At 63.9% G+C, this 43,169-nt stretch carries 57 protein-coding genes and 1 riboswitch; of the genes, 45 read left to right on the forward strand and 12 right to left on the reverse strand.

What is annotated here, in order from left to right:
* The 33 genes from tuf to PVZ77_RS13625 all read left to right on the forward strand — a co-directional run.
* On the forward strand, window positions 1–1,176 hold a 1,176-nt coding region (tuf, locus tag PVZ77_RS13465), incomplete at its 5' end, for an elongation factor Tu (RefSeq protein WP_273806711.1).
* Window positions 1,177–1,347: 171 nt separating this feature from the next.
* The gene (gene rpsJ, locus PVZ77_RS13470) at window positions 1,348–1,659 is read left to right on the forward strand and encodes a 30S ribosomal protein S10 (RefSeq protein ID WP_003243886.1); all 312 of its coding nucleotides are present in this window, start codon (window positions 1,348–1,350) and stop codon (window positions 1,657–1,659) included.
* 84 nt (window positions 1,660–1,743) lie between these two features.
* Complete coding sequence (gene rplC, locus PVZ77_RS13475; protein ID WP_007161251.1) at window positions 1,744–2,379, forward strand: 50S ribosomal protein L3; 636 nt, start codon at window positions 1,744–1,746, stop codon at window positions 2,377–2,379.
* A gap of 13 nt (window positions 2,380–2,392) precedes the next feature.
* Window positions 2,393–2,995: a 50S ribosomal protein L4 gene (rplD, locus tag PVZ77_RS13480; protein WP_017640279.1), complete on the forward strand. Its 603-nt coding sequence runs from the start codon at window positions 2,393–2,395 to the stop codon at window positions 2,993–2,995.
* The gene (gene rplW, locus PVZ77_RS13485) at window positions 2,992–3,291 is read left to right on the forward strand and encodes a 50S ribosomal protein L23 (protein ID WP_007161249.1); all 300 of its coding nucleotides are present in this window, start codon (window positions 2,992–2,994) and stop codon (window positions 3,289–3,291) included. The genes rplD and rplW overlap by 4 nt, the downstream gene beginning before the upstream one ends.
* Before the next feature lie 12 nt (window positions 3,292–3,303).
* Complete coding sequence (gene rplB, locus PVZ77_RS13490; RefSeq protein ID WP_007161248.1) at window positions 3,304–4,125, forward strand: 50S ribosomal protein L2; 822 nt, start codon at window positions 3,304–3,306, stop codon at window positions 4,123–4,125.
* 18 nt (window positions 4,126–4,143) lie between these two features.
* Entirely contained in the window at window positions 4,144–4,419 is a 276-nt protein-coding gene (gene rpsS / locus PVZ77_RS13495; RefSeq protein ID WP_007161247.1) for a 30S ribosomal protein S19, read from the forward strand.
* 12 nt (window positions 4,420–4,431) lie between these two features.
* Window positions 4,432–4,764, forward strand: coding sequence for a 50S ribosomal protein L22 (gene rplV, locus PVZ77_RS13500; RefSeq protein WP_007161246.1), 333 nt, complete (start codon window positions 4,432–4,434; stop codon window positions 4,762–4,764).
* A gap of 13 nt (window positions 4,765–4,777) precedes the next feature.
* Window positions 4,778–5,467 carry a 30S ribosomal protein S3 gene (gene rpsC / locus PVZ77_RS13505; protein ID WP_007161245.1) on the forward strand — a complete coding sequence of 230 codons (690 nt, stop codon included), beginning with the start codon at window positions 4,778–4,780 and terminating at the stop codon, window positions 5,465–5,467.
* 12 nt (window positions 5,468–5,479) lie between these two features.
* Entirely contained in the window at window positions 5,480–5,893 is a 414-nt protein-coding gene (rplP, locus tag PVZ77_RS13510) for a 50S ribosomal protein L16 (RefSeq protein ID WP_017640282.1), read from the forward strand.
* The gene (rpmC, locus tag PVZ77_RS13515) at window positions 5,893–6,084 is read left to right on the forward strand and encodes a 50S ribosomal protein L29 (protein WP_007161243.1); all 192 of its coding nucleotides are present in this window, start codon (window positions 5,893–5,895) and stop codon (window positions 6,082–6,084) included. Before rplP ends, rpmC begins: the two co-directional genes overlap by 1 nt.
* Window positions 6,085–6,086: 2 nt before the next feature.
* Complete coding sequence (rpsQ, locus tag PVZ77_RS13520) at window positions 6,087–6,353, forward strand: 30S ribosomal protein S17 (RefSeq protein WP_007161242.1); 267 nt, start codon at window positions 6,087–6,089, stop codon at window positions 6,351–6,353.
* Window positions 6,354–6,365: 12 nt separating this feature from the next.
* Entirely contained in the window at window positions 6,366–6,734 is a 369-nt protein-coding gene (gene rplN, locus PVZ77_RS13525; RefSeq protein ID WP_007161241.1) for a 50S ribosomal protein L14, read from the forward strand.
* Between the two features lie 12 nt (window positions 6,735–6,746).
* Window positions 6,747–7,061 (forward strand): 50S ribosomal protein L24, encoded by a 315-nt coding sequence (gene rplX / locus PVZ77_RS13530; protein WP_017640283.1) that lies wholly within the window; start codon window positions 6,747–6,749, stop codon window positions 7,059–7,061.
* A 19-nt stretch (window positions 7,062–7,080) separates the two neighbouring features.
* Entirely contained in the window at window positions 7,081–7,620 is a 540-nt protein-coding gene (gene rplE / locus PVZ77_RS13535; RefSeq protein WP_007161239.1) for a 50S ribosomal protein L5, read from the forward strand.
* Window positions 7,621–7,633: 13 nt separating this feature from the next.
* Window positions 7,634–7,939 carry a 30S ribosomal protein S14 gene (rpsN, locus tag PVZ77_RS13540; RefSeq protein ID WP_017640284.1) on the forward strand — a complete coding sequence of 102 codons (306 nt, stop codon included), beginning with the start codon at window positions 7,634–7,636 and terminating at the stop codon, window positions 7,937–7,939.
* Window positions 7,940–8,101: 162 nt separating this feature from the next.
* Complete coding sequence (rpsH, locus tag PVZ77_RS13545) at window positions 8,102–8,494, forward strand: 30S ribosomal protein S8 (RefSeq protein WP_017640285.1); 393 nt, start codon at window positions 8,102–8,104, stop codon at window positions 8,492–8,494.
* An 11-nt stretch (window positions 8,495–8,505) separates the two neighbouring features.
* Window positions 8,506–9,039: a 50S ribosomal protein L6 gene (rplF, locus tag PVZ77_RS13550; protein WP_017640286.1), complete on the forward strand. Its 534-nt coding sequence runs from the start codon at window positions 8,506–8,508 to the stop codon at window positions 9,037–9,039.
* Between the two features lie 10 nt (window positions 9,040–9,049).
* On the forward strand, window positions 9,050–9,400 hold the full coding sequence (gene rplR / locus PVZ77_RS13555) for a 50S ribosomal protein L18 (RefSeq protein ID WP_007161235.1): 351 nt from the start codon (window positions 9,050–9,052) through the stop codon (window positions 9,398–9,400).
* A 3-nt stretch (window positions 9,401–9,403) separates the two neighbouring features.
* Window positions 9,404–9,904, forward strand: coding sequence for a 30S ribosomal protein S5 (gene rpsE / locus PVZ77_RS13560; protein WP_007161234.1), 501 nt, complete (start codon window positions 9,404–9,406; stop codon window positions 9,902–9,904).
* Window positions 9,905–9,906: 2 nt separating this feature from the next.
* Window positions 9,907–10,089, forward strand: coding sequence for a 50S ribosomal protein L30 (gene rpmD, locus PVZ77_RS13565; protein ID WP_007161233.1), 183 nt, complete (start codon window positions 9,907–9,909; stop codon window positions 10,087–10,089).
* 3 nt (window positions 10,090–10,092) lie between these two features.
* The gene (gene rplO, locus PVZ77_RS13570) at window positions 10,093–10,527 is read left to right on the forward strand and encodes a 50S ribosomal protein L15 (protein ID WP_133860559.1); all 435 of its coding nucleotides are present in this window, start codon (window positions 10,093–10,095) and stop codon (window positions 10,525–10,527) included.
* On the forward strand, window positions 10,528–11,859 hold the full coding sequence (gene secY / locus PVZ77_RS13575) for a preprotein translocase subunit SecY (RefSeq protein WP_273806713.1): 1,332 nt from the start codon (window positions 10,528–10,530) through the stop codon (window positions 11,857–11,859).
* 30 nt (window positions 11,860–11,889) lie between these two features.
* Window positions 11,890–12,006 (forward strand): 50S ribosomal protein L36, encoded by a 117-nt coding sequence (gene rpmJ, locus PVZ77_RS13580; protein WP_002555468.1) that lies wholly within the window; start codon window positions 11,890–11,892, stop codon window positions 12,004–12,006.
* 130 nt (window positions 12,007–12,136) lie between these two features.
* A complete protein-coding gene (rpsM, locus tag PVZ77_RS13585; RefSeq protein WP_017640288.1) occupies window positions 12,137–12,493 on the forward strand; it encodes a 30S ribosomal protein S13 in 357 nt (118 codons plus the stop codon).
* Between the two features lie 30 nt (window positions 12,494–12,523).
* Complete coding sequence (gene rpsK / locus PVZ77_RS13590; protein WP_003281811.1) at window positions 12,524–12,913, forward strand: 30S ribosomal protein S11; 390 nt, start codon at window positions 12,524–12,526, stop codon at window positions 12,911–12,913.
* 16 nt (window positions 12,914–12,929) lie between these two features.
* On the forward strand, window positions 12,930–13,550 hold the full coding sequence (rpsD, locus tag PVZ77_RS13595; RefSeq protein ID WP_017640289.1) for a 30S ribosomal protein S4: 621 nt from the start codon (window positions 12,930–12,932) through the stop codon (window positions 13,548–13,550).
* 22 nt (window positions 13,551–13,572) lie between these two features.
* Window positions 13,573–14,574 carry a DNA-directed RNA polymerase subunit alpha gene (locus tag PVZ77_RS13600; RefSeq protein WP_017640290.1) on the forward strand — a complete coding sequence of 334 codons (1,002 nt, stop codon included), beginning with the start codon at window positions 13,573–13,575 and terminating at the stop codon, window positions 14,572–14,574.
* Window positions 14,575–14,618: 44 nt separating this feature from the next.
* Window positions 14,619–15,008, forward strand: a complete 390-nt coding sequence (gene rplQ / locus PVZ77_RS13605; protein WP_007161227.1) for a 50S ribosomal protein L17 — start codon at window positions 14,619–14,621, stop codon at window positions 15,006–15,008.
* 192 nt (window positions 15,009–15,200) lie between these two features.
* Entirely contained in the window at window positions 15,201–16,658 is a 1,458-nt protein-coding gene (locus PVZ77_RS13610; RefSeq protein WP_273806759.1) for a catalase, read from the forward strand.
* Between the two features lie 145 nt (window positions 16,659–16,803).
* Window positions 16,804–19,008 carry a YccS family putative transporter gene (yccS, locus tag PVZ77_RS13615; protein WP_273806761.1) on the forward strand — a complete coding sequence of 735 codons (2,205 nt, stop codon included), beginning with the start codon at window positions 16,804–16,806 and terminating at the stop codon, window positions 19,006–19,008.
* An 87-nt stretch (window positions 19,009–19,095) separates the two neighbouring features.
* Window positions 19,096–19,995, forward strand: coding sequence for a sugar nucleotide-binding protein (locus PVZ77_RS13620; RefSeq protein WP_273806762.1), 900 nt, complete (start codon window positions 19,096–19,098; stop codon window positions 19,993–19,995).
* The gene (locus tag PVZ77_RS13625; RefSeq protein WP_273806763.1) at window positions 19,988–20,917 is read left to right on the forward strand and encodes an NAD-dependent epimerase/dehydratase family protein; all 930 of its coding nucleotides are present in this window, start codon (window positions 19,988–19,990) and stop codon (window positions 20,915–20,917) included. The genes PVZ77_RS13620 and PVZ77_RS13625 overlap by 8 nt, the downstream gene beginning before the upstream one ends.
* 91 nt (window positions 20,918–21,008) lie before the next feature.
* Here PVZ77_RS13625 and PVZ77_RS13630 read toward each other — a convergent pair whose 3' ends face one another.
* From PVZ77_RS13630 to PVZ77_RS13650, 5 genes are all read right to left on the reverse strand, one after another.
* Window positions 21,009–21,698, reverse strand: coding sequence for an OmpW/AlkL family protein (locus tag PVZ77_RS13630; protein ID WP_273806764.1), 690 nt, complete (start codon window positions 21,696–21,698; stop codon window positions 21,009–21,011).
* 96 nt (window positions 21,699–21,794) lie between these two features.
* Window positions 21,795–22,289: a DUF3299 domain-containing protein gene (locus tag PVZ77_RS13635; protein ID WP_187980955.1), complete on the reverse strand. Its 495-nt coding sequence runs from the start codon at window positions 22,287–22,289 to the stop codon at window positions 21,795–21,797.
* Between the two features lie 13 nt (window positions 22,290–22,302).
* Window positions 22,303–23,556, reverse strand: coding sequence for an ABC transporter permease (locus PVZ77_RS13640; protein WP_273806766.1), 1,254 nt, complete (start codon window positions 23,554–23,556; stop codon window positions 22,303–22,305).
* 1 nt (window position 23,557) lies between these two features.
* Entirely contained in the window at window positions 23,558–24,265 is a 708-nt protein-coding gene (locus PVZ77_RS13645) for an ABC transporter ATP-binding protein (protein WP_273806767.1), read from the reverse strand.
* A gap of 7 nt (window positions 24,266–24,272) precedes the next feature.
* A complete protein-coding gene (locus PVZ77_RS13650; RefSeq protein ID WP_273806768.1) occupies window positions 24,273–24,824 on the reverse strand; it encodes a ZrgA family zinc uptake protein in 552 nt (183 codons plus the stop codon).
* A gap of 121 nt (window positions 24,825–24,945) precedes the next feature.
* Between PVZ77_RS13650 and PVZ77_RS13655 the strand changes: the two genes are divergently transcribed.
* On the forward strand, window positions 24,946–25,302 hold the full coding sequence (locus PVZ77_RS13655; RefSeq protein WP_273806769.1) for a hypothetical protein: 357 nt from the start codon (window positions 24,946–24,948) through the stop codon (window positions 25,300–25,302).
* A 125-nt stretch (window positions 25,303–25,427) separates the two neighbouring features.
* Here PVZ77_RS13655 and trxA read toward each other — a convergent pair whose 3' ends face one another.
* The 4 genes from trxA to PVZ77_RS13675 all read right to left on the reverse strand — a co-directional run bounded on the left by trxA (window position 25,428) and on the right by PVZ77_RS13675 (window position 30,406).
* Window positions 25,428–26,297, reverse strand: a complete 870-nt coding sequence (gene trxA, locus PVZ77_RS13660; protein ID WP_273806770.1) for a thioredoxin — start codon at window positions 26,295–26,297, stop codon at window positions 25,428–25,430.
* 148 nt (window positions 26,298–26,445) lie between these two features.
* Window positions 26,446–28,179 (reverse strand): group II intron reverse transcriptase/maturase, encoded by a 1,734-nt coding sequence (gene ltrA / locus PVZ77_RS13665; RefSeq protein ID WP_273806771.1) that lies wholly within the window; start codon window positions 28,177–28,179, stop codon window positions 26,446–26,448.
* A gap of 1,118 nt (window positions 28,180–29,297) precedes the next feature.
* On the reverse strand, window positions 29,298–29,945 hold the full coding sequence (locus tag PVZ77_RS13670) for a class I SAM-dependent methyltransferase (RefSeq protein ID WP_273806772.1): 648 nt from the start codon (window positions 29,943–29,945) through the stop codon (window positions 29,298–29,300).
* The gene (locus PVZ77_RS13675; RefSeq protein ID WP_273806773.1) at window positions 29,942–30,406 is read right to left on the reverse strand and encodes a YbaY family lipoprotein; all 465 of its coding nucleotides are present in this window, start codon (window positions 30,404–30,406) and stop codon (window positions 29,942–29,944) included. Before PVZ77_RS13675 ends, PVZ77_RS13670 begins: the two co-directional genes overlap by 4 nt.
* Before the next feature lie 179 nt (window positions 30,407–30,585).
* On the opposite strand from PVZ77_RS13675, the gene nrdR reads away from it, so the two are divergent.
* The 10 genes from nrdR to ribA all read left to right on the forward strand — a co-directional run bounded on the left by nrdR (window position 30,586) and on the right by ribA (window position 38,246).
* Window positions 30,586–31,056 carry a transcriptional regulator NrdR gene (gene nrdR / locus PVZ77_RS13680; protein ID WP_007161213.1) on the forward strand — a complete coding sequence of 157 codons (471 nt, stop codon included), beginning with the start codon at window positions 30,586–30,588 and terminating at the stop codon, window positions 31,054–31,056.
* Window positions 31,053–32,171, forward strand: a complete 1,119-nt coding sequence (gene ribD, locus PVZ77_RS13685) for a bifunctional diaminohydroxyphosphoribosylaminopyrimidine deaminase/5-amino-6-(5-phosphoribosylamino)uracil reductase RibD (RefSeq protein ID WP_273806774.1) — start codon at window positions 31,053–31,055, stop codon at window positions 32,169–32,171. Before nrdR ends, ribD begins: the two co-directional genes overlap by 4 nt.
* 56 nt (window positions 32,172–32,227) lie before the next feature.
* A riboswitch (FMN riboswitch) is annotated at window positions 32,228–32,386 on the forward strand.
* A gap of 142 nt (window positions 32,387–32,528) precedes the next feature.
* Complete coding sequence (locus PVZ77_RS13690) at window positions 32,529–33,191, forward strand: riboflavin synthase (RefSeq protein WP_273806775.1); 663 nt, start codon at window positions 32,529–32,531, stop codon at window positions 33,189–33,191.
* 10 nt (window positions 33,192–33,201) lie between these two features.
* Window positions 33,202–34,290, forward strand: coding sequence for a bifunctional 3,4-dihydroxy-2-butanone-4-phosphate synthase/GTP cyclohydrolase II (ribBA, locus tag PVZ77_RS13695; protein WP_273806776.1), 1,089 nt, complete (start codon window positions 33,202–33,204; stop codon window positions 34,288–34,290).
* A 109-nt stretch (window positions 34,291–34,399) separates the two neighbouring features.
* A complete protein-coding gene (gene ribH / locus PVZ77_RS13700; RefSeq protein WP_007161209.1) occupies window positions 34,400–34,876 on the forward strand; it encodes a 6,7-dimethyl-8-ribityllumazine synthase in 477 nt (158 codons plus the stop codon).
* A complete protein-coding gene (gene nusB, locus PVZ77_RS13705) occupies window positions 34,873–35,364 on the forward strand; it encodes a transcription antitermination factor NusB (RefSeq protein ID WP_133860576.1) in 492 nt (163 codons plus the stop codon). The genes ribH and nusB overlap by 4 nt, the downstream gene beginning before the upstream one ends.
* Window positions 35,365–35,378: 14 nt before the next feature.
* Entirely contained in the window at window positions 35,379–36,335 is a 957-nt protein-coding gene (gene thiL / locus PVZ77_RS13710) for a thiamine-phosphate kinase (RefSeq protein ID WP_273806778.1), read from the forward strand.
* Between the two features lie 22 nt (window positions 36,336–36,357).
* On the forward strand, window positions 36,358–36,867 hold the full coding sequence (locus PVZ77_RS13715) for a phosphatidylglycerophosphatase A family protein (protein ID WP_273806779.1): 510 nt from the start codon (window positions 36,358–36,360) through the stop codon (window positions 36,865–36,867).
* Window positions 36,868–36,894: 27 nt separating this feature from the next.
* Window positions 36,895–37,527, forward strand: a complete 633-nt coding sequence (locus PVZ77_RS13720) for a retropepsin-like aspartic protease family protein (protein WP_273806780.1) — start codon at window positions 36,895–36,897, stop codon at window positions 37,525–37,527.
* Between the two features lie 95 nt (window positions 37,528–37,622).
* Window positions 37,623–38,246, forward strand: coding sequence for a GTP cyclohydrolase II (gene ribA / locus PVZ77_RS13725; protein ID WP_273806782.1), 624 nt, complete (start codon window positions 37,623–37,625; stop codon window positions 38,244–38,246).
* 33 nt (window positions 38,247–38,279) lie between these two features.
* Here ribA and dxs read toward each other — a convergent pair whose 3' ends face one another.
* The 3 genes from dxs to PVZ77_RS13740 form a co-directional block, all read right to left on the reverse strand.
* On the reverse strand, window positions 38,280–40,211 hold the full coding sequence (gene dxs / locus PVZ77_RS13730; RefSeq protein WP_273806783.1) for a 1-deoxy-D-xylulose-5-phosphate synthase: 1,932 nt from the start codon (window positions 40,209–40,211) through the stop codon (window positions 38,280–38,282).
* Window positions 40,212–40,361: 150 nt separating this feature from the next.
* A complete protein-coding gene (locus PVZ77_RS13735; protein WP_273806784.1) occupies window positions 40,362–41,240 on the reverse strand; it encodes a polyprenyl synthetase family protein in 879 nt (292 codons plus the stop codon).
* Complete coding sequence (locus PVZ77_RS13740; RefSeq protein WP_064308488.1) at window positions 41,237–41,479, reverse strand: exodeoxyribonuclease VII small subunit; 243 nt, start codon at window positions 41,477–41,479, stop codon at window positions 41,237–41,239. The genes PVZ77_RS13735 and PVZ77_RS13740 overlap by 4 nt, the downstream gene beginning before the upstream one ends.
* Before the next feature lie 263 nt (window positions 41,480–41,742).
* Between PVZ77_RS13740 and ilvA the strand changes: the two genes are divergently transcribed.
* Window positions 41,743–43,169 (forward strand): threonine ammonia-lyase, biosynthetic (gene ilvA / locus PVZ77_RS13745; RefSeq protein WP_273806785.1); only part of this gene is annotated, 1,427 nt, incomplete at its 3' end.

Raw genomic sequence — 43,169 nt, forward strand, 5'->3', positions numbered from 1 at the left:
GAACGTAACAAACCGCACCTGAACGTGGGCACCATCGGTCACGTCGACCATGGCAAGACCACTCTGACCGCTGCGCTGACCAAGGTCTGTGCCGACACCTGGGGCGGTTCCGCTCGTGGTTTCGACCAGATCGACAACGCGCCGGAAGAAAAGGCTCGCGGTATCACCATCAACACCTCCCACGTTGAGTACGACTCGGCGATCCGTCACTACGCGCACGTCGACTGCCCCGGCCACGCCGACTACGTGAAGAACATGATCACCGGTGCTGCCCAGATGGACGGCGCGATCCTGGTTTGCTCGGCTGCTGACGGCCCCATGCCGCAGACCCGCGAGCACATCCTGCTGTCCCGCCAGGTGGGCGTTCCCTACATCGTCGTGTTCCTGAACAAGGCCGACATGGTTGACGACGCCGAGCTGCTGGAGCTGGTCGAGATGGAAGTTCGCGATCTGCTGAACACCTACGACTTCCCGGGCGACGACACCCCGATCGTGATCGGCTCCGCGCTGATGGCGCTGAACGGCAACGACGACAACGAAATGGGTACCTCTGCCGTGCGCAAGCTGGTCGAGACCCTGGACTCGTACATCCCCGAGCCCGAGCGTGCCATCGACAAGCCGTTCCTGATGCCGATCGAAGACGTGTTCTCGATCTCCGGTCGCGGCACCGTGGTAACCGGTCGTGTCGAGCGTGGCATCGTCCGCATCCAGGAAGAAGTCGAGATCGTGGGCATCAAGGCCACCGTCAAGACCACCTGCACCGGCGTTGAAATGTTCCGCAAGCTGCTGGACGAAGGCCGTGCTGGCGAGAACGTCGGCGTGCTGCTGCGTGGCACCAAGCGTGAAGACGTGGAGCGTGGCCAGGTTCTGGCCAAGCCGAACACCATCAAGCCGCACACCAAGTTCGAGTGCGAAGTGTACGTGCTGTCCAAGGAAGAAGGCGGTCGTCACACCCCGTTCTTCAAGGGCTACCGTCCGCAGTTCTACTTCCGCACCACCGACGTGACCGGTAACTGCGAGCTGCCGGAAGGCGTCGAGATGGTGATGCCGGGCGACAACATCAAGATGGTTGTCACCCTGATCGCTCCGATCGCGATGGAAGACGGCCTGCGTTTCGCCATCCGTGAAGGCGGTCGTACCGTCGGCGCCGGCGTGGTTGCCAAGATCATCGAGTAATCGATTGATCTGAAACGAAAAAAGGCCCCTAGGGGCCTTTTTTCTTGCCTGGTGAAATTGACAGATGGCAAAAGAGGCGTTCTTGACAGCCGCTGGCGACATCCTTAGAATTGCGCCTCCTTTAATCGGGCACCTTTTTGTCCGAGAGGAAAGCTTGGAGTCTGAGGTCAAATGCAAAATCAACAAATCCGTATTCGGTTGAAGGCTTTTGATCATCGCCTGATCGATCAATCCACCCAGGAAATCGTAGAAACTGCGAAACGTACTGGTGCTCAGGTGCGTGGTCCGATTCCTCTGCCTACCCGCAAGGAACGTTACACAGTGCTGATTTCTCCGCACGTCAACAAGGACGCTCGTGACCAGTACGAAATTCGTACCCACAAGCGTGTGCTCGACATCGTTCAGCCCACCGACAAGACCGTCGATGCGCTGATGAAGCTCGATCTCGCCGCTGGCGTTGAAGTGCAAATCAGCCTCGGCTGAGACCGTCAAGGTTTCAGTCGTGTAACGCTCTGAAATGGGCGGCCATAGCGGGTGAAAGCCCCGTACACTCAAGAGGTTCTCAACATGACGATTGGTTTAGTCGGTCGTAAATGCGGTATGACCCGCGTTTTCACCGAAGAAGGCGTTTCCGTTCCGGTCACGGTCATTGAGATCGAGCCGAATCGCGTAACCCAATTCAAGAGCGAAGAAACCGATGGCTATCGCGCCATTCAGGTAACCGTGGGCGAGCGTCGTGCTTCCCGCGTGACCAAGGCGCAAGCCGGTCACTTCGCCAAGGCCAGCGTTGCTGCTGGTCGTAGCGTCCTCGAATTCCGCCTGGAAGACGGTGAGTACAAGGCAGGTGACGAAGTTACCGTAGCTCTGTTCGAAGCCGGTCAGATGGTTGATGTCACTGGTCAGTCCAAAGGTAAGGGCTACGCCGGTACCATCAAGCGCTGGAACTTCCGTGGTCAGGACAACACCCACGGTAACTCCGTTTCCCACCGTGCACCTGGTTCCATCGGCCAGTGCCAGACTCCTGGTCGAGTGTTCAAGGGCAAGAAAATGTCCGGTCACCTGGGTGCGGAGCGTGTAACCGTTCAGTCGCTGGAAGTCGTGCGTGTAGACGCCGAGCGCAACCTGCTGCTGGTCAAGGGTGCCGTCCCCGGCGCGCCGGGTGGTGACGTGATCGTGCGTCCCGCTGTCAAGGCCCGTGGTTGAGAGGAGAGAGAACATGCAACTCAATGTGAATGGCTCTCAAGCTATCGAAGTCTCTGAGCACACCTTCGGCGGTGAATTCAACGAGACCCTGGTTCACCAGGCAGTCGTGGCCTACATGGCTGGCGGTCGTCAGGGCACCCGTGCCCAGAAGACCCGTTCCGAAGTCCGTGGCGGCGGCAAGAAGCCCTGGCGTCAGAAGGGCAGCGGTCGTGCCCGTGCCGGTACCATCCGCAGCCCCATCTGGCGCTCCGGTGGCGTGGCTTTCGCAGCCAAGCCCCAGGATCACAGCCAGAAGCTGAACAAGAAGATGTACCGCGCTGCACTGCGCTCCATCCTCGCCGAGCTGGTCCGTCTGGATCGTCTGGTCGTGGTTGACGACTTCGCCGTCGACGCGCCCAAGACCAAGACCCTGGTCAGCAAGCTGGACGGCCTGGGCCTGAGCGACGTGCTGATCGTGACCGACGCTGTCGACCAGAATCTGTATCTGGCCGCCCGCAACCTGCCTTTCGTCGACGTGCGTGATGTCCAGGGTTCCGACCCGGTCAGCCTGATCGCCTACGACAAGGTGCTGGTCACTGTGTCCGCCGTGAAGAAATTCGAGGAGCTGCTGGCATGAACCAGGAACGCGTATTCAAAGTGCTGCTTGGCCCGCACATCTCCGAGAAGGCCACCATGCTGGCGGACAGCCAGAAGCAGTTCGTATTCAAGGTTGCCACCGATGCAACCAAGCTGGAAATCAAGAAGGCCGTCGAACAGCTGTTCGAGGTCAAGGTTCGCAGCGTCAGCACCCTGAACGTCCAGGGCAAGACCAAGCGTACCGCTCGTGGTCTGGGCAAGCGTAACGACTGGAAAAAAGCGTACATCGCGCTCCAGCCGGGCCAGGATCTCGACTTTTCCAGCAGCGCCGAGTAATCAGGGGGCATCATGGCAATCGTAAAATGCAAGCCGACCTCCGCTGGCCGCCGCTTTGTGGTCAAGGTGGTCAACTCTGATCTGCACAAGGGCGCGCCTTACGCTCCTTTGCTGGAGAAGAAGAGCAAGTCCGGCGGCCGTAACAACAATGGTCGTATCACCACTCGTCACATCGGCGGTGGTCACAAGCAGCACTACCGTCTGGTCGATTTCCGTCGCAACAAGGATGGCATCCCTGCCGTCGTTGAGCGTATCGAATACGATCCGAACCGTACTGCACACATCGCTCTGCTGAAGTACGCCGATGGCGAGCGTCGCTACATCATCGCCCCCAAGGGCGTTGCTGCCGGTGACCAGCTGCTGTCCGGCGCTGGCGCGCCCATCAAGGCTGGCAACAACCTGCCGCTGCGTAACGTGCCGGTCGGTAGCACCATCCACGGTATCGAGCTGAAGCCTGGCAAAGGCGCTCAGATCGCTCGCTCCGCGGGTACCTCCGCTCAGCTGGTCGCCCGTGAAGGCGCCTACGTCACCGTGCGCCTGCGCAGCGGTGAAATGCGCAAGGTGCTGTCCGAGTGCCGTGCCACCCTGGGCGAAGTGTCCAACGGTGAGCACAGCCTGCGTTCGCTGGGTAAGGCCGGTGCCACCCGCTGGCGTGGTGTGCGTCCGACCGTTCGTGGTGTTGCCATGAACCCGGTCGATCACCCGCATGGTGGTGGTGAAGGTCGTACTTCCGGTGGCCGTCATCCGGTTTCGCCATGGGGCGTCAAGACCAAGGGTCTCAAGACGCGCTCCAACAAGCGTACCGACAAGATGATTGTCCGTCGCGGCAAGTAATCAGTAGAGGATTCGACTGTGCCCCGTTCTCTGAAGAAAGGTCCTTTTATCGATCTTCACCTGTTGAAGAAGATCGAAGTCGCGGTGGAAAAGAACGAACGCAAACCGATCAAGACCTGGTCGCGTCGTTCGATGATCCTGCCGCAGATGGTCGGTCTGACCATCGCTGTGCACAACGGTCGTCAACATGTCCCCGTTCTGGTGAACGAAGACATGGTCGGCCACAAACTCGGCGAGTTTGCTGCTACCCGCACCTATCGCGGTCATGCGGCTGACAAGAAAGCCAAGCGTTAAGGGGTAAGGAAGATGGAAGTAGCCGCTAAGCTGTCGGGCGCTCGTATCTCCGCCCAGAAAGCCCGCTTGGTCGCCGACCAGATCCGCGGGAAGAAGGTGGGCGAAGCGCTCAACCTGTTGACTTTCAGCAGCAAGAAAGCCGCTGAAATCATGAAGAAGGTGCTGGAGTCGGCTGTTGCCAACGCCGAGCACAATGAAGGCGCCGACGTGGACGACCTGAAGGTTTCCACTGTCTTCGTAAACGAAGGTCGTTCGCTCAAGCGCATCATGCCGCGTGCCAAAGGTCGTGCTGATCGCATCGTGAAGCGGTCTTGCCATATCACGGTCAAGGTTGCGGACAAGTAACGGAGTCGATCAGATGGGTCAGAAAGTACATCCCAATGGCATTCGCCTGGGTATCGTCAAGGAGCACACTTCGGTCTGGTACGCGGATAAGCGCACTTATGCGGACTATCTGCTGGCCGACCTGAAGGTTCGTGAGTACCTCCAGGACAAACTAAAAAGCGCGTCCGTAAGCCGTATCGATATTCATCGCCCGGCTCAAACCGCACGCATCACCATCCACACCGCCCGTCCCGGTATCGTGATCGGCAAGAAAGGTGAGGATGTCGAGAAGCTGCGTCAGGACCTGACCGCAAGAATGGGTGTGCCTGTGCACATCAACATCGAAGAGATCCGCAAGCCGGAGCTCGACGGTGCCCTGGTTGCGCAGAGTGTTGCGCAGCAGCTTGAGCGTCGTGTGATGTTCCGTCGTGCCATGAAGCGCGCCGTGCAGAACGCGATCCGCATTGGTGCCAAAGGCATCAAGATTCAGGTGAGCGGTCGTCTGGGCGGTGCTGAAATCGCCCGTACCGAGTGGTATCGCGAAGGTCGTGTGCCCCTGCACACCCTGCGTGCCGATATCGACTACGCCACTGCGGAAGCTCACACCACTTACGGTGTGATCGGTGTGAAGGTCTGGATCTTCAAGGGTGAGGTCATTGGTGGCCGCCAGGAAGAGCTCAAGCCCGTCGCCCCGGCTCCGCGCAAAAAAGCTGCTGCTAAGTAAGGAGTACGCAACATGCTGCAACCCAAGCGTACAAAATTCCGCAAGCAGATGACCGGCCACAACCGTGGTCTGGCTCATCGCGGTAGCAAGGTCAGCTTCGGCGAGTACGCGCTGAAGGCTGTCGGCCGTGGCCGTCTGACCGCTCGCCAGATCGAATCCGCACGTCGTGCGCTGACCCGTCACGTGAAGCGTGGCGGCAAGATCTGGATCCGCGTCTTCCCTGACAAGCCTGTCACCAAGAAGCCTCTCGAAGTGCGGATGGGTAAAGGTAAGGGTAGTGTCGAGTACTGGGTAGCCCAGATCCAGCCGGGCAAGGTCCTGTACGAGATCGAGGGTGTTTCCGAGGATCTGGCTCGTCAGGCATTTGCCCTGGCCGCTGCCAAGCTTCCGCTCGAAACCTCCTTTGTTAAGCGGACGGTGATGTGATGAAAGCGAAAGATTTGCGTGAGAAATCCGTAGAGGAGCTGAACGAGCAGCTTCTCAACCTGCTGCGTGACCAGTTCAATCTGCGTATGCAGAAGGCAACTGGCCAGTTGGGTCAGTCTCACATGCTCTCGCAAGTGAAGCGCGACATCGCTCGCGTCAAGACTGTGCTGAACCAGCAGGCAGGTAAGTGATCATGGCTGAAGCTGAAAAAACTGTCCGTACGCTGACCGGCCGAGTGGTCAGCGACAAGATGGACAAAACCGTCACCGTACTGATCGAGCGTCGCGTCAAGCACCCGATCTACGGCAAATACGTGAAGCGTTCCACCAAGCTGCACGCTCACGACGAAACCAATCAGTGCCGCATTGGTGACCTGGTCACCATTCGCGAAACCCGCCCGCTGGCCAAGACCAAGGCGTGGACCCTGGTTGACGTCGTCGAGCGCGCCGTTCAGGTATAAGGGTAGAGAGCCATGATCCAGACTCAATCCATGCTTGACGTCGCCGACAACAGCGGCGCTCGTCGCGTGATGTGCATCAAGGTGCTCGGCGGTTCCCACCGCCGTTACGCCGGCATTGGCGATATCATCAAAGTCACCGTCAAGGAAGCAATTCCGCGCGGCAAGGTGAAGAAAGGTCAGGTGATGACTGCAGTCGTCGTGCGTACCAAGCACGGCGTCCGCCGCACCGACGGTTCCATCATCCGCTTCGACGGCAACGCCGCGGTTCTGCTGAACAACAAGCAAGAGCCGATTGGCACCCGTATCTTTGGGCCGGTGACCCGTGAACTTCGCTCCGAGAAGTTCATGAAGATCGTCTCCCTTGCCCCCGAAGTGCTGTAAGGAGTAGCCGACATGCAAAAGATTCGTCGTGACGACGAGGTAATCGTCATTGCCGGCAAGGACAAGGGCAAGCGTGGCAAGGTGCTGAAGGTGCTCGCCGATGACCGTCTGGTCGTTGGTGGGGTCAACCTGATCAAGCGCCACACCAAGCCCAACCCCATGCTGGGTGTTCAGGGTGGCATCGTAGAGAAAGAAGCCCCTCTGCATGTCTCCAACGTTGCCATTTTCAACTCCGAGACCAACAAGGCTGACCGCGTTGGTTTCAAAGTCGAAGACGGCAAGAAGATTCGTATCTTCAAGTCGACCCAAAAAGCGGTCCAGGCCTGAAGCTGCTAGGTAGATCACCATGGCTCGATTGAAAGAGATTTATCGGAAGGAAATCGCGCCCAAGCTGAAAGAGCAGCTTCAGCTGGGTAACGTGATGGAAGTTCCGCGCATCACCAAGATCACCTTGAACATGGGTCTGGGCGAAGCAGTCGGTGACAAGAAAATCATCGACAACGCTGTAGCTGACCTGGAAAAGATCGCTGGTCAAAAGCCGGTCGTGACTTATGCCCGCAATTCCATTGCTGGCTTCAAGATCCGCGAAGGCTGGCCGATCGGCGTCAAGGTGACCCTGCGTAGCGATCGCATGTATGAATTCCTGGATCGTCTGCTGTCCATCTCCCTGCCGCGCGTGCGTGACTTCCGCGGCCTGAATGCCAAGTCCTTCGATGGTCGCGGCAACTACAGCATGGGCGTGAAAGAGCAGATCATCTTCCCGGAAATCGATTACGACAAGATCGATGCGCTGCGTGGTATGGACATCACCCTGACCACCACCGCTCGTACCGACGAGGAAGGCCGTGCGCTGCTGCGCGCGTTCAACTTCCCGTTCCGTAACTGATTGAGGTCTTCAGATGGCTAAGCAAAGCATGATTAACCGCGAGCTGAAGCGTCAGCAGACGGTTGCCAAGTACGCCAAGAAGCGCGCCGAGCTGAAGGCGACCATCGGTAATGTCAACGCCTCCCCCGAGGATCGTTGGAATGCCCAGGTCGCCCTGCAGAAGCAGCCCCGTGACGCCAGCGCCAGTCGCATGCGTAACCGCTGCCGCCTGACCGGTCGTCCGCACGGCGTGTACCGCAAGTTCGGTCTGTCCCGCATCAAGCTGCGTGAAGCAGCCATGCGCGGTGACGTGCCCGGCCTGGTGAAGGCCAGCTGGTAACAGCTCGCGCCTTTCATCGCGGTAATTGAATCAAGCCCCTTTTGGGGCTTGATTCGTTTCAGGCCGATGTCTAGAATGCTCGGCTCGCCCGAATCGGCCTATTGCCGAGGGGTGATTTTGAGAGCCGGTAGGCTCAATTTCTGTATTAGGAGCTAATAGCCCATGAGTATGCAGGACCCGTTAGCAGACATGCTAACTCGTATCCGTAATGCCCAGATGGCTGAAAAGGCCGTTGTGAGCATGCCTTCTTCCAAGCTGAAGGCTGCCGTTGCCAAAGTCCTCAAGGACGAAGGTTACATCGCGGATTTTCAGGTCAGCGCGGAATCCAAGCCGTCGCTGTCCATCGAGCTGAAGTACTTTGAAGGCAAGCCTGTCATCGAAGAGCTGAAGCGTAGCAGCCGTCCCGGTCTGCGCCAGTACAAAGCCGTTGACCAGCTGCCGAAAGTGCGTGGCGGTCTGGGTGTGTCGATCGTTTCCACCAACAAAGGTGTGATGACTGATCGCGCGGCCCGTGCTGCTGGTGTTGGCGGCGAAGTGCTCTGCACAGTCTTCTAAGGGGAATCAGCATGTCTCGCGTTGCTAAAAACCCGGTAAGACTGCCTGCAGGCGTCGAAGTTAATCTGGCCGGTCAGGCTCTTTCGATCAAGGGTGCCAAGGGCGCTCTGGAACTGAAGGTCCATCCGTCCGTTGAAGTCACTCAAGAGTCCGGTGAGCTGCGTTTCGCTGCTCGCAATGGCGATCAGCAGACCCGTGCGATGGCCGGCACTACCCGTGCCCTGGTCAACAACATGGTGGTCGGCGTCAGCCAGGGCTTCGAGCGCAAGCTGCAACTGGTCGGTGTGGGCTACAAGGCCCAGGCCAAAGGTCAGGTGCTGAACCTCGCTCTGGGCTTCTCTCACCCTGTGGACTACGACCTGCCGCAAGGCATCACCGCAGAAACCCCCAACCAGACCGAAATCCTGATCAAGGGTATCGACAAGCAGCTGGTCGGCCAGGTTGCGGCTGAGATTCGTGGTTTCCGTCCGCCGGAGCCTTACAAGGGCAAGGGTGTACGGTATGCCGACGAAGTCGTCCACCGTAAAGAAGCCAAGAAAAAGTAGGGCATAGCAAATGACCGTCAAGAAAGAAACCCGACTGCGTCGCGCTCGCAAGGCTCGCCTGAAGATGCGCGAGCTGGAAGTGGTCCGTCTGTGCGTGTACCGCTCTTCCCAGCACATCTATGCCCAGGTCATCGCGGCCGATGGCAGCAAGGTCCTGGCCAGCGCTTCTACGCTGGACAAAGAACTGCGCGAAAGCGCTACCAGCAACGTCGAGGCGGCCAAGAAAGTTGGTCTGCTGGTCGCCGAGCGTGCCAAGGCCGCTGGCGTTACCCAGGTGGCCTTTGATCGTTCTGGCTTCAAGTACCATGGTCGCGTCAAAGCGCTGGCCGACGCTGCTCGTGAAGGCGGGCTGGAGTTCTAAGTCATGGCAAATAACGATCAAAAGCGCGACGAAGGCTATATCGAGAAGCTGGTTCAAGTTAACCGCGTAGCCAAAACCGTGAAAGGCGGCCGTATCTTCGCCTTCACCGCTCTGACCGTGGTTGGCGATGGCAAAGGCCGCGTTGGCTTCGGCCGTGGCAAGGCCCGTGAAGTGCCTGCCGCCATCCAGAAGGCTATGGAAGCTGCTCGCCGCAACATGATCCAGGTGGATCTGAACGGCACCACCCTGCAGTACCCGGTCAAGGCCGCCCATGGCGCCTCCAAGGTGTACATGCAGCCCGCTTCCGACGGTACCGGCATCATCGCCGGTGGTGCCATGCGCGCCGTCCTGGAAGTCGCTGGTGTGCAGAACGTCCTGGCCAAGTGCTACGGCTCCACCAACCCGGTAAACGTTGTGTACGCGACCTTTGAAGGTCTCAAGCACATGCAGGCGCCGGAAGCTGTTGCTGCCAAGCGTGGCAAGAGCGTCGAGGAGATTCTCTGATCATGGCTAACGCAACCGTCAAGGTCACGCTGATCAAGAGCGTCCACGGCCGTCTGGCCAATCACAAGGCTTGCGTCAAGGGTCTCGGCCTGCGTCGCATCGGTCACACCGTCGAAGTTCAGGACACCCCTGAAAATCGCGGCATGATCAACAAGGCCTACTACCTTCTGCGTGTGGAGGGTTAAGTCATGAAACTGAATGATCTGCGTTCCGCTCCCGGCGCTCGCCGCGAGAAGCTGCGTCCCGGTCGTGGTATCGGTAGCGGCCTGGGCAAGACCGGTGGCCGCGGCCACAAGGGTCTGACCTCCCGTTCCGGTGGCAAGGTTGCCCCCGGTTTCGAGGGTGGCCAGCAGCCGCTGCACCGTCGTCTGCCGAAGTTCGGCTTCGTCTCGCTGAAAGCCCTGGACCGTGCCGAGGTTCGTACCTCCGAGCTGGCCAAGGTCGATGTCGATGTGGTCGATCTGCAGGCGCTGAAAGACGCCAATGTGATCAGCCGCGACATCAAGCGTGTCAAGGTTGTGCTGTCCGGCGACGTCACTCGTGCCGTCACCCTGAAGGGCATTCGTGCCACCAAGGGCGCACGTGCAGCCATCGAAGCAGCTGGCGGCAAGATCGAGGAATAAATGGCTAAGCAAGGTGCTCTCTCTGCGCTCAGCAAGACCGGTGGTATGTCCGAGCTGTGGACCCGCCTCCGATTCCTGTTCCTGGCGATCATCGTCTACAGGATCGGTGCGCACATCCCTGTTCCGGGTATCAATCCCGATCAGCTGGCCGCACTGTTCAGGCAGAACGAGGGGACCATTCTTAGCCTCTTCAACATGTTCTCTGGCGGTGCGCTGGAGCGGATGAGCATCTTTGCACTGGGGATCATGCCGTACATCTCGGCCTCGATCATCATGCAGCTGCTTACCGCGATCACCCCACAGCTGGAGCAATTGAAGAAAGAGGGTGAGTCTGGTCGTCGCAAGATCAGCCAGTACACCCGTTACGGCACGCTGGTTCTGGCGCTCGTTCAGGCCACCGGGATGTCGGTAGGACTCGCCAGTCAGGGCGTCGCGTTCAGCGTGGGCTTCAGCTTCTATTTCGTCGCTGTCACCACGTTTGTCGCCGGCGCGCTGTTCATGATGTGGCTGGGTGAGCAGATCACCGAGCGCGGTATCGGCAATGGCATCTCGATGCTGATCTTCGCCGGTATCGTCGCGGGCTTGCCCCGCGCCATCGGGCAGTCCTTCGAGTCGGCACGGCAGGGCGATATCAACATCTTCGCGCTGATCATGGTGGGTGTGGTGGCGGTTGCCATCATCGCCTTCGTGGTGTTCATCGAGCGTGGGCAGCGTCGCATTGCCGTGCACTACGCCAAGCGTCAGCAGGGCCGCAAGGTCTTCGCGGCGCAGAACAGCCATCTGCCGCTCAAGGTGAACATGGCCGGGGTCATCCCGGCGATCTTCGCCAGCAGCATCCTGCTGTTCCCGGCATCGCTCGGTTCGTGGTTCGGTCAGTCCGAAGGTCTCGGCTGGTTGCAGGACGTGGCTCAGGCCATCGCCCCCGGTCAGCCGCTGAACATCTTGCTGTTTAGTGCAGGGATCATCTTCTTCTGCTTCTTCTATACGGCGCTGATGTTCAACCCCAAGGACGTGGCCGAGAACCTGAAGAAATCCGGAGCGTTCATCCCGGGTATTCGTCCTGGTGAGCAGTCCGCACGCTATATCGATGGCGTGCTGACCCGACTGACCATGTTCGGTGCCCTGTACATGACGGCGGTGTGCTTGTTGCCCCAGTTCCTGGTGGTCGCGGCGAACGTGCCGTTCTATCTCGGTGGGACGTCGTTGCTGATCGTGGTGGTAGTGGTCATGGACTTCATGTCTCAGGTCCAATCCCATCTCGTATCTCATCAATACGAGTCCCTGATGAAGAAAGCCAACCTGAAGGGCTACGGCGGCGGCATGATGCGCTGATCCGTTACCCGTAAGGTTAGAGGAGTTGTCATGAAAGTTCGTGCATCGGTCAAGAAGCTGTGCCGTAACTGCAAGATCATTCGCCGCGAAGGCGTCGTGCGAGTGATCTGCAGCGCTGAACCGCGTCACAAGCAGCGCCAAGGCTGAGTGTGAATCACGCGTCTAACCCGGCAGCTAGTGTGCTGCCGGGTTGATCATTTGTTCCTACAGCGTTAATATCGCGCGCCCTTTTCTTGGCTTCCGGGGCGTCGGTAGCTGTCAATTGGAGTTTTTCTGAATGGCCCGTATTGCAGGCGTCAACATTCCAGATAACAAACACACTGTTATCTCGCTGACCTACATCTATGGTGTCGGTCGCACCACCTCTCAGAAGATCTGCGCGGCCACCGGCATCCAGCCGACCGCCAAGATCAAAGAACTGAGCGACGAGCAGGTCGATCAGCTGCGTAACGAGGTCGCCAAAATCCTCACCGAGGGTGACCTGCGCCGCGAAATCAACATGAACATCAAGCGCCTGATGGATCTGGGTTGCTACCGCGGTCTGCGTCACCGCCGTGGTCTGCCGGTCCGTGGTCAGCGCACCAAGACCAATGCCCGTACCCGCAAGGGCCCGCGCAAGCCGATCCGCAAGTAATCGCATCCGCGAATCGACAGGAATCTAGTCATGGCAAAACCTGCTGCTCGTCCTCGTAAGAAAGTCAAAAAGACAGTGGTTGATGGCATCGCCCACATCCATGCGTCTTTCAACAACACCATCGTGACCATCACCGATCGTCAGGGCAATGCATTGTCCTGGGCGACCTCCGGTGGCTCCGGCTTCCGTGGCTCCCGTAAGAGCACCCCGTTCGCTGCCCAGATTGCAGCCGAACGTGCCGGCCAAGCCGCTCTGGAATATGGTCTGAAGAATCTGGACGTGAACGTCAAAGGTCCCGGCCCCGGCCGTGAGTCCGCTGTTCGCGCCCTGAATGCCTGTGGTTACAAGATCGCCAGCATCACCGACGTGACGCCTATCCCGCATAACGGGTGCCGTCCGCCGAAGAAGCGTCGCGTGTAATAGGAGACAGTGAGAAATGGCTCGTTACATTGGTCCCAAGTGCAAACTGTCCCGCCGCGAAGGCACTGACCTCTTCCTGAAGAGCGGCGCTCGTGCCCTCGACTCGAAGTGCAAGCTGGAAACCGTTCCTGGCCAGCATGGTCAGCGTCGCGGTCGTCTGTCCGACTACGGTCTGCAGCTGCGTGAAAAGCAGAAAGTCCGCCGTATCTATGGCGTCCTCGAGCGTCAGTTCGCCGGTTACTACCAGGAAGCTGCCCGTCGCAAGGGCGCTACCGGTGAAAACCTGCTGCAACTGCTCGAATGCCGTCTGGACAACGTGGTGTATCGCATGGGCTTCGGTGCCACTCGCGCTGAATCGCGCCAGCTGGTCTCCCACAAGTCGATCACCGTCAACGGTCAGACCGTCAACATTCCCTCCTATCAGGTCAAGGTCGGCGACGTCGTCGCGGTCCGTGAAAAGGCCAAAAACCAGCTGCGTATCGCTCAAGCTCTCGAGCTGTGCGGCCAGCGTGGCCGGGTTGAGTGGGTCGAAGTGAGCACCGAGAAAAAGGAAGGCACCTTCAAGAGCGTGCCGGCCCGTGGTGATCTCTCCGCCGACATCAACGAAAACCTGATTGTCGAGCTCTACTCCAAGTAAGGGCTAGAAAGTAGGTGCATCCATGCAGAGTTCGGTAAATGAGTTCCTGACCCCCCGCCATATCGATGTGCAGGCGGTTAGTCAGACCCGTGCCAAGATCACCCTCGAGCCTCTCGAGCGTGGTTTCGGCCATACCTTGGGCAACGCGCTACGGCGTATCCTGTTGTCCTCCATGCCTGGCTGCGCGGTAGTCGAAGCAGAGATCGACGGTGTTCTGCACGAGTACAGCGCCATCGAAGGCGTGCAGGAAGACGTGATCGAGATCCTGCTCAATCTCAAGGGTCTGGCCATCAAGTTGCACGGCCGTGACGAAGTCACCCTGAGCCTGAGCAAGAAAGGTCAGGGGCCGGTTCTGGCCTCTGACATTCAGGTCGATCACGACGTCGAGATCGTCAACGGCGATCACGTCATCGCCCACCTGGCGGACAACGGTTCGCTGAACATGAAGCTGAAAATCGCTCGCGGTCGTGGCTATGAGCCCGCCGATGCGCGTCAGAGCGAAGAAGACGAAACCCGCGCAATCGGTCGTCTTCAGCTCGATGCTACGTTCAGCCCGGTTCGTCGCGTGGCCTATGTGGTGGAAAACGCCCGGGTCGAACAGCGTACCAACCTGGACAAGCTCGTGCTTGACCTGGAAACCAACGGTACCCTGGATCCGGAAGAAGCCATCCGTCGTGCCGCCACTATCCTGCAGCAGCAGCTGGCAGCCTTCGTCGACCTCAAGGGCGACAGCGAGCCGGTCGTGGTCGAGCAGGAAGACGAGATCGATCCGATCTTGCTGCGTCCGGTGGACGATCTGGAACTGACCGTTCGTTCGGCCAACTGCCTCAAGGCGGAGAACATCTACTACATCGGTGACCTGATTCAGCGTACCGAAGTGGAGCTGCTCAAGACCCCGAACCTGGGCAAGAAGTCCCTGACCGAAATCAAGGACGTTCTGGCCTCGCGTGGTCTGTCGCTCGGTATGCGCCTGGACAACTGGCCCCCTGCAAGCCTTAAGAAGGACGACAAGGCTACTGCCTGATCGTCATTGTTCACCGAACGATAGTTTGGGAAGGAATTTCAATCATGCGTCATCGTAAAAGTGGTCGTCATCTGAGCCGCACGAGCGCACATCGCAAGGCCATGTTCCAGAACATGGCTGTGTCGCTGTTCGAGCACGAGCTGATCAAAACTACCCTGCCGAAAGCCAAGGAACTGCGCCGCGTTGCCGAGCCGCTGATCACCCTGGCCAAGGAAGACAGCGTCGCCAACCGTCGTCTGGCTTTCGACCGCACTCGTTCGAAAGCTGCCGTTGGCAAGCTGTTCAACGACCTGGGCAAGCGCTATGCCAACCGTCCGGGTGGCTACCTGCGTATTCTGAAGTGCGGCTTCCGCGCTGGCGACAATGCGCCCATGGCGTACGTCGAGCTGATCGACCGTCCGGTCGGCGGCACCGTAGAACAAGCTGCTGAATAAGTAGCGCTGTTCTGGAAAAGGCCGGGCTCTTGCCCGGCTTTTTCATGCCTGCCGTTTGGCCGGACTCCAGGCAGTCTCTGTCGACTTGTATTTTCTATCAGGATGCTAGGATCAATAAATTAGTCCTAAAGTATTGCCTTGGCGATACTTCTCCCACGCTATCAGCAAGCACTATGCAAAGGGAGACAGCCTGTGACCGATACCAAGATCCTCACCACCGCCAGCGGCATTCCGGTGGCCGACAACCAGAATTCCCGTACCGCCGGCCCACGCGGTCCGCTGATGCTCGACGACTTCCATCTGATCGAGAAGCTGGCCCACTTCAATCGTGAGGTCATTCCCGAGCGACGCGTGCACGCCAAGGGTTCCGCGGCCTATGGCACCTTTACCGTCACCCAGGACATCACCCACCTCTCCAGCGCCAAGCTGTTCGCCAGCGTCGGCAAGCAAACCGAGACCATCCTGCGCTTTTCCACCGTGGGCGGTGAGCGCGGCTCGGCGGATACCGAGCGCGATCCGCGTGGCTTCGCCCTCAAGTTCTACACCGAGGAAGGCAACTGGGACATCGTCGGCAACAACACCCCGGTGTTCTTCATCCGCGATCCGCTCAAGTTTCCCGACTTCATCCACACCCAGAAGCGCGATCCCTGGAGCAATCTGAAAAGTCCGCAGATGATGTGGGACTTCTGGTCGCTGTCGCCGGAATCGCTGCATCAGGTGACCATCCTGTTTTCCGATCGCGGCATTCCGGATGGCTATCGCTTCATGCATGGATTCGGCAGCCATACCTTCAGCCTGATCAATGCCCAGGGCGACCGGCACTTCGTGAAGTTTCACTTCAAGAGCCAGCAGGGGATCAGGAACCTGGCGCCGACCGAGGCCGCACGTCTGGCCGGGAGCGATCCGGACTACAGCCAGCGCGACCTGTTCCAGGCCATCGAACGCGGCGAATTCCCGCGCTGGAAGCTGTGCATCCAGGTGATGAGCGAGCAGGAAGCGGCCGGTCGCGCCGAAAATCCCTTCGACGTGACCAAGGTCTGGTCACAGCAGGACTATCCCTTGCAGGAGGTTGGCCTGCTGGAGCTCAATCGCAATCCGCAGAACTACTTCGCCGAGGTGGAGCAGGCGTCCTTCGCGCCAAGCAACGTGGTGCCGGGCATCGGCCTGTCGCCGGACCGCATGCTGCAGGGACGGGTGTTCGCCTATGCCGATGCCCAGCGCTATCGGGTGGGAACCAACTACCAGCAGTTGCCGGTCAATGCGCCGCGCTGTCCCTATGCCAACAACCAGCGTGACGGGGCCATGAGATTCGATGGCAATGGCGGTTCCCAGCCGAACTACGAGCCCAACAGCTATGGCCATACGCCCAGGCAGGCGCCGCAGTATCGCGAGCCGGCACTGAATTTCGCCGGTCCGGCCGATCGCTACGACCACCGGGTGGACGAGGATTACTACAGTCAGGCCGGTGCGCTGTTCCGCCTGATGAACGCGGACCAGCAGGCGTTGCTGATCGACAATATCGTCGGTGCCATGGCTTCGGTGACCCGGGATGTCCAGCTGCGGCAGATCGGTCACTTCCTCAAGGCCGATCCTGCCTATGGCATGGGTATCGCCAAGGGACTGGGGATGGATCCCAGCGAAGTGGCCTGACCTGGGAGGTAGAAGGAGCCCGGCGGATGCCGGGCTTTTTTTCGCCGGTAAAAAAGTGCGGGAAAGGCTGTCTCGGACGCCACTTGCGACGTCGCAATGCTAAGGTTCGCATCAAGCGCGAAAACACGAGGCTCGCTCTCCCGTCATGACTGTGTTTGGAGTGTCTTTGCGCCAGCTCTGGGCGCACGAAAAGGCCAGCTATGGCGTTCGCGTCTTTGTCGCCCTGAGCGGCGCCATGGCCGTCTGCTGGTCGCTGGGTGACCTGCGCGCCCTGTCGCCGGTGTTTCTCGGCATCATCGCCAGCGCCCTGGCGGAAACCGACGACAGCTGGCTGGGCCGTCTCAAGTCGCTGGTGGTCACGCTGCTGTGTTTCGCGGTTGCCGCCTTCGCGGTCGAACTGCTGTTTCCCTATCCCTGGATCTTCGTGGTGGGCCTGGGCCTGGCCACCTTCAGCCTGACGATGCTCGGCGCCATCGGCGAGCGCTACGCGTCCATCGCCCAGGCCACGGTGATCCTGTCGATCTACGCCATGATCGGCGTGGATCAGCGGCTGGGTACCCAGGTGCCATTGTGGTACGAGCCGGCGCACCTGCTGGCCGGGGCGCTGTGGTACGGCCTGCTCTCGGTACTCTGGTGCGCGCTGTTCGCCCACCAGCCGGTGCGGCAGAATCTGTCCGCGCTCTATGGCGAACTGGAGACCCTGCTCCGGCTCAAGGCGGAGATGCTCGAACCGGTGCGCGGGGTGGACCTGCATCGGCGGCGGGTACTGCTGGCCCAGCAGAACGGCAAGGTGGTGCAGGCGCTGAACCAGGCCAAGGCGACCATCCTCAATCGCTTCGGCCGCTCGGGGCGGCCGGGCGCGCGCTCAGGGCGCTACTTCCGCCTGTATTTCATGGCGCAGGACATCCATGAGCGCGCCAGTTCCTCGCACTATCCCTACAGCGCCCTGACCGAGGCGTTCTTTCACAGCGACATCCTCTTTCGCTGCCAGCGCCTGCTCAAGCTGCAGGCCGCGGCCTGTCGCAACATGGGCGAGGCGATCCGCCTCGGTCAGCCCTTCGAATATGGCCAGCAAAGTCAGCAGGGGCTGACCGATCTGCAGGCCTCGCTGGAATATCTCAAGCAGCAGCAGAATCCGTGCTGGCGAGGCCTGCTGCGCTCGCTGGACCTGCTCGGGCACAATCTCTCGACCCTGGAGCGGCAATTTTCCGAGGCGGGCAACAGCGACTCGGGAGCGGCGGATCTGGATACCAGTCTGCTGGATCCGGCGGCGCGCTCGCTGCGCGAGGTGTTCCAGCGTGTCCGCCTGCAGCTGACCCCGACCTCGCTGCTGTTCCGCCATGGCCTGCGTATGGCGCTGGCGCTGATGGCCGGCTATGGCGTGCTGCACCTGATCCACCCGGTCAACGGCTACTGGATCCTCCTGACCACGGTGTTCGTCTGCCGGCCGCAGTACGGGGCGACCCGGGTGCGGCTGGTGCAGCGGATCGTCGGCACGGTGATCGGCCTGTTGCTGGGCAGTGCCTTGCTGGAGCTGTTCGCCCAGCCGGAGATCCAGCTGCTGCTGGCGCTGGTCGCCGGTCTGGTGTTCTTCATCACCCGGACCGATCGCTACACCGTCGCCACCGCGGCCATCACCCTGATGGTGCTGTTCTGCTTCAACCAGGTGGGCAATGGCTTCATGCTGATCTGGCCGCGACTGCTGGACACCCTGCTGGGTTGCCTGATCGCGGTGCTGGCGGTGTTCTTCGTCCTGCCGGACTGGCAGGGGCGCCGCCTGCACCTGGTGATGGCCAACACCCTGCGCACCAACGCGCTCTATCTGCGCCGGTTGCACGAGCAGTACCGCACCGGCAAGCGCGACGACCTCGATTACCGCGTGGCGCGGCGCAACGCCCACAATGCCGATGCGACGCTGTCGGCGGCGCTGGCCAACATGCTGCGCGATCCCGGGCATTTCCGGCGCAATCTGGAAGCGGGCTTTCGCTATCTGGCGCTGTCCAACACCTTGCTGGGTTATCTGTCGGCCCTGGGCGCGCATCGCCGCCAGCTGGAAGCGGCCGAGCACGATGCCCTGGTGGAGCGCGCCGTGACCCGTATCGCCGAAGGCATGGAAGCCATTGCCGCAGCGGTGGCGGAGCGGCGCAGTCTGCCGCCGACCGCCGAAGAGGAAAGCAGCCTGGCCGACGAACTGGAAGCCGCGGCGGATGACAACGACGACGGCTATCGACTGGTGTGCACCCAGCTGGCGCTGATCTGCCGGCTGCTGCCCAATCTCAAGAGCGCCGCCAACCATACCCTGCGCGAACAAGCCCGCGAGGAACCGGCAGCGGTTGCCGCCGGTGCTTGAGCAAGGTTGGCGCGACGCGCTATGTTGACCGATGTCCGTCGAATCTTTCGACGCCTGTCCAAGCTGGTTTGAAGGCTGTTTCAACACATGCGTATGCGTCTTCTAGTAGTGGGCGGGGAGAGCGCCCTGGGCAAGGCGCTACTCGCCGCCGGTGCCGAAGCGGGCATCGAATTCGTCGCCCCCGAAACTCCCGCGGAGGGCTGGTACGCTGCCGGACTGACCGAGGTCCTCGACCGGGTACGGCCGGGAGCGGTGATCAATCTCGCCTACTACCGCGACTGGTTGCAGGCCGCGGACTTCGATCCGGCCCTGATGCAGCGCCAGGCGCTGGCCGTCCAGCGCCTGGCAGGGCTCTGCCAGCACTATCAGATTCCGCTGATCCAACCGTCCAGTTATCAGCTGTTCGATGGCTCGCGCGTGGCCGGCTATAGTGAAAAGGATCTTCCACGGCCCCCCGGGGCACGTGGCGAAGCGCTCTGGCGGGTCGAGCAACTGGTGCGGGCGCTGTGCCCGATGCATATTCTGCTGCGCCTGGGCTGGGTGCTGGACGACTCCCGCGACGGGCGCCTGGGGCGTCTGCTGCAGCAGCTGGACACCGAGCAGGTGGCGCCGATGGCGGGCGACCGGCGCGGCAATCCGACCACCGTGGGCGATGCCGCCCGGGTGTTGCTGGCCGTGGTCAAGCAGCTCGACTGCGGCGCGCCGCTCTGGGGGACCTATCACTACGGTGCCCAGGAAGCGGTGTCGGAGCTGGGCCTGGCCGAGACCGTCGCCCAGCTCTGGCAGGAATTCGACCGGCCGGTGCGCTGCGAATGGCAGGAGGTGACGCACCTCGAGCGTGCGGATGCCGCGGAAGAGCCACAACAGGGGGTGTTGATCAGTCGCAAGCTGCTCAACACCTTTGGAATCAAGGCGCGGCGCTGGCAGCAGGAACTGCCCGCGCTGTTGCAGGGCTTTCGGCAGGACGAGGTAGGTTTCCATGAGTGATGCGCCCATTCTGATCACTGGCGGTGCCGGTTTCATCGGTTCCCATCTGGCCGACGCGCTGCTGGCGCGGGGCAGGCGGGTGCGGGTGCTGGATGATCTGAGCACCGGCAAGCGCGAGAATTTGCCGCTGGACGATGAGCGTATCGAGCTGCGGGTGGGCGACGTGGCCGATACCGCGACGCTGGAAGCCGCAGTGGCCGGCTGCGCAGCGGTGGTGCACCTGGCCGCGGTGGCCTCGGTGCAGGCATCGGTGGAAGACCCGGTGGGTACCCACCGAGCCAATTTCATCGGCACCCTGAATCTGTGCGAGGCCATGCGCAAGGCCGGCATCAAGCGCGTGGTCTATGCCTCCAGCGCGGCGGTCTATGGCGCCAACGGTCAGGGCCAGGCCATCGATGAAGAGCTGCCCAAGGCGCCCCTGACGCCCTATGCGGCCGACAAACTGGCCGGCGAGTACTACTTCGACTTCTATCGCCGCGAGCACGGGCTGGAGCCGGCGATCTTCCGCTTTTTCAATATCTACGGCCCGCGTCAGGATCCGTCTTCGCCCTATTCCGGGGTGATCAGCATCTTTACCGAGCGTGCCCGCCGCCAGACGCCGATCACGGTGTTCGGCGACGGCGAACAGACCCGCGATTTCGTCTATGTCGCCGATCTGGTGGGCATCCTGGTGCAGGCACTGGAAGCCCCGCAGGTCACGGCTGGCGCGGTGAACGTGGGGCGCGGCGAGACCATCAGCCTGAACGGCCTGCTGGCGGAGATCGGCCAGGTGCTCGGTGGCCTGCCGGAGGTGACCCATGGAGCCGCGCGGGCGGGGGATATCCGGCATTCGAAGGCGGATAACCGCCGCCTGCGCGAGCGTTTCGATTTCAGCCAGCCCACCGGCATGGGGGCGGGGTTGGCAGCGCTGCTGCGGGACTAGCAGGCGAGGCCAGGGGCAAGCCCTGGCCTGTCGGGCTTCGACGCTGGAGCCGTCTCGGCGCCAAGCTACGGCGCGGGTGGTTGGCGGTGACCTAGAAGCGATAGCCCAGGCCGACCATGTAGACCCAGGGATCCACGTCCAGATCGACCTTGGCGCGGGCGCCGAGGGCGGTGTTGTCGACGTGGGCGGTGGTGGCGATGTCGATGTAGCGGACCTGGGCGTTGAGCATCACCCGGTCGGTGAGCATGAGATCGGCGCCGACCTGGGCGGACCAGCCCCAGGAGTTGTCGGCGCGGAAATTGTCGAAGCCGGCCGCGCTGGCGCCGCTGCCGACGTGCTCGTCGTAGATCCAGGTGTAGTTGAGGCCGGCGCCGACATAGGGCTGGAACGTGGCCTTGGCGTCCAGCGGGTAGTAGACCAGGCTCAGCGTCGGCGGCAGGTGCTTGAGGCTGCCCAGCTTGCCGTTGGCGGCGTCGAGCCCGGTGCCCTTGATGTTGACCTGATGCTCGAAGGGCGTGGCCGCGAGCAATTCCAGGCCCAGGTGGTCGGTGAGCATGTAGGCGACGTTCAGCCCCAGCTGGGTGTCGCTGTCCATGGTCGCCTTGCCGCCCAGGTTGGCGCCACTCAGGGCGCCTCTGTCGATCTTGACGTCGGAGCTGCGCTCGTGGGGATCCACGGTGATGGCGCCGGCGCGCAGGATGATGTCGCCGGCCTGGTGGGCCTGGGCGAAGGGGGCGGCCAGCGCGAGGGCGAGCAGGCTGAGACGGAAGAGAGGACGCATGGCGAGGGCTCCGAAGGCATTGAAAAATGGCTGGGAGCAGCCTAGCGAAGCCGGAACGGCGGACTCTTGATCTCGCTCAAGCGCAGGGCAGATCCCTCAGGAGCCGTCGCCCTTGAGGATGTAGGGCTGGATGCGCTGGGCCTGCAGCCAGTAGCCGGCGACGGCCACCTCGCTGCGCTGGGTGCCTACGCCGAGGCGGCCTTCCACCCAGTAGGGCAGGTGCAGCTTGGACAGCCAGAGGTCGTGGCTGCCCTTTACGTAGACGATCTGGTTGCCGGGCGGCGGCGGTACGTGGATGCAGGCGCCGTAATAGGGGACCAGCAGGAATTCGGTGACCTCGCCTTCCTCGGTGACCATCAGCGGCACCACGTAGCCGGGCAGGCGCACCTCCTGGCCGTCCAGGGCGGCCACCGTGGGCGCGTCCGGCCAGGGCTGGCTGGCGGCCGGGCCATCTTCGCCAAGGCCGTGGTCGACGCTGCCAGGATTGAAGCGCGGTGCATCGGCCGGCACCAGTTCGCGCCAGGCGAGCTGGCGGGGGTCGGCCTGGGCCCAGGACAGCCAGCAGAGCAACAGCAGGAGCGCCAGGCGCATGGGGAAGCCTCGTCTACAAACGCACGGACAACCCGTCCGTGAGGGCCTGGCGACAGCCGCGCCAGGCCGGAATGCAGCCGAGCAGCAGCGCCGCGAGCAGGATACCGCCGAGCAGTTGCCCATCGTAGAGCGAGGGCCAGTCCAGCGGCAATGCCAGGCCGTATTCCGCCAGCAGCCAGGGCCGACCCAGGGCGATGGCGCCATAGAGCAGTGCCAGCCCGGCGAGACAACCGGCCAGGGTGAGGGCCAGGGCTTCGGCCAGCAGCAGGCCGAACAGATGACGCGGCTGGGCACCCACTGAGCGCAGGATGGCCATCTCCCGGCGTCGCTCGTTGAGGCTGGCGAGCAGGGCGGTGAGCATGCCCACCAAGCCGGTGAGCACCACGCACAGCGACATCACCAGCAGCGCCTGTTCCGCCGTGCCGAGCAGACCCCAGAGTTCCTGCAGGGCCACGCCGGGCAGGATGGCCAGCAGCGGCTCGCCGCGGTAGTCATTGACCGCGCGCTGCACGGCAAAGGTGGCCACCCGGCTCTTGAGGCCGACCAGGGCGGCGGTGAGGTCCTGGGGCGTGAGATCGCGCCGGCGTACCTCGGCGTCGCTCAGCGAAGGCCCGGGCATGCCGCCGCGCCAGTCCAGGTGCAGGGCGGTCATGCCGCTCAGCGGGATGTGCAGGGAGCGGTCGACGGGGGTGCCGGTGGGGGCGAGGATGCCGACCACGGTGAAGGGGTGGTCGCTGTGCTCGGTCAGACTGATGGTGGCGACACCATGGGCCAGCACGACCCTGTCGCCCAGTTGATAGTGCAGCGCCTTGGCCACCTCGGCGCCCAGCACCACCTCGAAGACGTCGTTGAAGGGGCGACCCTGGGCCAGCCGCAGCGGCTGGTTGCGCCCGTAGTGATAGTGGGCGAAGTAGTTGCCGTCGGTACCCAGCACCCGGTAGCCGCGGTGGGAGTCGCCGAGGGACAGCGGGATGGTCCAGGCGACGCGGTGATCGGCGGCGAGCTTCGCGTAGCTCTCCCAGCGGATGTTGTTGGTGGCATTACCGATGCGGAACACCGAGTAGAGCAGCAGATTGACCGCGCCGGAGCGTGCGCCCACCACCAGGTCGGTGCCGGCGATGGTGCTGGCGAAGCTGGCCTTGGCCTCGGTGCGCAACCGTTCGACGCCCAGCAGCAGGGCTACCGAGACGGCGATGGTGAAGACGGTGAGCAGGGCGGTGGCGCGGCGATTGCGCAGGCTGGCCCAGGCCAGTTGGAGAAGGGGCATCCTAGGTCTCCGGCAGGGCGGCGTTGAGCTGGGCCAGGGTCAGGTGGCGGTCGAAACGACTGGCCAGGCTGCGGTCGTGGCTGACGAAGAGCAGGCCGGCGCCGGCGGCGGCACACTCGGCGAACAGCAGCTGCAGGAAGGCATCGCGGTGATCGGTGTCCAGCGCCGAGGTGGGTTCGTCGGCGATCACCAGCTCCGGCTGGCCGATCAGGGCGCGGGCGGCGGCGACCCGCTGCTGCTGGCCGATGGAGAGTTCACGAGCCGGGCGTCGGGGCAGGTCGGGATCGCTCAACCCCAGGGCGCGGAGCAGGGTCAGGGCCGCACCCTGCGGATCGCCGTGCCGCCCGGTGGCGCGCTCGCGGCGCAGCGCCGAGAACCGGCAGGGCAGCAGGACATTGTCCAGCACCGAGAGAAAGGGCAGCAGGTTGAATTGCTGGAAGAGAAAGCCGGTGTGATCAACGCGAAAGCGATCGCGTCGGGCGGTGGTGAGGACTCCCAGGTCTTGACCGAGCAGGCGCACCTGGCCGCGACTGGGGCGCTGCACGCCACCCAGCAGGCCGAGCAGGGTGGTCTTGCCACTGCCCGAGGGACCCTCGAGAAACAGCGCCTCGCCGGGTGCCAGCTGGAAGCGCCGGATGTCCAGGCACTCCGCCTGGCCCGGCCAGGCGAAGCCGAGGTCCTGGATCTCGACCAGCGGGGCGGCGGTCACGACCGCCTTACCATTTCAGCTGCGGTTGCTTGGCGTTCAGTTCGGCGCCTTGCTGACCGCTGGCGACGATGGCCTGGACCTCGACACTGTGACTGTTGGGGAAGCGGGCGAACCAGCCGGAGAGATCCAGGCTGGCGAGCGCGCCCGGCTTGCTGCAGCTGAAGCTCATGCTGGCGTCCACGTCGAGATGGCCGCTGGCGCTGGCGTCCTTGGCGAACAGCGGGCTGATGGCGCTGGCTTCGGTCAGGCGGCAATCGGCTGCCGCGGGCAGCTTCACCAGCGCCTGGGGATTCTCCAGGCTCTGGCGCAGGGCCGCGACGGCGTCCTCTTCCTGCTGGTTGCGCGGGGCATGCTCGAAGCCCAGCAGATCGGCCGCCGGACTGCGCCACTGCAATTCGAGGCCGGTATCGGTCTGGGCCAGGTCGAGGTGGGATTCGCCGTGCACATGAGCGCCCAGGGCACCGTGCTCGTGTTCGTCATGGTCACTGGCGGTGCCATGGGCAAAGGCCGGTTGAGCGAGCGCGGCAGCGAGGCAGAGGGTCAGCAGGGGCGGGCGCATGGATGGCTTCCAGTGGCGGAAAGGTGCTATGTTATGTTGTTGCATTTGCGTGCCGCAAGCTCGGTTTGGCGTCGGCCGGTGGCTGTGGGAGCATGGGCCTCTGCACGACGAGGAGAACACCATGGTACGCATTCGCGGAACCATCGGCAGCCAGCCCGTGGATCTCACGGTGGAACTGGACGAGGCCGACTGGCAGCGCCTGGCCGCAGCCCTGCAGCCGACGCCGGCGTCCCTCCCTGCGGCGGCGGTGGCCGCTGCCCCCAGCGGGCCCAAGTCGGGCGGCGACATGCTCTGGGACCAGGTGGTGAAACTGCTCAGCCAGGCGGGCCGCCTGAGCGGGCCGGACATCCTGGTGGCCCTGGAAAAGCTGACCGGCAATCTGGGCGTGGCCAAGCAGCTGCTGGTACGGCTGAGGCACAGTCCCCAGGTGCGCATGGAGCGGGTGGGGGAGGCGCAGTTCTATATCTGGCAGGGATGAGGCTGGGAGTAGATGAGTGGAAACGCTGCGCGGTTTGCCACACTACGAAAGGTCCACAGCGCCAGGCGGGCGCTGGCTGTGGACAAGGCTGCGCCTAGGGCGACGCAGCCGCTATCGATAGGCGCTTAGTACAGCGCCTGGTACAGGCGGCGGCGATAGGTGGCGACCAGGGGGTGATCGTTGCCCAGCAGATCGAAGACCTGCACCAGGGTCTTGCGCGGCAGGTCGTCACCGTAGCCGCGATTGCGGCGGAACAGGTCCAGCAGACCATCCAGGGCCGGTTCATATTGCTGGCGGGCCAGTTGCTGCACGGCCAGCTGGTAGGCGGCTTCGTCATCACCGGCATCGCGTGCCAGGCGACTCTTGAGGTCAGCCACCTCGGGCAGGCTGACGGCCTGGCGCAGGAAGGTCAGCTGGGCCCGGGCGCCGGCCAGCGCCTGCTTGTGCTCATCGCCCTTGACCGCGTCCAGCACCGCCTGGGCATCGTCCAGTTCGTTGCGCTCGGCCAGGCAGCGGGCATAGAGGATCAGCGCCAGGGCGTCACTGTTGTCTTCTTCCAGCAGCGCCTTGAGCAGTGCCTCGGCCTCGGCGAAGCGGCCCTCGGCGAACAGCGCCTGGGCGGCGTCCAGCGGATCTTCCTCGGCCGGCGGCAAGGCCTGGACATGGGGTTCGAGCAGGGCGCGGATGGCCGATTCTGGCTGGGCGCCGGCGAAGCCGTCCACCGGCTGGCCATCCTTGAACAGCACCACGGTGGGCAGGCTGCGGATGCCGAATCTCATCACCAGCTCCTGCTCGATGTCGCAGTTGACCTTGGCCAGGTGCAGGGCGCCGCCATAGGACTCGGTGATCTTGGCCAGCAGCGGCATCAGCACCTTGCAGGGCGCGCACCACTCGGCCCAGAAGTCCACCAGCACCGGGGTGCTGAAGGAGGCGTCGATGACCTGTTGCTGGAAGGTGTCGAGGGTGGCGTCGAAAATGTAGGGGACCTGGCTCATGGCGGACTCGGCAGAGGCGGGTGGCCCCAGATCATTCCTGATCCGGAGCCCCCTAAGAACCGTGCTTGCGACTTTCACAGCACACGGCTCAAGCTTACGAAAAGTCAGCCCAGAGGCTGACCGGCAACGTTGACTAACGATCCTATCATTACAGACCGCTGTGTCGCAGAGTCACTTGTTTACGCTGGCTGTGAATCAGCGAGTGACAGTTGGGATGGAGAAGTACGCGATTTTTCAGAGTGTCCTTGCCGCCGTCCACCCGTCGAATGACATGGTGGTCGTCCCAGCCCGTTTCCCTGGTAATCGCGTGACCGCACAGAGCGCAGTTCCCTTTCTGGCGCCGGTAAAGGCTTAGGATTTGTTTCCTGAAACGCAGCTTGTGCTGCATCCTTTGGACCCTTAGCTTTTCCCATTTCTGCTCAAGCGCAGCGTCGTACGGGTGATACCCGCCTGATAGACGCTTTTGGCGCTTGATTACGGTCTTCGCTAGCTCATAAAGCTCACGATACTTTCGCTCTCCCTTCTTGCCTCTATAGGGATGCGCGAACACCTGTTTCCGCCCGCCGATGGAATGGAAGTATTTGTTCCAGCTCCACGTAGCTAGCTTCTTCGGATGTCGGCGCTTCGCCCACCTTCGTAGCAACCAGAAAATCAAGTTATCTAGTTTCTTGAAGGTAGCTTTAGCAACAGCCTGAGAATGGTATTGAGCCCACCCTCGTAGTACCGGGTTCAGACGGCCGATCAACTCTTCCTGAGTCAAAGCCCCACTGGATCTCACTATGTCCCTTACCTTTCGATAGAACGTCGAGATGTTCTTTTTCGAGGGTTTGGTAAACAGCTTGGTCCGTCGGTAAGGCGATTTCGGCACGTATTTCCTGAAATTCCACCCTAGGAAATCAAAGCCCTGAAGGATGTGGGTTATCTGCGTTTTCTCTTGGGACAAGCTCACCCCTCGTATTGACAGGAATTGCTCGACCCAAGGTATGACCTCGTCAGTCAACAGCTCTTTGGTAGCCGCTGTGATGATGAAGTCGTCCGCGTATCGCACCACATGCACTCTAGGCGTATCGGCGTTGGTACCCGCTAGCTTTCTGGCCAGATGGCCTTTGAGCTGCTTCTCCAAACCGTTAAGGGTGGCGTTAGCCAAACAGGGCGAAATAATCCCACCTTGTGGCGTCCCGGCCTCCGTAGCCATGAAGTGTCGCCGGTCAATTACCCCGGCCTTCAACCACAGCCGCAGTACCTTCTTGTCCATAGGGACGTTCTGGCACAGCCACTCGTGATTGATGTTGTCGAAGAACCCCTTGATGTCACCTTCCAGAACCCACATAGGTGAGTCGTCTTGCGACATTAACTGAAAGATTTCAACCATCGCATCAGCGGTCGAGCGATCCGGCCGGAAGCCGAAACTTTTCGGGTCGCTGGTGCTTTCGATGACGGGTTCCAGGGCGGACAGGTAGAGCGCTTGCATGGCCCGATCAAACATCGTCGGTATGCCTAGCGGGCGCTTTTCCTTCTTCCCTGGCTTCGGTATCCAAACCCTTTTTAGCGGTTTGGGCCGATAGCCTCGTTTCTCCGATAGACGCTTCGCGGCGTGGAGCTTGGCTGGAGGCGTCCCCCAGGTTTCTCCATCGACGCCCGGAGTCTTGCGACCCCGGTTTTCCGTCACCCGTCTTACAGCCATACAGCGGCCATAAAACGAATGGGTCAGTAACCGTTGTAGGCGTTTAACCCTACGCCAGTCACCGGCCATTGTTGCCTGCGCAATCTTCAACTGCGTTTTCCGAACGGAGATCTGGATCTTGGCCCAATCGAGATCGTGCCAGCCCTTCACGTCGTCAGGAGACGCAGACGAAACCGATGTTGCTGGTTGCGTATTCATACAGTCCTCCTCAGGTCAGTAACCTTCGGGACGGACTTCTCTCCCTAGGGGTTGAAGTCACCCCTAGGGTCGTTTCGCTGGAAATCAGCACTAGATCATGCGCCCGTAAACCAGGTGCACGTCAGCCAGGGTTGCCCCTGTCGATGATGTTTCAACCGATATGCCGCCCATTACAGACAGCCATTCGCTTTTTGCACCCTCCCATTCCCCACACCCAACAGCTTTCCTTGCGGATTGCCTGCCTTCCGATATTGCTGGTTAGGCGGGTGGTCGGGATTGCCACGTTCCCCGCTGTGCATCGATTCCCCGGTTAGGTTCCATCTTTCCCCCGGCAGTCGTAGTGGTACCGCGTCGCTTCTTTCGACAGCGAGCGCCGATCTGCTTTGCCGATTTTGGCCAGGGCCCATCAATTGCCGTAGGCCCAGTAGTGCTTACGAGGGTTCGAACGATGATTCACATGAGTTAACCATGCGGGTTGGGTCACTAGCCCCTTGCCTCCGTGCAATTCGGAAGCGTCACGCTGCTGTTGCCAGACCTGCGTGTCCCGTGAGGGATAGGACGTTGTCCATCGGGCTTCACACCTCAGGGTTGGCCCCCGACGCATGCCGATGTAGTGAACTGGCAGGTACATGCCAGGCTCGGTACCCCCTGTATTAGCAAGGTTGAGCAATGCACAAGCGGAGCGGTTGCTCCGTGCTTGGACGAGATACCCTAGCGTCTCACGACGTTGGCATGGGCCAAATGAGACCAAGGAATCCCAGAGATGGATTGACCCCTTGCGGGGTCAAATCACCCACAGGGAGTCTTGTTACATTTAGATACAATTTCGCTGGCAGAAATTGTTCTCTGTTACGTCTGATTGATCAATTTATAGCCAAAATGGCCAAATTTGAGACGTACTTACCCTGGCAAGCAGGGATCGCATTGTCCCCACAAGTGGGTCGAATCAGGCGCGGCAGAGCCGGCTCTCGTGCTTTATTTAGGCTTCAAACCCCTGTAGAACAAGGGTTTCGGCGCCAAGACTAAGCTGGTCGACCAAGCACAACACGAGCATTCGTGTCGCACCGAAAGATGCACTATAGGTGGGGGCGTCGGGCTTGGAAACAAGGCAGGCCGGCTCAGCCCCGATAGAGCGCCACGCGGCGGAATTCGTCCGGCTCGGCCAGATCCGGCAGGGTGCAGGCCTGGAGTTCGGCGAGGCGGGTCAAACCGGGGTGGGCCAGGTCGCGCACCCGCGAGTCGGCTAGCAGGATCCGCCCGGCGCGAGCCTGCAGGAGGTCCAGTAGCGGCAGGTTGGCACGGTCGTAGAGCACATCGGCGGCCAGGATGAGATCGAAGCGCTCGGTGCTGGCACAGAAATCGTCCAGCGTCTCGATCTGCACGGCGTTGGCCTGGGCATTGGCGCGGCAGGCTTTCAGTGCCAGCGGGTCCAGGTCGCAGCAGACCACCCGCGCCGCACCGGCCCGCGTGGCGGCGAGTCCGGCGATGCCCGAGCCGCTGCCGAAATCCAGCACCTGGCGCCCGGCGACGTGCTCGGGATGGGCGGCGATCCAGCGCGCCAGCGCCAGACCGCTGGCCCAGCAGAAGGCCCAGTAGGGCGGTGCCTCCAGCAGGCGCTGGGTTTCCGCGGGGGAAAAGGCCCGCGCCATGTTGGCCGGATCGATCAGCCACAGCGACAGGTCGCTGTCGGGCAGGGCCTGCAAGGAGAGACGGGCGTCGCCCAGCAGGGCCGTGAGCGCGACGGCGAGGTCGGCAGGGGGCGTCACGGGGTCTGGTTCAGCACCAGTTCGCCCAGATTCTGCGTGGTCGGTCCGCCGACATTCACCGGCGGCAGATAGCTGGCCAGTTGCCCGGCCTGGATCAGGCGCGCGTGGAATTCCACCTTGAGATCCGGGCGGGTGGGAAAGATCTCGGGATTGAAGGGCAGGCGGAAGGCCAGGGGCGCGCCCTTGCCGGTCACCGTCTCGCTGGCCAGCAGACGCTGCGGCAGGCCCTTGACGTTGACCGCCAGCAGCGCGATCTCGACCTGGGCGCCCGCCGGGACCAGACCCTGGGCATTGCGCAGCACCCCGGAGATCTCGCGCAGATTGGCCGGAGTGGGGGCACCCGCCACCGGAACCGGCTCGTCGGCCGGGGTGGTGGGCTGCGGCGGCGTGGTTTCGGGTGGACTGGAGCAGGCCGCGAGCAGACCGGTGAACAGCAGGGGCAGGAGGACGCGTGGGGTCATGGCGGGATCCGGAGGTCGCGGCCGGCGAGGGCTGCACGGGAGGCTGGAGAGGTCGTCGAACACAGGGCGCTCTTATAGCCCGGCGGCCCCTGGCTGTCGATTCGTCAGGCACCCGGAGGTTCCCGGCAGGGAGTGATCGGGTACCATGAAGGCTTTCCCTTCCGGCGATCGACTCTCCCATGCATTGTCCCTTCTGCGGCGCCCACGACACCAAGGTCACGGATTCCCGGCTGGTCGCGGCCGGCGAGCAGGTGCGCCGGCGGCGTGAGTGCCTGGCCTGCCAGGAGCGTTTCACCACCTTCGAGACCGCCGAGCTGGTGCTGCCACGGCTGATCAAGCAGGACGGCACCCGCCAGCCCTTCGACGAGGACAAGTTGCGCGCGGGCATGCAGCGTGCCCTGGAGAAGCGGCCGGTCAGCGTCGAGCGCCTGGAAGAGGCCATCGCCCTGATCAAGCATCGCCTGCGCGCCACCGGCGAGCGCGAGATCCGTTCGCGGGTGGTGGGTGAGCTGGTGATGGACGAACTGCGCAAGCTGGACCAGGTGGCCTATATCCGCTTCGCCTCGGTCTATCGGCAATTCCAGGACCTGGCCGAGTTCCGCGACGAGATCGAGCGCCTGGCCCAGGATCCGGGCAAGCAGCCGGTATGAGCGACATGGGGAGCGACGAATTCTGGATGGCCCGCGCCCTGGCGCTGGCCGCCTGCGGCCGCTACAGCACGGCGCCCAATCCACGGGTGGGCTGCGTCATCGTCCGCGACGGCCAGGTGGTGGGCGAAGGCTGGCATCGCCAGGCCGGCGGTCCCCATGCCGAGGTGCACGCGCTGCGCCAGGCAGGGGAGGCGGCGCGTGGCGCCACTGCCTATGTGACGCTGGAGCCCTGCAGCCATCATGGCCGCACCCCGCCGTGCGCGGATGCCCTGGTAGCCGCCGGCGTGGCCGAGGTGGTGGCGGCCATGACCGATCCCAATCCGCTGGTGGCCGGGCGCGGCCTGGCGCGCCTCGCCGCCGCCGGCATCGCCACCCGCGCCGGGGTGCTGGAAACCGAAGCGCGAGCGCTCAATGCCGGCTTCATCCAGCGCATGCTGACCGGGCGGCCCTTCGTGCGGGTCAAGCTGGCCCTGAGTCTGGATGGCCGCACCGCCATGGCCAATGGCGAAAGCCAGTGGATCACCGGTCCGGCGGCGCGCCAGAGCGTCCAGCGGCTGCGCGCCGAGGCGGGAGTGGTGATCACCGGCGCCGATACCGTGCTGGCCGATGGCGCCCGCCTGACCGTGCGTCAGGCCGAGCTGGGCCTGAGCGGAGACGAACTGGAACTGGCCACCCTGCGCACGCCGCAGCGGCTGCTGGTGGACGGCCGTGGCCGGGTGCCGCTGGAGGCGCCCTTCTTTCAGGCCGGCGCGGCACGGGTCGCCGGTATGGCCGCCGCGGCGACCGCCTATGCGGCGGCCGGTCACGACTACCTGGCGCTGCCCGGTACCCAGGGCCAGGTCGACCTGACGGCCCTGCTGACCCGCCTGGGCAGCGAGCAGGTCAATGACGTCCTGGTGGAAGCAGGGCCGCGCCTGGCCGGTGCCTTCGCCCAGGCCGGGCTGGTCGATGAATATCACCTGTTCCTGGCGCCCAAGTTCCTCGGCTCCAGCGCCCGGCCGCTGCTGGACTGGCCGCTGGCGCACCTGGCCGAGGCCCCGCGGCTGGAGATCCTCAGCGTCACGCCGGTGGGCGCCGACCTGCACCTGATCGCCCGACCGGCCAGGGACACCTGACGCCCCTGGCCCCGCGGCGGCGAACTGTGTTACAAAACCTGCGCCACCCTCGGGTGGCGAGTTCTCAGGGCGGGGTGCAATTCCCCACCGGCGGTAACGCCCGATCAGTCGGGACGAGCCCGCGAGCGCTCTCTCGTCCTCTGCGGCGGGAGAGGTCAGCAGACCCGGTTGGATTCCGGGGCCGACGGTCATAGTCCGGATGAGAGAGAACGGGATAGCCTCGCCTGGCAGGGGTGCGAGCCCCTCGTCCGTCTGATTTCCCTTCTGTCCGTACGCCCTGTTTTTTCACCGAAACAGGAGTTCGTCGATGTCTAGCTGCACCGCCTTTCTGGCTCTACCTCGCGGAGGCCTGAGCTGATGTTTACCGGAATCATCGAAGCCCTCGGCGAGATCCGCGCGCTCACGCCCAAGGGCGGAGACGTGCGCCTCCATGTCGCCACCGGCAAGCTCGACCTTGCCGACGTCAAGCTCGGCGACAGCATCGCCGTCAACGGAGTCTGCCTTACCGCCGTGGACTTGCCCGGCGACGGCTTCTGGGCCGACGTCAGTCGCGAAACCCTCAGCCTCACCAGCCTGGGCGGCCTCAAGCCCGGCAGCAAGGTCAACCTGGAAAAGGCGCTGATGCCCACCAGTCGCCTCGGCGGCCACCTGGTCAGCGGCCACGTGGACGGTCTTGGCGAAGTGGTCTCCCGCGCCGATAACGCCCGCGCCGTGCAGTTCCGCCTGCGTGCCCCGGCCGAGCTGGCCCGCTACATCGCGCTCAAGGGCTCGATCACCGTGGACGGCGTCAGCCTCACGGTGAACGCGGTAGACGGCGCCGAATTCGAGCTGACCATCGTCCCCCACACCCTCGGCGAGACCATCATGGCCGACTACCGCCCCGGGCGCCGGGTGAACCTGGAGGTGGACCTGCTGGCCCGCTACCTGGAGCGCCTGCTACTGGGCGACAAGGCCGCCGAATCCGCCAAGGGCGGCGTCACCGAACATTTCCTCGCCGAACACGGCTATCTGCAGCGCTAAGGACGACACCGTGGCACTTTCCAGCATCGAAGACATCATCCAGGACATCCGCGCGGGCAAGATGGTCATCCTCATGGACGACGAGGACCGCGAGAACGAAGGCGACATCATCATCGCCTCCGAATGCGTCACCGCCGAACACATCAACTTCATGGCCCGCCACGCGCGGGGGCTGATCTGCATGCCCATGAGCAAGGGCCTCTGCGAGCGCCTCAACCTGCCGATGATGGCCAGCCGCAACGCCTCCGGCTTCGGCACCAAGTTCACCGTCTCCATCGAGGCCGCCGAGGGCATCAGCACCGGCATCTCCGCCGCCGACCGCGCCCGTACCGTGCAGGCCGCCATCGCCAGGGACGCCAAGGCCGGCGACGTGGTCAGCCCCGGCCACATGTTCCCGCTGATGGCCCAGCCCGGCGGCGTGCTGGCCCGTGCCGGCCACACCGAAGCCGCCTGCGACCTGGCGCGCATGGCCGGTTTCGCCGAGAGCGGGGTGATCTGCGAGGTGATGAACGACGACGGCACCATGGCCCGTCGCGACGAACTCGAAGCCTTCGCCGAGCAGCACGGCCTCAAGGTCGGCACCATCGCCGATCTGATCCATTACCGCCTGCTCCACGAGCACACCGTCAAGCGCATCGACGAGCAGCAGCTGGAGACCGAGCTCGGTCCGTTCAAGCTGGTGACCTACCGCGACGAGGTGGAGGGCGACGTCCACCTGGCGCTGATCCGTGGCGACCTGGCCGGCCAGGAGCTGCCGCTGGTGCGGGTGCACAACATGGATCCGCTGCGCGACCTGCTGCAGGTGCAGCAGCCGGGTCGCTGGAGTCTGCGTGGCGCCATGGAGCGCGTGGCCCGCGAGGGCACCGGCGTGGTGCTGCTGCTCGGTCACTCGATCGAGGGCGACGACCTGCTGGCCCACCTGCGCGAGCCGCTGCCGGTGCCCAAGGCGCTGTCCACCTACAGCACCGTCGGCGCCGGTTCGCAGATCCTTCGCGACCTGGGCATTCGTCAGATGCGCCTGCTCAGCTCGCCGATGAAGTTCAACGCCATATCCGGCTTCGACCTGGAAGTAGTAGACTATCTGCCTCCTGAAGAATGACCCTTCCGCCTGGCGCGCCCCGCCCAGGTGGTGCGGCGCGCTTCACCTGGATTTCCACGGACGGCCTGGCACTGCCGGCCGTCCGGCTCTTTGACAACTGGACCCGCACATGAACATCAAGACCTTTGAAGGCACCTTCATCGCTCCCCAGGGCCGCTTCGCCCTGGTGGTCGGTCGTTTCAACAGCTTCGTCGTCGAAAGCCTGCTGCAGGGCGCCATCGACGCCCTGGTGCGTCACGGCATCAAGCCGGACGACCTGACCATCATCCGCGTCCCCGGCGCCTTCGAGATCCCGCTGGCGGTGCAGAAGATCGCCCAGCGCGACGAATTCGACGCCATCATCGCCCTCGGCGCGGTGATCCGCGGCGGCACCCCCCACTTCGAATACGTAGCCGGCGAGTGCACCAAGGGCCTGGCCCAGGTCTCCATGGAATTCGGCGTACCGGTGTCCTTTGGCGTCCTCACCGTCGACTCCATCGAACAGGCCATCGAGCGCTCCGGCACCAAGGCCGGCAACAAGGGCGCCGAAGCGGCCCTGTCCGCTCTGGAAATGGTCAGCCTGCTGGCGCAGCTGGAGGCCAAGTGAGCGGCGATCTGACTCCGCCCGCGGCCGGCAAGCCCGCGGGCAAGAAGGCCCCCACCGGCAAACTGGCTGCTCGCCGCGAAGCGCGCAGCCTGTCGGTCCAGGCCCTGTACCAGTGGCACATGGCGGGCCAGGCGATCAACGAGATCGAGGCGCAGTTTCGTGTCGACAACGATTTCGCCAAGGTCGACGGCGCCTACTTCCATGAAGTCCTGCATGGCGTCCCGGCCAACAAGAGCGAGATCGACGGTCTGATCCTGCCCTGCCTGGACCGTGCCATGAACGAGGTGGATCCGGTCGAGCTGGCGGTGCTGCGGCTGTCCTGCTACGAGCTGCTCAAGCGTATCGACGTGCCCTATCGTGTGGTGATCAACGAGGGCATCGAGATGGCCAAGATCTTCGGCGCCACCGACGGCCACAAGTTCGTCAACGGCGTGCTGGACAAGCTGGCGCCCAAGCTGCGCAGCGCCGAGTTGCGCGGCAAGCGCTGATCGCCCACGCCGGCATGGGTGAATTCGAACTCATCCGTCGCTATTTCGCCGCGGCGCCCTGCGCGCGCGGCGGTCCCGGCGTGGCGCTGGGCATCGGCGACGACTGCGCGCTGCTGGCACCCGCTCCGGGTGAGCAGCTGGCGGTCTCCACCGACACCCTGACCGCCGGGGTGCATTTCCCCGATCCCTGCTCGGATGCCCATGGCCTCGGCCAGCGCGCCCTGGCGGTGAGCGCCAGCGACCTGGCCGCCATGGGCGCCGCGCCCCTGGGTTTCACCCTGGCGTTGACCCTGCCGAGCGTCGAAGCCGCCTGGCTGGAAGGCCTGGCGGCAGGCCTCGCGCAGATGGCCGAGCAGTGCGAACTGCGCCTGGTCGGTGGTGACACCACCCGCGGTCCGCTGTCCCTCACCCTCACGGTCTTCGGCCAGGTGCCGGCCGGTCAGGCGCTGCTGCGTAGCGGCGCCCGCCCGGGCGATCTGCTGTGCCTGGGCGGTGCGCCGGGCGAGGCGGGCGGGGCCTTGCCCTTCGTCCTCGGCCAGCGTGCAGCGGAGGGCGACGCCAGTCGGCACCTGCTGGCGCGCTACTGGGCACCCCAGCCGCAATTCGAACTCGGCCTCTGGCTGCGCGGGCGGGCGACGGCGGCCCAGGACGTCTCCGATGGCCTGGTCGCCGATTGCGGCCACATCGCCGCCGCCTCCGGCGTCCGCCTGGTCGTGGAGACGGCGCGGCTGCCGGTGAGTCCGGCGCTGGCCGCGCTGTTTCCGGCCGACGAGGTACTGCGCCTGGCCCTCGGCGCAGGCGACGACTACCTGCTGGTCTTCACCCTGCCGCCGGACCAGGCGCCGGCCCTGGCCGCCGCCTGGCCCCAGGCACAGGTGATCGGACGGGTCGAGGCGGGCAGCGGCGTTTTGGTGCTCGCCGCCGACGGCCAGCCGCTGACCCCGATACACACCGGTTTCCAACATTTCTAGCGCTCCGGCGCGGAGTCCTCTCTTGAGCGAACAGCAAGCCCCCGCCCAGCCGGTCCCCCTGTCGGTCTGGCGTGATCCCTGGCACTTCCTGGCCTTTGGCCTGGGTTCCGGCACTCTGCCCAAGGCGCCCGGTACCTGGGGGTCGCTGATCGCCTTGCCCTTCGTGCCGCTCTGGCAGTTGCTCAGCGGCTGGAGCTATCCGCTGCTGCTGGTGCTGCTGACCGTGTTCGGCTGCTGGCTGTGCGGCAAGGTTGCCCGGGAGCTGGGCGTGCACGACCACGAGGGCATCGTCTGGGACGAGATGGTCGGCATCTGGATCACCTTCTGGCTGGCGCCTCCGGGGTTGATCTGGCTACTGGTGGGTTTCGTCGCCTTCCGCGTACTAGACATCTGCAAGCCCTGGCCAATCCGCTGGCTGGATGTCAATGTCCGCGGCGGCGTCGGCATCATGGTCGACGATGTACTGGCCGGCATCCTCGCCTGGCTGGTGGTTCAGGGATTACACATCGGTTGGGGTCATCTCGTCGGCTGACGAGACGCAGGCCCAAGGAGCAGGGCAGTGAAAAGACTGGGCGCGTGCGGCCTCATCTGGGCCGTCGGTACGCTCGCCTGGGCGCAACCCCAGGTCAGGGTCGTGGGGTTGTTCAACGGCGCGGCGGTGGTCAACGTCAATGGCCAGCGCAAGCTGTTGCGGGTTGGCCAGCGCCTGGACGAGGTCGAGGTGGTCAGCGCGGATCCCCAGCAGGCGGTGCTGCGCATCGACGGCCGGACCCAGACCTTTGCCCTCGATCGCGAATACAGCGACGGCTACAGCGCGCCCCAGCGTCGCGAATTCAGCGTGCCGCGCAGCAACAACGGTCATTACCAGGTCACCGCCAACGTCAATGGCCGTCCGGTGTCGCTGCTGGTGGACACCGGCGCGACCAGCGTCGCCCTGAGTGGTGCCCAGGCCGATCAGCTGGGCATCAGCTACCGTGACGGCACCCCGGGCTGGGTGGAAACCGCCAGTGGTCACGCCCGCGCCTGGCGTACCACGCTCAAGCAGGTGCGCCTGGGCGACGTGGAGGTGGTCGGAGTGGACGCCATGGTGCTGGAGGGCAACTACCCCAGTCAGGGCCTGTTGGGCATGAGTTTCCTCAACCGCGTCGGCTGGCGTGAGGCCCAGGGCATTTTCTACGTGCAGGCGCGCTGATAGATCATCGGGTATCGACGTCATAACCCCTGGCGATGACGCCGGGCCCGGGGAAAAGGTTACAATGTACGTCTTTCACCGCCAGGAGCCTGCAGGTGTCCGTCGTCTTTGTCGCCGCCTCCCAACTGCCCACCCCTTTCGGCCTGTTCACCATGCACGGTTTCCTCGACGAGACCGATGGCAAGGAGCACGTCGCCCTGACCTTCGGTGATGTGGCCGATGGCGAGCCGGTGCTGGGCCGCCTGCATTCCGAGTGCCTGACCGGCGATGCGCTGTTCAGCCTGAGATGCGACTGCGGTTTCCAGCTGGAAGCGGCGCTGCGCGCCATCGCCGAGGCCGGGCGCGGCGTACTGCTCTATCTGCGCCAGGAGGGACGGGGCATCGGCCTGCTCAACAAGATCCGCGCCTATGAGCTGCAGGATGCCGGCGCCGATACCGTGGAAGCCAACGAGCGCCTGGGCTTCGGCGCCGACCAGCGCACCTATGCGCTGTGCAAGCCGATGCTCGACCACCTGGGCATCACCTCGCTGCGGCTGATGACCAACAATCCGCGCAAGGTGAAGGCGCTCGAGGTGCTGGGCATTCCGGTCGCCGAGCGGGTGCCCTTGCAGGAAGGCCTCAATCCGCACAATCGCCGCTACCTCGTGACCAAGGCCGGCAAGCTCGGCCACATGCTCGGCAATCTGCACCAGAACGAAGATATGGAAAAGGCGCCCTAGGGCGCCTTTTTACTGGCCAGCGGCTGGCGGCGCTCAGGCCTCTCTGCGCAGACCGGCCGGGGTCAGATCCGCCCGTGCCAGGCGCTCGCGCACGGCGCGTTCGATCCCGGCGACGTCCAGGCCGCACTCGGCGAGCATGTCGGCCGGCTTGGCGTGTTCGATGTAGCTGTCCGGCAGCCCCAGGTTGAGGACGGGCTGGACCAGGGCATTGGCCTGCAGGAATTCGTTGACCGCACTGCCGGCCCCGCCCATGACGCTGTTTTCCTCGACGGTGACCAGCAGGTCGTGGTCGGCGGCGAACTGGCGGATCAGGGCCTCGTCCAGCGGCTTGACGAATCTCATGTCGGCCACGCTGGCGTCCAGGCGCTCGGCGACCTGCAGGGCCTCGGCCAATTGCACGCCAAAGACCAGGAAACCGACCCTGGGGCCGCTCTTCAGGCTGCTCTGGCGACGCACCACGCCCTTGCCGATGGGCAGGGGTTCCAGGCCCGGATCGAGGGCGGCGTTGGGGCCGCTGCCTCGGGGGTAGCGCACCGCGGCCGGGCCCTGGTGGCGATAGCCGGTGGTGAGCAGGCGGCGCAGCTCGTTCTCGTCGCTGGGCGCCATGATCACCATGCCGGGGATGCAGCGCAGGTAGGACAGATCGAAGCTGCCGGCGTGGGTCGGGCCGTCTTCGCCGACCAGGCCGGCGCGGTCGATGGCGAAGAGCACGTCCAGGTTCTGCACCGCCACGTCGTGGATCAACTGGTCGTAGCCGCGTTGTAGGAAGGTGGAATAGATGGCCACCACCGGCTTCATGCCATCGCAGGCCAGGCCCGCGGCCAGGGTCACCGCGTGCTGCTCGGCGATGGCCACGTCGAAGTAGCGCTCGGGATAGCGTTCGGCGAAGCGGATCAGGTCGGAACCTTCCTTCATCGCCGGGGTGATGCCCACCAGCTTGGTATCGGCGGCGGCCATGTCGCACAGCCAGTCGCCAAAGATGTTGGAATACTTGGGCGCACCCGGGCGCTTGGGCTTGGCGTCCAGCGGCTCCAGCTTGGTGATGGCGTGGTAGCTGATGGGATCGGCCTCGGCGATGGACAGGCCCTTGCCCTTGCGGGTGATGACGTGGAGGAACTGCGGACCCTTGGCATCGCGCAGGTTACGCAGGGTGGTGACCAGGGTCGGCAGGTCGTGGCCGTCGATGGGGCCGATGTAGTTCCAGCCCAGTTCCTCGAACAGGGTGCCGGGTACCAGCATGCCCTTGGCGGCTTCTTCGGTGCGGCGGGCGATTTCCCAGGCGCCGGGCAGCTTGGAGAGGGCCTTCTTGCCGTTCTCGCGCAGGTGCTGGTAGGTACGGCTGGAAAGCAGCCGCGCCAGGTAGTTGGACAGGCCACCGACGTTGCGCGAGATGGACATGTCGTTGTCGTTGAGTACCACCAGCATGTTGGCGCCGGTGTCCGAGGCGTGGTTGAGCGCCTCGAAGGCCATGCCGGCGGTCAGGGCACCGTCGCCGATCACGGCGACCGACTTGCGCTCGAGCCCCTGCAGCTGGGCGGCGATGGCCATGCCCAGGGCGGCGCCGATGGAGGTGCTGGAGTGGCCGACACCAAAGGTGTCGTACTCGCTTTCGCTGCGGCGCGGGAAGGCGGCCAGGCCGTCCTTCTGGCGCAGGCTGGCCATGCCTTCGCGGCGGCCGGTGAGGATCTTGTGCGGATAGGCCTGGTGGCCGACATCCCACACCAGCCGGTCTTCCGGGGTGTTGAAGACGTAGTGCAGGGCCACGGTCAGCTCGATGACGCCCAGGCCGGCGCCGAAATGACCGCCGGTCTGGCCCACGGTCCACAGGAGAAAGGCGCGCAGTTCGTCGGCGACGGCCTCCAGCTCGGTGTCACCGAGCTGGCGCAGCTGCACTGGCGAGTCGATGCGGTCGAGCAGGGGCGTCGCGGGACGCTGGCGGGGAATCTCGTGAAACGTCTTGGGCATCTGGCTGATCACTTTGCGCAGAGAATTAGGCAGTTTACCCGATGCCCGCGTGGCATCCCAACAGCGGGCAGGGCGTCTTGTTATGCCCCTGTGACAACGGACCCGGGGGCAAATGCGGCCCGGGTCACGAGTTTTTCCGCCGGAAAGCGGCTAGCTGCGCCTGGCGACGATGTAGCGGGCCAGGGCGCGCAGGGGTTCGGCCGGCGTACCCAGCGGTTCGATGGCGGCCAGGGCGGTGTCGCGCAGCTCCAGGGCATAGGCCTTGGCGGCGTCCAGGCCGAGCAGCGCCGGGTAGGTCGGTTTGTCGCGGGCGAGATCGGCGCCCTGGCGTTTGCCCAGGGTCTGGGTATCGCTTTCGATGTCGAGCACGTCGTCCCAGACCTGGAAGGCCAGGCCGATGGCCTCGGCGTAGCGGGCCAGGGCCTCGCGCTCGGCGGCACCGGCGGCTTCGCTGGCCAGGGCGCCGAGTTGCACGCTGGCGGCGATCAGGGCGCCGGTCTTGTGCAGGTGCATGGTCTCCAGCGCCGGCTGGTCGATGCGCCGGCCGACCGACTCCAGGTCGATGGCCTGGCCGCCGACCATGCCCGCCGGACCGCTGGCGCGCGCCAGTACCGCGACCATCTCCAGCCGCACCGCGGCGTCCTGGGGCGCCATCAGCAGGGTCTCGAAGGCCAGGGTCTGCAGACCGTCGCCGGCAAGGATGGCGCAGGCCTCGTCATAGGCCTTGTGGGTGGTGGGCCGGCCGCGGCGCAGGTCGTCGTCGTCCATGGCCGGCAGGTCGTCGTGGACCAGGGAATAGGCGTGGATCAGCTCCACCGCGCAGGCGGCCTGGTCGGCGCGCGCCGGATCGCCACCCAGGGCTTCGCAGGCGGCATAGACCAGCAACGGCCGTACCCGCTTGCCGCCACCCATGACGCTGTAGGCCATGGCGGCATAGAGCCGGGCGAGTTCGGCGCGGGGGGCGGTGAACAGCGGGGCGAGGGCGTTATCGACGCGGGTCTGGCAGCGTTGCTGGTAGGCCTCGATCATGCGTCGTCCCCGACCGGGGCGAAGGGGGCGGCGGTGAGTTCGCCGTCCTTTTCCAGCAGGATCTGCACCTTCTGCTCGGCCTGGGCCAGGGCGCCCTGGCATTCGCGGGTCAGGCGGATGCCCTGTTCGAAGGCGCCGAGGGAGTCCTCCAGGGACAGCTCGCCGCTCTCCAGGCGTTCCACCAGGGTCTGCAGTTCGGCCAGGGATTGTTCGAAGTCGGGAGCTTTCTTGCGGGCCATCGGGATTCTCGGCAGAGGCGATCGGGTCGCGGGAAGTTGGCAACAGGTCGGCCATTGTGCCACAGCCATCGGCGCCGCTTGACGCCGTGCCCGGCCAGGCCCTAGGGTAGCGGTCATGAAAACGCGCAGCCTCCAACGCCCCAGCATTATTACCGCCATTACCTGATGGCGGGACAGCGTTAGCTGCGCAACCAGACCCGCCCAAGAGGCGGGTTTGTACTTTCTGACTCCTGGGCCCCGACGAAACACCCCAGGAGCCCGCCATGACCGCCCAGGAACCCGCCACCGATCTCTTGCAGCGCTATGCCCGCAAGATCCTCGAGGCCCCCGTCTACGACGTGGCGATCGAAACGCCCCTGCAACCGGCGCGGGCGCTGTCCGAGCGATTGGGCTGCCAGGTGCTGCTCAAGCGCGAAGACCTGCAGCCGGTGTTTTCCTTCAAGATCCGCGGCGCCTACACCAAGCTGGCCAGCCTCTCGGCCAGCGAGAAGGCCCGCGGGGTGATCACCGCCAGCGCCGGCAACCATGCCCAGGGCCTGTCCCTCGCGGCCCGCGAGCTGGGCGTGCGGGCGATCATCGTCATGCCGCGCACCACCCCCGAACTCAAGGTCATCGGCGTGCAGTCGCGTGGCGGCGAGGTGGTGCTGCACGGCGACGCCTTTCCCGAGGCCCTGGCCGAGGCGCTGCGCCTGGTCGAGGAGCAGGGCTACACCTTCGTGCCGCCCTATGACGATCCCGATGTCATCGCCGGCCAGGGCACCGTGGCCATGGAGATCCTGCGCCAGCATCCCGGGCGTTTGGACGCCATCTTCGTCCCGGTTGGTGGCGGCGGTCTGATCGCCGGCATCGCCGCCTATGTGAAATACCTGCGGCCCGAGATCAAGGTCATCGGCGTCGAGCCGGACGACTCCAACTGCCTGCAGCAGGCCATGGCGGCGGGTGAGCGGGTGGTCTTGCCGCGCGTGGGACTGTTCGCCGATGGCGTGGCCGTGGCCCAGATCGGCCATCACACCTTCGAGATCTGCCAGCGTTATGTCGACGAGGTGATCACGGTCAGCAGCGACGAGATCTGCGCGGCGATCAAGGACATCTACGACGACACCCGCTCCATCACCGAGCCCTCGGGGGCCCTGGGCGTGGCCGGGATCAAGAAGTACGCCGAGCGTGAAGGCTCCGGCGGCCAGGTGCTGGTGGCCATCGATTCCGGCGCCAACATCAACTTCGACCGCCTGCGCCACGTGGCCGAACGCGCCGAACTGGGTGAGCAGCGCGAAGCCATCATCGCCGTGACCATCCCCGAGCGGCCAGGGAGCTTCCGGGCCTTCTGCGAGGCCCTGGGCCGGCGGCAGATCACCGAATTCAACTACCGCTACCACACCGGCGAAGAGGCGCACATCTTCGTCGGCGTCCAGACCCATCCGCAGCGCGATCCGCGCGAGGCGCTGCTACAGGGGCTGCGCGACCAGGGTTTCCCGGTGCTGGACCTGACCGACAACGAACTGGCCAAGCTGCATATCCGCCACACCGTGGGTGGCCATGCCGCGCGGGTCGGCCAGGAGCAGGTGTTCCGCTTCGAATTCCCCGAGCGACCGGGCGCGCTGTTCGACTTCCTCGAAAAGCTGGGCGGACGCTGGAACATCAGCATGTTCCATTACCGCAACCACGGCGCGGCGGACGGCCGGGTGTTCGC

Origin of the sequence: Pseudomonas sp. SHLD1 (assembly GCF_028640935.1) — a bacterium.
GTDB classification, from domain to species: Bacteria; Pseudomonadota; Gammaproteobacteria; order Pseudomonadales; family Pseudomonadaceae; genus Chryseomonas; species Chryseomonas aestiva.

What these genes read in the sequence shown, in the direction of transcription:
- rplW (WP_007161249.1), top strand. Translation starts at nt 2,992, where the DNA reads ATGAACCAGGAACGCGTATTCAAAGTGCTGCTTGGCCCGCACATCTCC.
- rplD (WP_017640279.1), top strand. Translation starts at nt 2,393, where the DNA reads ATGCAACTCAATGTGAATGGCTCTCAAGCTATCGAAGTCTCTGAGCAC.
- rpsQ (WP_007161242.1), top strand. Translation starts at nt 6,087, where the DNA reads ATGGCTGAAGCTGAAAAAACTGTCCGTACGCTGACCGGCCGAGTGGTC.
- PVZ77_RS13655 (WP_273806769.1), top strand. Translation starts at nt 24,946, where the DNA reads ATGGTACGCATTCGCGGAACCATCGGCAGCCAGCCCGTGGATCTCACG.
- rpsD (WP_017640289.1), top strand. Translation starts at nt 12,930, where the DNA reads ATGGCTCGTTACATTGGTCCCAAGTGCAAACTGTCCCGCCGCGAAGGC.
- rplE (WP_007161239.1), top strand. Translation starts at nt 7,081, where the DNA reads ATGGCTCGATTGAAAGAGATTTATCGGAAGGAAATCGCGCCCAAGCTG.
- rpsH (WP_017640285.1), top strand. Translation starts at nt 8,102, where the DNA reads ATGAGTATGCAGGACCCGTTAGCAGACATGCTAACTCGTATCCGTAAT.
- rpsC (WP_007161245.1), top strand. Translation starts at nt 4,778, where the DNA reads ATGGGTCAGAAAGTACATCCCAATGGCATTCGCCTGGGTATCGTCAAG.
- PVZ77_RS13675 (WP_273806773.1), bottom strand. Translation starts at nt 30,406, where the DNA reads ATGACCCCACGCGTCCTCCTGCCCCTGCTGTTCACCGGTCTGCTCGCG.
- dxs (WP_273806783.1), bottom strand. Translation starts at nt 40,211, where the DNA reads ATGCCCAAGACGTTTCACGAGATTCCCCGCCAGCGTCCCGCGACGCCC.
- PVZ77_RS13690 (WP_273806775.1), top strand. Translation starts at nt 32,529, where the DNA reads ATGTTTACCGGAATCATCGAAGCCCTCGGCGAGATCCGCGCGCTCACG.
- PVZ77_RS13735 (WP_273806784.1), bottom strand. Translation starts at nt 41,240, where the DNA reads ATGATCGAGGCCTACCAGCAACGCTGCCAGACCCGCGTCGATAACGCC.
- rpmD (WP_007161233.1), top strand. Translation starts at nt 9,907, where the DNA reads ATGGCTAACGCAACCGTCAAGGTCACGCTGATCAAGAGCGTCCACGGC.
- PVZ77_RS13620 (WP_273806762.1), top strand. Translation starts at nt 19,096, where the DNA reads ATGCGTATGCGTCTTCTAGTAGTGGGCGGGGAGAGCGCCCTGGGCAAG.
- rplP (WP_017640282.1), top strand. Translation starts at nt 5,480, where the DNA reads ATGCTGCAACCCAAGCGTACAAAATTCCGCAAGCAGATGACCGGCCAC.
- PVZ77_RS13635 (WP_187980955.1), bottom strand. Translation starts at nt 22,289, where the DNA reads ATGCGCCTGGCGCTCCTGCTGTTGCTCTGCTGGCTGTCCTGGGCCCAG.
- rplO (WP_133860559.1), top strand. Translation starts at nt 10,093, where the DNA reads ATGAAACTGAATGATCTGCGTTCCGCTCCCGGCGCTCGCCGCGAGAAG.
- rplR (WP_007161235.1), top strand. Translation starts at nt 9,050, where the DNA reads ATGACCGTCAAGAAAGAAACCCGACTGCGTCGCGCTCGCAAGGCTCGC.
- PVZ77_RS13640 (WP_273806766.1), bottom strand. Translation starts at nt 23,556, where the DNA reads ATGCCCCTTCTCCAACTGGCCTGGGCCAGCCTGCGCAATCGCCGCGCC.
- ribH (WP_007161209.1), top strand. Translation starts at nt 34,400, where the DNA reads ATGAACATCAAGACCTTTGAAGGCACCTTCATCGCTCCCCAGGGCCGC.
- rpsJ (WP_003243886.1), top strand. Translation starts at nt 1,348, where the DNA reads ATGCAAAATCAACAAATCCGTATTCGGTTGAAGGCTTTTGATCATCGC.
- rplV (WP_007161246.1), top strand. Translation starts at nt 4,432, where the DNA reads ATGGAAGTAGCCGCTAAGCTGTCGGGCGCTCGTATCTCCGCCCAGAAA.
- yccS (WP_273806761.1), top strand. Translation starts at nt 16,804, where the DNA reads ATGACTGTGTTTGGAGTGTCTTTGCGCCAGCTCTGGGCGCACGAAAAG.
- rpmJ (WP_002555468.1), top strand. Translation starts at nt 11,890, where the DNA reads ATGAAAGTTCGTGCATCGGTCAAGAAGCTGTGCCGTAACTGCAAGATC.
- ltrA (WP_273806771.1), bottom strand. Translation starts at nt 28,179, where the DNA reads ATGAATACGCAACCAGCAACATCGGTTTCGTCTGCGTCTCCTGACGAC.
- rpsK (WP_003281811.1), top strand. Translation starts at nt 12,524, where the DNA reads ATGGCAAAACCTGCTGCTCGTCCTCGTAAGAAAGTCAAAAAGACAGTG.
- secY (WP_273806713.1), top strand. Translation starts at nt 10,528, where the DNA reads ATGGCTAAGCAAGGTGCTCTCTCTGCGCTCAGCAAGACCGGTGGTATG.
- PVZ77_RS13625 (WP_273806763.1), top strand. Translation starts at nt 19,988, where the DNA reads ATGAGTGATGCGCCCATTCTGATCACTGGCGGTGCCGGTTTCATCGGT.
- rplF (WP_017640286.1), top strand. Translation starts at nt 8,506, where the DNA reads ATGTCTCGCGTTGCTAAAAACCCGGTAAGACTGCCTGCAGGCGTCGAA.
- rplN (WP_007161241.1), top strand. Translation starts at nt 6,366, where the DNA reads ATGATCCAGACTCAATCCATGCTTGACGTCGCCGACAACAGCGGCGCT.
- nrdR (WP_007161213.1), top strand. Translation starts at nt 30,586, where the DNA reads ATGCATTGTCCCTTCTGCGGCGCCCACGACACCAAGGTCACGGATTCC.
- rplB (WP_007161248.1), top strand. Translation starts at nt 3,304, where the DNA reads ATGGCAATCGTAAAATGCAAGCCGACCTCCGCTGGCCGCCGCTTTGTG.
- rpsM (WP_017640288.1), top strand. Translation starts at nt 12,137, where the DNA reads ATGGCCCGTATTGCAGGCGTCAACATTCCAGATAACAAACACACTGTT.
- PVZ77_RS13600 (WP_017640290.1), top strand. Translation starts at nt 13,573, where the DNA reads ATGCAGAGTTCGGTAAATGAGTTCCTGACCCCCCGCCATATCGATGTG.
- rplQ (WP_007161227.1), top strand. Translation starts at nt 14,619, where the DNA reads ATGCGTCATCGTAAAAGTGGTCGTCATCTGAGCCGCACGAGCGCACAT.
- trxA (WP_273806770.1), bottom strand. Translation starts at nt 26,297, where the DNA reads ATGAGCCAGGTCCCCTACATTTTCGACGCCACCCTCGACACCTTCCAG.
- ribD (WP_273806774.1), top strand. Translation starts at nt 31,053, where the DNA reads ATGAGCGACATGGGGAGCGACGAATTCTGGATGGCCCGCGCCCTGGCG.
- rplC (WP_007161251.1), top strand. Translation starts at nt 1,744, where the DNA reads ATGACGATTGGTTTAGTCGGTCGTAAATGCGGTATGACCCGCGTTTTC.
- PVZ77_RS13630 (WP_273806764.1), bottom strand. Translation starts at nt 21,698, where the DNA reads ATGCGTCCTCTCTTCCGTCTCAGCCTGCTCGCCCTCGCGCTGGCCGCC.
- rpsE (WP_007161234.1), top strand. Translation starts at nt 9,404, where the DNA reads ATGGCAAATAACGATCAAAAGCGCGACGAAGGCTATATCGAGAAGCTG.
- rpmC (WP_007161243.1), top strand. Translation starts at nt 5,893, where the DNA reads ATGAAAGCGAAAGATTTGCGTGAGAAATCCGTAGAGGAGCTGAACGAG.
- rpsN (WP_017640284.1), top strand. Translation starts at nt 7,634, where the DNA reads ATGGCTAAGCAAAGCATGATTAACCGCGAGCTGAAGCGTCAGCAGACG.
- rplX (WP_017640283.1), top strand. Translation starts at nt 6,747, where the DNA reads ATGCAAAAGATTCGTCGTGACGACGAGGTAATCGTCATTGCCGGCAAG.
- PVZ77_RS13740 (WP_064308488.1), bottom strand. Translation starts at nt 41,479, where the DNA reads ATGGCCCGCAAGAAAGCTCCCGACTTCGAACAATCCCTGGCCGAACTG.
- PVZ77_RS13650 (WP_273806768.1), bottom strand. Translation starts at nt 24,824, where the DNA reads ATGCGCCCGCCCCTGCTGACCCTCTGCCTCGCTGCCGCGCTCGCTCAA.
- thiL (WP_273806778.1), top strand. Translation starts at nt 35,379, where the DNA reads ATGGGTGAATTCGAACTCATCCGTCGCTATTTCGCCGCGGCGCCCTGC.